Here is a 42,662-nt window from a genome sequence, read left to right on the forward strand (position 1 = left end):
TAATCTGGACTGGTTTACCGATGGGCTGGTCGGTAAAAATGCGTTGGAAAGCGCGCCCTACGACGCAGTGATCCTTGATCTCAGTCTGCCGGGCCTCGACGGGTTGGATCTGCTGCGCCAATGGCGGCAGGCTGGCCATGACGTGCCGGTGCTGATCCTGACCGCGCGTGACGCGTTGGAACAGCGCGTCAGCGGCCTGCAGAGCGGTGCCGACGATTACCTGTGCAAGCCCTTTGTCCTGGCGGAAGTTGCGGCTCGCCTGCAGGCGTTGATCCGCCGCCGCCACGGCCAACTGATGCCACAGCTGGTGCATGGCAATGTGGTGTTTGATGCCGCCACCCGCAGCGTGAGCTGCAATGGTGAGCCGGTCACCCTGACGCCGCGTGAGTTGGCGGTGCTGGAACTGTTCCTGCACAACAAAGGGCGGGTGCTGGCGCGGCCACTGATCCAGGAAAAGCTGTACAACTGGGACGATGAGGTCAGCAGCAACGCGGTAGAAGTGCATATTCACCACCTGCGCCGCAAGCTGGGCAACGGGTTTATCCGCACCATTCACGGCGTGGGCTATACGTTGGGGGATGTCCCGTGAAACATCTCAGTCTGCGGCTGCGCCTGATCCTGATCTTCAGCCTGCTGGCGCTGCTGACCTGGTGCTCCGCCAGTTTGGTGGCGTGGATGATGACGCGCAACAACATCAACGAAGTGTTTGATACTCAGCAGATGCTGTTCGCCAAACGGCTGGCAACCGCCAATCTGGGCGATCTGCTGGCCGACGAAAACGTACGCAGCCTGCCGAAAACCAAAAAGCTGGTGCATCACGGCAAGCGCGGTGAACAGGACGACGACGCACTGGCGTTCGCCATCTTCGACCGCCGCGGCAAGATGTTGCTCAACGATGGCGAGAACGGCGCGGATTTCCGTTTTGACGGTGAGCGTGAAGGTTTTACCGATGGCGAACGCAAAGGCGATGACGACAGTTGGCGGCTGCTGTGGCTGACCAGCCCGGACGGCCGTTATCGCATCGTCGTGGGGCAGGAGTGGGATTATCGCCGGGATATGGCGCTGGGCATGGTGACCGGGCAACTGGTGCCGTGGCTGGTGACGTTGCCGATCCTGATGCTGCTGATTGCCTTGATGGTCGGGCGTGAGCTGCGGCCACTGCGCACGGTTGCCACCGGGCTGCGCAAACGCGCTCCGGACGACGCCACGCCACTGGACGCACGGCAGGTACCGACTGAAGTGCGACCGCTGGTGGATGCGCTTAACGCACTGTTTGCCCGTATTAATGCGCTATTGGTGCGTGAGCGGCGCTTCACCTCTGACGCCGCCCATGAACTGCGCAGTCCGCTGGCGGCGCTGCGGGTGCAGACGGAAGTGGTGCAACTGGCCGGTGACGACGAACAGATGCGCGAACATGCGCTGGAAAACCTGACGGTGAGTATCGATCGGGCGACCCGATTGGTGGATCAACTGCTGACGTTGTCGCGGTTGGATTCGTTGTCGGACCTGGCCGAGCTGGAAGCGATCGACTGGGGGCAACTGGTGCCGATGACCCTGGCGGAACAGGATCGCCATGCCCATGCCGCCGGCATCACGCTGCGCTATGAACAGCAGGGCATGCCACCGCCGTTGCAGGGGCAAGCGCTGTTGCTGTCGCTGCTGGTTCGCAATCTGGTGGATAACGCCGTGCGTTACACGCCTGCGGGAGGCACCGTGACAGTGAGGCTGACAGAGCGGTTGCTGAGGGTCGAGGATGATGGCCCGGGCGTTACCGAAGAGCATCTGGCACGGCTGGGGGAGCGTTTTTATCGTCCACCGGGACAGGAACAGACCGGCAGCGGGTTGGGATTATCCATTGTACAGCGTATCGCTGGCCTGCACGGTTTACGCGTCAGCTTCGCCAATCGGCCGGAAGGGGGATTTGTCGCTCAGGTGTTGTTGTAAGGGCGCCTGCACACCAAGTTCGACTCAGGTGGTTATTTGGGTTTATGCCAGAGTTCCATGCCGTTTATCGGCACGCGCTTCAGGCAACTGGCCAGCGATTCGCCGTCCGGGAGGAGCAGGTCGGGGGCGATTTCCGCCAGCGGGTAGAGCATGAATTCACGTTCTTTCAGGCCGTAATGCGGCACGGTAAGGCGGTCGGTATGAATAACCTGCTCGCCATACAGCATGATGTCCAAATCGAGGGTGCGCGGGCCCCAGCGCTCATCTTTGCGCACGCGGCCCTGATTGCGTTCTATCGCCTGAGTGTGATCGAGTAACTGTTCGGCGGGCAACAAGGTATCCAGCGCCACCACCGCATTGAGAAAGTCCGGCTGGTTCTGCGGCCCCATCGGCTTGGTACGGTAAAAAGAAGAACAAAGGACCAACCGGGTGCGCGGGAGATGCTCCAGCGCTTCCAGTGCGGCTTTCACCTGTTGCAGCGGGTGCGCCAGGTTACTGCCCAGCGCGATATAAACGCGGATCATTATTCCCCTTCTTTACGCGGCGTCCGGCGACGAGGGCGGCGTTGACGCGTGCGGCGCGGTGCCGGATCGTCACCCAAGGTATTCAACATGGTTTTTTGACGTGCCGGGGTCGCGTCCTGGAACTCGCCCCACCATTCGGTCAGACGCAGCATGTCCTGGTTTTCTTCCACTTCGGCACGCAGCGCCAGCAGATCGTAAGCGGCGCGGAATTTCGGGTGTTCCATCAGCTTGTGCGCGCGCTTGCCCTGACGGCGTGACAGCCGAAGCTGCAACTGCCAGATATCACGTACCAGCGTGGTGATGCGTTTCGGAATTGCCAATGAACGGCATTGTTCGTCCAGCACATCATTCATTGCCAGTGCGAAGGCGTCGTAGTACGCCAGACCGCTTTCCTGCGCCAGTTTCTGCGCATGCTCCAGCAACGGATACCAAAGCATAGCAGCAAACAGGAACGCCGGATTGACGCGCATGTCGTTCTGCAGACGGTAGTCCGTGTTCTTCAGCACCTGCGCCAGAATACGCTCCATTGGCGTGTCATGGTTCGGGGTGAAGTGACGGGCGATCTGTGGGAACAATGGCTGGAACAGCTGGTATTCACACAGTTTCAGGTAGGTCGGATAACCGTAACCGGCCTGCAGCAATTTAAGCGATTCTTCGAACAGACGTGCCGGCGGGATCTCATGCAGCAGCGAGGCCAGGCGTGGGATCGGCTCGGCGGTTTCGTCACTGATGGTCATGTCCAGCTTGGCGGCAAAACGCACCGCACGCAGCATGCGTACCGGGTCTTCGCGGTAGCGGGTTTCCGGATCGCCGATCAGGCGGATCACGCCTTGCTTCAGATCGCGCAGGCCATCAACGTAATCACGCAGGGTGAAGTCCGCCACGCCGTAATACAGGCTGTTGATGGTGAAGTCACGGCGCTGGGCATCTTCTTCGATTGAACCGAAGATGTTATCGCGCAGCAGCATGCCGTTTTGGGCCTGCTGGGAAGAATTTTTGTCAGATTCCGACGTTTGCTGTTCGTGGTGACCACGGAAGGTGGCAACCTCGATGATTTCCGGCCCGAACATCACGTGTGCCAGGCGGAAGCGGCGACCCACCAGGCGGCAGTTGCGGAACAGCTTGCGCACTTGTTCCGGCGTTGCGTTGGTGGTGATGTCGAAATCCTTCGGCTTTTTGCCCAGCAGCAGGTCACGTACGCCGCCACCGACCAGATAGGCTTCGAAACCGGATTTATTCAGGCGGTACAGCACCTTCAGCGCGTTCTCACTGATGTCTTTGCGTGAGATGGAATGCTGGTCGCGTGGGATCACGGTCATTGAGCCGGTTCCCTCTGCGGCAGGAAAAGGTGGGCGTTTACGCGGTGCCTGCCGGCGGGCAGGAGTATCTCTGCCGCGATCGGCGGAACGTTGCTGCGGCGCTGACGGTGGTGCAGCCACCGCGCTTTCTTCGCGGACTACGTTTTTATCGCTGACCGGCGCATCATCACGCGGCAGCTTGTCATCGCGGGTTAGCACCTTACGGCAGAAATTGGCTACTCGGGTAAAAATGGTACACCTCGATAGTGTCTGAAAAAAATGGCGCTAACAAAAAATAGCGGCTAATCATAGCTCACCATGGCTCTTTTGAGAATGCCGATGTGTTTTCGTCCAGGGGAATAGCCTCCTGGCGCGGCACATAATCCAGCTTCCAGTGTGCGATAGCCCAGCTCAATAATAACGGCAGGTCAAGATCTTGCCAGCTTTCCGGCAGCGGTTGACGCAGAAAGTTCAGCGCGGCAACCAGCACCGGACGCGGATCGCCGTCGGGCAACGCGGGCGCATGGTTTTGCTTCGACAATTTGATGCCATTGGCGCCCAGCGCCAGCGGCAGATGCACATAGGCGGGCACCGGCGCCTGTAACTGATGGTACAACGCAATCTGGCGCACCGTTGGCTCGATCAGGTCGGCACCGCGCACGATTTCGGTAACGCCCTGAAAATGGTCGTCAACCACCACCGCCAGGTTATAGGCGAACAACCCATCACGCCGACGGATAATAAAGTCTTCCTGCGCCAACGCCGGATCGGCCTGCAACTCGCCTTGCAGACGATCGTGAAAGGCGTAAACCGGGCTGGATTGGCGTAAACGGATGGCGGCGCCCTGCGGGCCAAGATTCAATGAACGGCAGTGGCCATCGTACAACCCGCCAATCTGCTGGATGCGGCTGCGGGTGCAGTTGCAGAAATAGCTAAGCCCCTGCCGGTGCAGGTGATCCAGGGTGGCGCGGTAGGCTTCGTGGCGTTGGGATTGATAGATGACCTGGCCGTCCCACAGGAGACCATAGTGTTCCAGAGCGGATAAGATACGATCGGCCGCACCGGCGACTTCGCGCGGGGGATCGATATCTTCAATGCGAACCAGCCACTGCCCGTGTTGGGCGCGAGCCTGGAGGTAGCTTCCCAGAGCGGCAATCAGCGAACCGAAATGCAGATCCCCGGAAGGCGATGGGGCAAAGCGCCCCACATAATGTCTTTCTTGCATATCAGAGGGGAAACTTTCCCTTTTCTCTGTGCGGCGCACGCAGAGACGTACGCCGCAGCGATAACAACTGTATTAGCCGGCCATCTGCTTTTCGCGGATTTCGGCCAGAGTCTTGCAGTCGATGCACAAATCGGCAGTCGGACGCGCTTCAAGGCGACGAATGCCAATCTCCACGCCGCAGGATTCGCAGTAGCCGAAATCTTCGTCTTCTACTTTCCTCAGCGTTTTCTCGATCTTTTTGATCAGTTTGCGTTCGCGATCGCGGTTACGCAGTTCAAGGCTGAACTCTTCTTCCTGAGTGGCACGGTCGGCCGGGTCAGGGAAGTTTGCTGCCTCATCCTGCATATGCGATACAGTACGGTCCACTTCATCCCTGAGCTGGTTGCGCCATGCTTCAAGAATGCGCTTGAAATGCGACAACTGGGCGTCGTTCATGTACTCTTCGCCCGGCTTCTCTTGGTACGGCTCCACCCCAGCGATGGCGAGAATGCTCAAGGACGAGGTTTTACGGGTTTGCCCTTCTTGCATGTTGCTTCTCCTACATACACACGCACTATCGAATCCCCAATGCGGGGGAAAAACAGGCCGCTATAAATACCAGATGGGGAGTAGGTTGGCAATTATTCCTGTCGCCTGCTTGACAATGGTGTGAAGGAAGGCGTATTTGGCGACGCGATAACCGGTTGTCGGATTAATTGTGTCCGGTCAGCGCTAATCGATAAAAAACGGTAACTTATCGCAGAGATGCATACCGTCAGGTGATAATTTAGCCCCATAACAAACCACTTCTACGCCCAACTGCCGGACCTGTGCCAACAGTGCCGCATAACGCTCATCTATATGATGTGCCGGTGCGACCTGTTCAATACCGCTATGTAACACAGCAAAGAACAACACCGCCCGTTGCCCGCTTTCAACCACGCTTAGCAACTCACGTAAGTGTTTCTGTCCTCTGAGCGTTACCGCATCAGGAAAGTAACCACGTTGTTGTTGCAGTAATGTGACTGACTTAACTTCAATATAGCAGTTGGCTCGGTTTTCTGCCTGTAATAACAAATCGATACGACTATTTTCACTGCCATATTTTACTTCGCTGCTGATTTTACTGTAACCGGATAATTCATTGATTAGATTCTGTTCAATGGCCTCGCGTACCAGTCCATTGGCGCGCAGGGTGTTTACGCAAATCCAGTCACCCTGTTGGGTATGCGTCAGTTCCCAACTGTGGGCGTATTTGCGCTTGGCGTTATCCGAGGTGGAATACCAAACGGTATCGCCGGGGGTGGCGCAGCCGGTCATCGCCCCGGTATTGGCGCAGTGCAGCGTGAAGGTTTCCCCTTCTGGTGTGACGACGTCCGCCAGAAAGCGTTTGTAACGTTTAATCAGCGTGGCGTGACGCAAGGGGGGGGTAAAAATCATGGGGTGTCCTGGTGGGCCAAGGGCCATTGTTCAAGCATCTGATAACGCGTGCGGCCGTTTTCAAAGACTGATTGGTATAAGGCGAATTCGTTGGCGCTGAAGCTCCAGCCTGGAGTGGCGGGCGGTATGGCGACCAGCTGGGTCGCGGCGCGCAGCAGGGTGATATGCGGATGAAACGGCATCGGACTTTGGTAGCAGCCGCTGCGGGCCGCCTGCGAACGCAGCAGCTCCGCCAACTGCAGCAGCCCACGTGGGGCGCGCCGGGTGCCGAGCCAAACGACGCCAGGACGCGGCCAGTGGCCGAGATCATCCAGCATCATGCTGAAACCGGGCTGGCTAATGCGGCCGGCCAGCTTTTTCAACGCCGCTTCTTTCTGTGCGGTGACGTCGCCGAGAAAGGCCAACGTCAGGTGCAAATTGGCGGCCGCGACCGGCCGACCGGCTTGCGGCTCAAAGGCATCGGCGCGCCAGCGGATCACCTGTTGCTGCAGCGCATCGGGCAAGGTCAGGGCGAAAAACAGGCGGCGCGAACTGGACATAGATACCCGGCAAGTGAATGAAACGCAGAGTCTAATGCTACAATGTGCGCCGTCCAATGTTAACCACTACGGAGAGTTCTGTGTCTTCACTGCCCGTCAGCGCGGTTCTTGATGAATTGCTCACTGCGCTGCAATCCGCCCCGCAGGTCCTGCTGCATGCGCCGACCGGCGCCGGTAAATCGACCTGGCTGCCGCTGCAGATCCTGGCCAAGGCCGGATTGCCTGGCCGCATTATCCTGCTCGAACCCCGGCGGTTGGCGGCGAAGAACGTGGCGTACCGACTGGCGCAGCAGTTAGGGGAAGAACCCGGTCAGACCGTGGGCTACCGCATGCGTGCCGAAAGCAAAAGTGGGCCGGAGACCAAGCTGCTGGTGGTGACCGAAGGCATTCTCACCCGCATGCTGCAGCAGGATGCCGAATTGCAGGGCGTTTCGCTGGTGATCCTCGACGAATTCCATGAACGCAGCCTGCAGGCCGATCTGGCGTTGGCGCTGCTGCTGGACGTGCAGCAAGGGCTGCGTGACGATCTGAAACTGCTGATCATGTCGGCAACGCTGGATAACGCCCGTCTGGCACAGCTGCTGCCGCAGGCACCGGCAGTGGTGTCCGCCGGGCGCAGTTTCCCGGTCGAACGCCAGTATCAGCCGCTGGCCAGCCATCAACGGCTGGAAGATGGCGTGGCGGCGGCGGTGAAGCGCCTGCTGTCTGAACAAACGGGATCGCTGCTGCTGTTCCTGCCCGGCGTGGCGGAAATCCACCGGGTGCTGGAGCGCCTGAACGGCGAGGTGGCGGCCGATACCGAACTCTGTCCGCTGTACGGCGCTTTGCCGTTGGCGCAGCAGCAGAAAGCGATACAGCCGGCACCGACCGGACGTCGTAAAGTGGTGCTGGCGACCAACATCGCCGAAACCAGCCTGACTATCGAAGGCATTCGGTTGGTGGTGGACAGCGGGCTGGAGCGCGTGGCGCGTTATGACGTGCGTAACGGTCTGACACGGCTGGTGACACAACGCATCAGCCAGGCGTCGATGATCCAGCGCGCCGGTCGTGCCGGACGTCTGGAGCCGGGCATTTGCTGGCATCTGTTTGCCAAAGAGCAAGCTGAACGGGCCGCGGAGCACGCCGAGCCGGAAATTCTGCAAAGCGATCTCGCCGGTTTTTGGCTGGAACTGTTGCAATGGGGCTGTCATGACGTGGGGCAACTGACCTGGCTCGATCGGCCGCCGGAAACGGCGCTGGCCGCCGCCAGAAGGCTATTGCAGCAGCTTGGCGCCACCGATGACGGCGATAAACTCACCGCACGCGGCCGACAGATGGCCACGTTGGGCTGTGAGCCGCGTTTGGCGGCGATGCTGACTCATGGCGCCGGGCAGGGGCCGGATGGACTGGCGACGGCCGCCGCGCTGGCGGCATTGCTGGAAGAACCGCCGCGCAACGGACAAATGGATATCGGTTACTGGCTGAGCCGCCCGCAGCCGAATTGGCAGCGCCGTGCCACTCAGCTTGCCCGTCGTCTGCAGGTGAAAGCGGGCCGGGTCGACGTAGATATGGCACCGCGATTGCTGGCGCTGGCGTTTACCGATCGCATCGCACAACGACGCGGTCAGGATGGCCGTTACCTGCTGGCGAATGGCATGGGGGCGGCGATGAATCAGGATGAGGCGTTGTCACGCGCCCCCTGGCTGATCGTGCCAAGCCTGTTGCAGGGGCATAACAGCCCCGATGCGCGCATTCTGCTGGCGTTGCCGGTGGAGATTGACGAGCTGGCGGCACAGTTGCCGGCGATCGTTTCCCAGCAAACGGCGGTGGAGTGGGATGAAGAAAAGGGCACTTTACGCGCCTGGAAGCGCCAGCAAATTGGGCGTTTGACGCTGCGCGCACAACCGTTGGCCAAGCCGGCCGACGAAGAACTGCAACAGGCGTTGCTCAACTGGGTGCGGGCTCAGGGCATCGCGGTACTCAACTGGGATACCGCCGCCGACCAACTGCGGCTGCGCTTGCAGTGCGCGCAAAATTGGCTGCCGGAGGCCGACTGGCCACGGGTCGACGATGAGTCGCTGCTGGCATCGTTGGAGCAGTGGTTACTGCCGTCGCTGAGTGGCGTACGCGACATGCGCGGATTAAAACAGGTCAATATCGCTGAAGCGTTGGCGCGGTTGTTGAACTGGCAGCAAAAGCAGCGGCTGGATAATGCATTACCCACTCATTACACTGTGCCGACCGGCAGCCGCTTGCCGATCCGTTACGATGCCGGCAAACCCCCGGCGCTGGCGGTGCGTTTACAGGAAGTGTTCGGTGAACAGCGCAGCCCGATGCTGGCAGAAGGTCGCATCCCGGTGGTGCTTGAGTTACTCTCACCGGCGCACCGGCCGTTGCAAATCACCGGTGATTTGGCGGCGTTCTGGCAGGGCGCCTACCGGGAAGTGCAAAAAGAGATGAAAGGGCGCTACCCGAAGCACGTGTGGCCGGACGACCCGGCGAATACCGCCCCGACGCGGCGCACGAAAAAATATCAATAAATCAATTCAGATGTTTCTTCTGTTCAGCAGCCCAACGGCGCGACAGATTAAGCGACTAATAATGGCCGGCAGTGCCGCCAAGTCTGGAGAACAACAGCAATGGCTGGGGATGACCGCGAGCCCATCGGGCGCAAAGGGAAACAACCAACACGCACCGCGTCGCGCAAGCCGCCGCGCCGTCGTCGAGATGACGATTACGATGATTATGAGGAAGACGAGTATCAGGATGACGATGATGATTATGAAGACGAGGAAGAACGCATGCCGCGTAAGGTAAAAGCGACTCCGCCGCGTAAAAAACGCCGCTGGCTCGGCCTGCTGATCAAACTGATCCTGGTGGTTGCCGTGCTGTTGGCGATCTACGGCGTGTACCTGGACTCGCAGATCCGCAGCCGCATTGACGGCAAGGTCTGGCAGTTGCCGGCGGCGGTTTATGGCCGCATGGTCAACCTGGAACCGGGCATGCCGTACAGCAAAAAGGAAATGGTCGACTTGCTGGAGGGCATGCAATACCGTCAGGTCAGCCGCATGACGCGCCCGGGCGAGTTTACCGTGCAGGCCAACAGCATTGAGATGCTGCGTCGTCCGTTTGACTTCCCGGACGGTAAAGAGGGGCAGATCCACGCCCGTCTGAATTTCCAGAACAACCGTCTGGCGAATATCCAGAACATGGAAAACCAGCGCAGCTTCGGTTTCTTCCGCCTCGATCCGCGCCTGATCACCATGTTGCAGTCACCGAACGGCGAACAACGCCTGTTCGTGCCGCGTGCCGGTTTCCCGGACCTGCTGGTGGATACGCTGATTGCCACCGAAGACCGTCATTTCTATGAGCATGACGGCATCAGCCCATACTCCATCGGCCGTGCGGTGCTGGCTAACCTGACCGCCGGGCGTGCGGTGCAGGGCGGCAGTACCCTGACGCAACAGTTGGTAAAAAACCTGTTCCTGACCAACGAGCGCTCGCTGTGGCGTAAGGCCAACGAAGCTTACATGGCGTTGTTGGTGGATTACCGTTACAGCAAGGACCGCATCCTTGAGCTGTATCTGAACGAGGTTTATCTCGGCCAGAGTGGCAACGATCAAATCCGCGGTTTCCCGCTGGCCAGCCTGTATTACTTCGGCCGTCCGGTGGACGAACTGAGCCTGGATCAGCAGGCGTTGCTGGTGGGCATGGTCAAGGGCGCGTCGCTGTACAACCCTTGGCGTAACCCGAAACTGGCGCTGGAACGTCGTAATCTGGTGCTCAAACTGCTGCAGAACCAGGGAGTTATCGACGCCGAACTGTACGACATGCTCAGCGCTCGCCCCTTGGGTGTGCAGCCGAAAGGCGGGGTGATCACACCGCAGCCTGCGTTTATGCAGATGGTGCGTCAGGAGTTGCAAACCAAGCTGGGCGACAAGGTTAACGATTTGTCCGGCGTGAAAATCTTCACCACGCTGGATCCGGTGTCGCAAGATGCCGCGGAGAAAGCGGTTGAAGACGGCGTTCCGGCCCTGAAAGCGGCTCGTCACATTCAGGATCTGGAAGCGGCGATGGTGATTGTCGATCGCTTCAGTGGTGAAGTTCGTGCCATGGTCGGCGGTGCCAACCCGCAGTTTGCCGGATTCAACCGTGCGATGCAGGCGCGCCGTCTGGTCGGTTCACTGGCCAAGCCGCCGACGTACCTGACTGCGCTGTCCGAGCCGGACAAATATCGCCTGAACACCTGGCTGGCGGATCAGCCGCTGACGCTGAAATTGTCGAACGGCACCGTCTGGCAGCCAAACAACTATGACCGCAAGTTCCGCGGCCAGGTGATGCTGGTGGATGGACTGGCCCACTCACTCAACGTACCGACGGTGAACCTGGGTATGGCGGTGGGGCTGGATCAGGTCAGCGCCACGCTGCAGCGTCTGGGCATCCCGAAAGCGGAAATCAATCCGGTGCCTTCGATGCTGCTCGGTGCGATTGGCCTGACGCCGATGGAAGTGGCGCAGGAATACCAGACCATTGCCGGTGGCGGTAACCGTGCTCCGCTGTCTGCGGTGCGTTCGGTGATTGCGGAAGACGGTTCGGTGCTGTATCAGAGCTTCCCGCAAGCGGAACGCGTGGTACCGGCTCAGGCGGCTTACCTGACGCTGTACGCCATGCAGCAGGGCGTAGCGCGCGGGACGTCCCGCTCATTGTCGGTGAAATTCCCTAACTACAATCTGGCGGCGAAAACCGGGACCACCAACGACCTGCGCGACAGCTGGTTTGCCGGTATCGACGGTAAGGAAGTGGCTATCGCCTGGGTAGGCCGTGATAACAACGGCCCGGCCAAGTTGACCGGTGCCAACGGTGCGCTGACGCTGTATCGCCGCTATCTGGAAAACCAGACGCCGCTGCCGCTGATGTTGCAGCCGCCGGAAGGCATCAACCAGATGGGCATCGACTCCAGCGGTAATTTCGTCTGCGGTGGCGGTGGCCGCACCATTCCGGTGTGGACCGATAATCCACAGGGATTGTGCCAGGCGAGCCAGGCCGCTCAGCAACAGCAACAAGAGCAGCAGCAACAGCAGCAAGCGGGCGAACAAAAAGATGCTGACGGCGTTGCCGGCTGGATCAAGGACATGTTCGGCAAGTAAGCGCCCCTCATGTAAACGCTCAGGCGAAAAGTTTTTCTTTGTTATTCAGCCCGTAACTTTCAGTTACGGGCTTTTTTATTTCTCCGCACAGTTTATTTCCACCTGCTTGATGTGGCTAAGCGGTTAATCGCGCACCAATTTACCGGCTGAATTCGACTTGCAGTTTAATTTAGCTTCTGCATAAAATGCGGCGATTATAATAATTATTATCGTTTACATTCGTTATCAAATAATTCATCAGAGAAACCACCTATGTCGACCAAGCGTCTTCCTTCCGCGGCCAAGCAGAGCCGTTTTCACGCCAGTGGGTTAGCGATGACTATCGCGGCCGCCCTTGGCACGCTGGCGATGCCGGCATTTTCCGCCGACTCCCAACCTGCTGACAAGGAAGACACCATTACCGTGGTGGGCAGCGGTCAATCGCAACAGGAAAGCGCCTGGGGCCCGGTGGGGACCTATGTGGCCAAGCACAGCGCCACCGGCACCAAGACCGATACGCCGTTGATAAAAACGCCCCAGTCGGTCTCCGTGGTAACGCGCGAAGAGATGGATATGCGCCAGCCGGAGACGGTAAAAAGCGCTCTGGCTTATACGCCGGGCGTGATGGTGGGCAACCGGGGTGCTTCTACCGCTTATGATGCCGTAAACATCCGTGGTTTCAGTTCGGTGGGTACCAACATGTACCTGGATGGCCTGAAACTGCAGGACGACAACTATTCCATTTACCAAATCGACCCTTACTTCCTGGAACGGGCCGAAGTACTGCGTGGCCCTTCTTCGGTACTTTATGGCAAGAGCAATCCGGGTGGGGTGGTCGCTTTAGTCAGTAAACGGCCAACCACCGAAAGTCTTCACGAAGTTCAGTTCAAAATGGGGACTGACAATCTGTTCCAGACCGGTTTCGACTTCGGTGGTGCGTTGGATGACGACGGTGTTTATTCCTATCGTTTGACCGGCCTGGCGCGGGATGAAGATCAGCAGCAGGTCGGCGAGAAGAGCAAACGTTATGCTATTGCGCCTTCTTTCAGTTGGCGACCGGATGATCGTACTTCACTGACCTTCCTCAGCAGTTTCCAGGATGACCCAAGCGTGGGCTTCTATGGCTGGCTGCCGAAAGAGGGAACGGTACAAAATGGGGTTAACGGCAAGCTGCCGACCAGCTTCAACGACGGTGAGCCGGGTTATAACAACATCTCGCGCAAGCAACAGATGGTGGGATACGCCTTTGAGCATGGGTTTGATGATGTGTGGACCCTGCGTCAAAATCTGCGTTACTCCAAGATGGACGTGGACTACCGTTCTATCTATGGTCAGGGCATCAGTGCCACCAACCCTGCAGAGTTGACGCGTGGGGTGATGAATTCGAAAGAGCATTTGTCGAGTTTCTCGGTGGACACTCAAGCGCAGGCGAAATTTGCGACAGGATTGGTTGATCACACCTTGTTGATGGGTGTGGACTACATGCGCATGCGCAACGACGTCGTTTATCAGTATGGTACGGCCTCTAGCCTTAATGTGGTGGCACCGCAGTACGGCAACCAAAGCTACACCATCGTCAACGGTGCCAGCCAGGTTAACCGCCAGGAGCAGACCGGGCTTTACGTGCAGGATCAGGCCGAGTGGAACAACTGGGTGCTGACCATGGGTGGGCGTTATGACTGGAGCGATACCAACAGCACCAACCGTTTGAACCAGAACTCGGTATCCAAGCAAAAGGACAACGAGTTCACCGGCCGCGCTGGCTTGAACTATATATTTGAAAACGGCATTGCGCCTTATGTCAGCTACAGTGAATCCTTTGAACCGACTTCAGGGACAGACTTCAGCGGCAACACTTTCGCCGCCTCCAAGGGCAAGCAGTATGAAGCCGGGGTGAAGTATGCGCCGAAAGATCGCCCAATCACCGCCAGCATAGCGATCTATCAGCTGACCAAAACCAACAACAAGGTGGCGGATCCTGATCCGGATCATCCATTCGCCAGTATACAGGGTGGTGAGATCCGTTCTCGTGGGATCGAACTGGAAGGCAAAGCCGCACTGTCGGCCAACGTCAACCTGCTGGGGTCTTACACCTACACGGATGCCGAGTACACCAAAGACACTACGCTTCAGGGCAATACCCCGGCCGCAATTCCAAAACACATGGCTTCGGTGTGGGCGGATTATACCTTCCATGAAACCGCACTCAGCGGTTTGACCCTGGGCTCCGGCGTCCGCTATGTCGGTTCCAGCTATGGCGATGAAGCCAACACGTTTAAAGTGAAGGACTATACGGTGGTAGATGCGGCGATAAAATACGATCTGGCGCGGTTCAATCTGCCAGGCTCTTCGATTGGCATCAACGTGAACAACCTGTTTGATAAAGAATACGTCTCCAGTTGCTTCGCCACCTATGGCTGCTATTGGGGCGCAGAACGCCAGGTGGTCGCCACCGCAACCTTCCGCTTCTAATCGGATTACCGGGGCGGCGTCAGGTCGCCCCGGACAGAGTAGGACCTATGCAGGATAAACACCTCAATCACGACGCCACCTTTACCCTGGACAGCGCCAGCTTTGCCGTTCCTGGCCGCGTGCTGCTACACCCCTTATCGTTGACCTTTCCCGTGGGGAAAGTCTGTGGGCTGATTGGCCACAATGGCTCCGGCAAATCCACCTTGCTGAAAATTCTCGGCCGTCACCAAAACCCCAGCGCGGGTACGGCGCGGCTCAATCAACAGTTACTGAGCCAATGGGACAGCAAAGCCTTTGCGCGTCAGGTCGCTTATCTCCCCCAACAACTGCCCGCCGCGGAAGGGATGACGGTGCGCGAACTGGTGGCGATTGGCCGTTATCCGTGGCACGGCGCATTGGGGCGTTTTGGCGTTAACGATCGCCAACAGGTGGAAGAGGCGATTGCGCTGGTGGGGTTGAAACCCTTCGCCAGCCGCCTGGTGGACAGCCTGTCCGGCGGCGAGCGTCAACGTGCCTGGCTGGCGATGATGGTGGCGCAAGACAGCCGCTGTCTGCTGTTGGATGAACCGACCTCGGCGCTGGATATCGCCCACCAGGTTGAGGTGTTGGCGCTGATCCAACGTCTGAGCCATGAGCGTGGTCTGACGGTGATTGCGGTGCTGCATGACATCAACATGGCGGCTCGCTACTGCGACCATCTGGTGGCGTTGCGCGGTGGCGAGATGATTGCCCAGGGCACCCCGCTGGATCTGATGCAGGGTGACGTGCTGGAACAAATTTACGGTATTCCTATGGGTACGCTGCCGCATCCAAGCGGTGGCGCGCCGGTGAGTTTTGTCTACTGATGTCTGATTCTTCTGATTTTCATCATGATGCCGTACGCCGTCGCCTGTTGACGGCCATGGCACTGTCACCCTTGCTGTTTTCCCTGCCGGGCCAGGCGGCTGCAACGCCCCCAGACCTTTCGCGCATCGTGGCGCTGGAATGGCTGCCTATTGAGCTGTTGCTGGCGTTGGGGATCACGCCGCTGGCGGTCGCGGATATCCACAATTACAACCTGTGGGTGGAAGAGCCGAAACTACCGGCGTCGGTGATCGACGTCGGTCAGCGTACCGAACCGAATCTGGAATTACTGCAACAATTGCAACCTTCGTTGATGTTGCTGTCGCAGGGGTATGGGCCAACGCCGCAAAAGTTGGCGCCGATAGCCCCGACCATGAGCTTCGGCTTCAATGACGGCAGTGGCAAACCCTTGACGGTGGGCAGGAATTCGTTACTGCAGTTGGCGCAGCGGCTGGGTATAACGGCACGAGCCGAGCAGCATTTGGCCCAGTTCGACCAATTTATTCAGGGCGCGCGCCGGCGGCTGCATTCTTACACTCAACAGCCGCTGCTGCTGTTCTCTCTGCTGGATACGCGCCATGTACTGGTGATCGGCCAGAAAAGCCTGTTCCAGGAAGTGATGGATCAACTTGGGATCCAAAATGCCTGGGAGGGGGAAACCAACTTCTGGGGGACGGCGGTGGTGGGCATTGAGCGCCTGACGGCGGTAAAAAATGCGCGGGCGATTTATCTTGACCACGGCAATCTGGCAATGATGGAAAAAGTCAGCTCAACCCCACTGTGGCAGGCATTACCGTTCGTCAGACAGAACCAACTGCGCCAGGTACCGGCCGTGTGGTTCTACGGCGCGACGTTGTCGGCGATGCGCTTTTGCCATCTGCTGGAGCAGGCGCAGGAGAGTTATTCATGAGTGCGCACATCCGGGCATTACCGCTGACATTGGTGCTGCTGCTATTGGCTGCGTCCGGTGGGCTGACGGTCTACAACCTGCTGCAACAGCTGCCGTGGGCGCTGTGGGGGCAGGCGCTGAGCGCGCCGAATATCGACGATGTGCGGCAGATGCTGTTCCACTACAGCCTGTTGCCACGGCTTTCGGTGTCGCTGTTGGCCGGTGCCGGGTTGGGGTTGGTCGGCGTGTTGTTCCAGCAGGTGCTGCGCAACCCGCTGGCGGAACCGGCGACGCTTGGTGTTTCCGCCGGGGCGCAACTCGGGCTGACTGTCGCCACCCTGTGGATGTTGCCGGGCGGTGAGATGACTCGCCAATTGGCGGCCATGGCCGGTGCAGTCCTGGTCGGTGGGCTGGTGTTCGGCGTGGCCTGGGGCAAACGCATGTCGCCGGTGACGCTGATCCTGGCCGGGCTGGTGTTGGGGCTGTACTGCGGGGCGGTCAACAGCCTGCTGGCGCTGTTCAATTACGATCAACTGCAGGGCCTGTTCCTGTGGAGCACCGGTGCGCTAAATCAGCAGGACTGGAGTACCGCGCAGTTTATCCTGCCGCGCCTGCTGATCGCCGGGGTATTGGCGGTGCTGCTGTTGCGCCCGCTGACCTTGCTGGGGCTGGACGATGGCGTCGCGCGCAATCTGGGGTTAGGGCTGTCGATGGCGCGTTTTTGCGCGCTGGCGGTGGCGATTGTTTTCAGTGCGATGCTGGTGAATGCGGTGGGGGTGATTGGCTTTATCGGCCTGTTTGCGCCGCTGATGGCAAAAATGCTGGGCGCACGTCGCCTGGTGCATCGCATGATGCTGGCGCCGTTGCTGGGGGCGTTGCTGCTGTGGTTGACCGATCAGGTGATGATCTGGCTGACGCAGGTATGGCGTGAGATCCCGACCGGGGCGGCAACGGCGTTGTTTGGTGCTCCGCTGCTGCTGTGGCTGCTGCCCCGTTTGCGCAGTGCGGCTACGCCACCGCCGATGAACCTGGGTGACAAGGTGCCTGCTGAGCGTGGCCATCTGTGGGGTTGGGCAGCGTTGGCGGGGGCGCTTTTGCTGGCCGGAATCGCCGTGGCGCTGATGTTTGGGCAGAACGCTACCGGCTGGCACTGGAGCCAGGGCACTGAACTAGAGTCATTGATGCCGTGGCGCTGGCCGCGGGTGCTGTCTGCCTTGGCGGCGGGCATGATGCTGGCGGTGGCGGGAACCTTGATCCAAAAGCTGACCGGCAACCCGATGGCCAGCCCGGAAGTCTTGGGTATCAGCTCCGGTGCGGCCTTTGGCGTGGTGGTCATGCTGTTTATCGTGCCGGGGGATGCCTTCGTCTGGCTGCTGCCGGCCGGGAGCCTGGGGGCGGCAGCGACGCTATTGGTGATTATGATCGCTGCCGGGCGTGGCGGTTTCTCCACCGAACGCATGCTGTTGGCCGGCATTGCGCTCAGCACGGCCTTTACCACCACCATTTTCCTGCTGCTGGCGAGCGGCGATCCGCGTATGGGTGGGTTGCTGACCTGGATTTCCGGCTCCACCTATTCGGTGACGCCGGAGCAGGCGATACGCACGGCGGCCATCGCGGCGGCGCTGATCGTGCTGGCACCCTTGTGTCGCCGCTGGCTCAGTATTCTGCCATTGGGCAGTGCCACAGCCCGTTCGGTGGGCATTGCGCTGACGCCGGTGCGGGTGGTCATTCTGCTGCTGGCCGCTACGCTGACGGCGATGGCGACCTTGACCGTGGGGCCACTGAGCTTTATCGGCCTGATGGCACCGCATATGGCGCGCATGCTGGGCTTCCGTCGTGCATTGCCGCAGATGGTGATAGCCGCGCTGTTGGGGGGCTTGCTGATGGTGTTCGCCGATTGGTGTGGGCGAATGGTGATGTTCCCGTACCAAATTCCCGCCGGGTTGCTGGCGACCTTTATCGGGGCACCGTATTTCGTTTACCTGCTGCGCAAACAAACCTCGTAACCGACGTCGTTCCTGGCATCAAAGGCCCAGCATTGCTGGGCCTTTATTTTTTGTATTTTCATAATGTTGCAAAGCTTTGCGTACGGCTGCGCAGAACGGATATTCAGTGCGGAAAGGGGGCCGAGATTTGAGGGGAGATGCCTATACTGCGCGCGGGTGCTCTGGATCTTTCGTCCCGAGCATTTGTAAGGGATAGAAAGAGAAAAGCCCCGTGTCGATATACATCAACCCGAGGCCAACTCTAACGCCAGAGAACGTTAGGTTAGCTTCTTACCCGCCGAGAGGCAAGGAGAAGGAGGCATGATGCCGAACAAAGGAAGTGTCGTAAAACTGGTCGTTATTTGTGCCACTGTAATATCACTGGCATGGATAACACGCAGCAAACTTTGTGAGCTGCGGATCCGATCGGGCAACACGGAAGTTGCGGCCATTCTGGCTTACGAATCCAAAAGGTAAGGCAACCCAAGGGCGGGGGCGTTGCTCCCGCCTGTTGGTTGTTTGCGCGTTGATCCACGAGCACCCATCCGCTAAAAACAAAAACGGCGAGCACAGGCTCGCCGTTTTCACATCAGATACGCAGGCTTATTTCAGGCCGGCAGCATCGCGCAGCAGTTCTGCTTTGTCGGTCGCTTCCCAAGGGAAGTGCTCACGGCCGAAGTGGCCGTAGGCTGCAGTTTCGCGGTAGATCGGCTGCAGCAGATCCATCATCTGGATCAGGCCGTATGGGCGCAGATCGAAGAACTCGCGCACCAGCAGAGTCAGCTGTTCGGTAGGGACTTTCTCGGTACCGAAAGTTTCCACCATGATTGAGGTAGGTTCTGCCACGCCAATCGCGTAGGAAACCTGGATCTCGCAGCGGTCAGCCAGACCGGCAGCAACGATGTTTTTCGCCACGTAGCGTGCCGCGTAAGCCGCTGAACGGTCAACCTTGGACGGATCCTTACCGGAGAACGCACCGCCGCCGTGACGAGCCATGCCGCCGTAGGTATCAACGATGATTTTACGCCCGGTCAGACCGCAGTCGCCCATTGGGCCACCGATAACAAAACGGCCGGTCGGGTTGATGTGGTATTTGGTACCGGCGCTCAGCCATTCTGCCGGCAGAACCGGCTTGATGATCTCTTCCATCACCGCTTCTTGCAGATCTTTCAGAGAAATATCTTCGGAATGCTGGGTGGACAGGACTACCGCATCGATGCCGACGATTTTGCCGTCGTCATACTGGAAGGTGACCTGGCTTTTCGCATCCGGGCGCAACCACGGCAGAGTACCGTTTTTACGGACTTCGGACTGGCGCTGCACCAGACGGTGCGCGTAGGTCACCGGTGCAGGCATCAGCACTTCGGTTTCGTTGGTAGCATAGCCAAACATCAGGCCCTGGTCGCCGGCACCCTGTTCCAGCGGATCGGTACGATCAACACCCTGATTGATATCCGGGGATTGCTTACCGATGGCGCTCAGTACGGCACAAGAGTTGGCGTCGAAGCCCATATCCGAATGAACATAGCCGATTTCGCGCACGGTTTTACGGGTGATCTCTTCGATATCAACCCAGGCGCTGGTGGTGATTTCACCGCCAACCAGAACCATGCCGGTTTTCACGTAGGTTTCGCAAGCTACGCGTGCTTTAGGATCCTGTTCCAGGATGGCGTCGAGAACGGCATCGGAGATCTGGTCAGCGATTTTATCAGGATGTCCTTCGGAGACGGATTCGGACGTGAATAGGTGTTTAGCCATTGTGTTCTTTACCTTGCATAAGACGGGTTAGAAATTACTGCACAGCGCTGGAGATCCGGCATCAAAGCGAAGGGTCTTCCGCTGATGGCGCGAGATGCTTCCTGCAACGCCCCTCAGGCAAAGCCGTTAAGCAGTTTATCAGTTAACCAGTATAGATGGATTAACATCTGGACGTCTATTTTAGGTCAGCCCTTAGCCGGATTGCCAGTATTTTTTTGCCCTTTCGCTCTTTTGCGCAAAGCGGTCGGCGCCATTTTCATCGCTTGAAACAGTTCCCGACAAATTTTCATTTTGCATTTTCCCCAGCTTATCGGTATAAACTGCGCGCGCGGCTCATTTGGTGCACAGTGCGGGGAACGAAGTTGTAAACTTCTGTGACGCCACCACTCGTGGTCCGATTGTCAGCCGCAGACGCCAACCTTTGGCGTCGCCGCTTCATAGAACGGTCACGTTCTTACACTATTAATAGAGGCTCGGTCGTTCATTGAGGGCGACGTGCGTGGAGGTGGTTGGATTAATGATCCGTTGTCTACCGGTTGTTGGTTCTCAACAGCAGTGCCGTTCTGGCGCACATTCTTCTGCTATTTCCCGTCTTGTCTCTACACCACCTTCCAGGTGTGATAAACACTTGGGCGCTACTCAGGATCCTCGGGCCGGTTAACGGTCGTCTGAAGAACTGAACAAGGGTAGCCTGCAGCCTTCCTGTGGGATGTTTCTTGACCCGATTCACGAGGTTTGAACAGGGTGTCTTACAATTATATGAGTAATAAACCGATCGCTGACCGCGAACGGCAGTTTTATTCGCTGCCGCAAGGGCGGTTTGTTGGGTTGTTCTCGCGGGTTGTAGCTGCGATAGTGGCTGACTGTATCGTCAGTACGGGATGTGAGGCGAGTAATGTCTGATGATCTGTTGATTCACCGTCCGTCAGCAACGGGCGAATCTATATCTTTGCGCTCCATGCAGGAGGTTGCCATGAATGATCGTGATGCCAGCAAGATGCTGCGCACTTATAACGTCGCCTACTGGGGCAACAATTACTATGACGTCAATGAACTGGGCCACATCAGCGTGTGCCCTGATCCGGACGTCCCGCAGGCGCGTGTCGATCTGGCCGAGCTGGTAAAGCAGCGTCAAAAAGACGGTTTGCGCCTACCAGCCCTGTTTTGCTTCCCGCAAATCCTGCAACACCGCCTGCGTTCGATCAATGCCGCGTTCAAGCGTGCGCGCGAGTCGTTCGGCTATGAAGGTGGCTATTTCCTGGTTTACCCGATCAAGGTGAACCAACACCGTCGCGTGATTGAGTCGCTGGTCAACTCCGGCGAACCCCTGGGGCTGGAAGCCGGCTCCAAAGCCGAACTGATGGCGGTGCTGGCGCATGCCGGCATGACCCGTTCGGTGATCGTCTGTAACGGCTATAAAGACCGTGAATATATCCGTCTGGCACTGATCGGTGAAAAACTGGGGCACAAGGTATACCTGGTGATCGAGAAGATGTCCGAGATCAACATGGTGCTGGAAGAAGCCGAGCGTCTGAACGTGGTGCCGCGCCTGGGCGTGCGTGCGCGTCTGGCGTCGCAAGGTTCCGGCAAATGGCAGTCGAGCGGTGGCGAAAAGTCCAAGTTCGGTCTGGCCGCCATTCAGGTGCTGAAGCTGGTGGAAACCCTGCGTGAAGCGGGCCGTCTCGACAGCCTGCAACTGCTGCACTTCCACCTGGGTTCGCAACTGGCCAATATTCGCGATATTGCCACCGGCGTGCGTGAGTCTGCGCGTTTCTATGTTGAACTGCACAAACTGGGCGTTAACATCCAGTGCTTCGACGTAGGTGGTGGTCTGGGCGTGGATTATGAAGGCACCCGTTCGCAGTCCGACTGTTCGGTGAACTACGGCCTGAACGAATACGCCAACAACGTGATTTGGGGTATCGGCGACGCCTGTAATGAACACGGTTTGCCGCACCCGACGGTGATCACCGAATCCGGCCGTGCGGTTACTGCACACCACACGGTGCTGGTATCCAACGTGATCGGCGTTGAGCGCAACGAATTCAGCGAGCCATTGCCGCCAGCAGAAGACGCGCCGCGCGCGTTGGAAAGCATGTGGGAAACCTGGCAGGAATTGAACGAGCCGGAGAACCGCCGCTCGCTGCGCGAATGGCTGCACGACAGCCAGATGGACCTGCACGACGTTCACACCCAGTACGCACACGGCATGCTGGATCTGACCAAGCGCGCCTGGGCCGAGCAGCTGTACCTGAACATCTGCAACAAGATCCAACAGCAGTTGGATCCGAGCAACCGTGCACACCGTCCGATCATTGACGAACTGCAAGAGCGTATGGCGGACAAGTTCTACGTCAACTTCTCGCTGTTCCAGTCGATGCCGGACGCCTGGGGTATCGATCAGCTGTTCCCTGTGCTGCCGCTGGAAGGCCTGGATAAGCCGCCGGAAGGCCGCGCGGTGCTGCTGGATATCACCTGTGACTCCGATGGCACCATCGATCACTACATCGACGGTGACGGCGTGGCGACCACCATGCCAATGCCGCCGTACGATCCGGAAAACCCGCCGGCGCTGGGCTTCTTTATGGTAGGCGCCTACCAGGAAATCCTCGGCAACATGCACAACCTGTTTGGCGATACCGCCTCGGTTGACGTGTTTGTCTTCCCTGACGGCACGGTAGAAACCGAGCTGTCCGATGAAGGTGATACCGTTGCCGACATGCTGGAATATGTGCAACTTGATCCTACTGCGTTGCTGGCCAAGTTCCGCGATCAGGTGAAGGAAACCGATCTGGACAGCGAGCTGCAGGCGCAGTTCCTGGAAGAGTTCGAAGCCGGTTTGTACGGTTATACTTATTTAGAAGATGAATAAGTAGGGCCGATCTGAAAGGCCGGGCATCTTACGGATGTCCGGCCTTTTTTATGCCTTGATGTTTTACCTTCAATTTTCATTACTTATCTTTTAATTTTAGGACATGTTTTTTCCACCATCGGCTGGTAACGAACAAATAGCCTAAAGCGATAAGGAAAGAATAACATAGCGTTTTTATCATGCCGGCAGTGCTAACGGTTCCTTCTCTTATTAGTGCAACCAACGAATAGCAGAGAACAAAAAGTAAAAATATTTTTAAAAATTTTATAAACACTATCAACTCCACCGATGCAGACAAGTTTTTTCATAACTAACACAAGGCTTACTCGTCCACAAGACGTTGATAAAAATAGTCCACGGCGATCATGGATACTGGAACATAGATAAGTACTATTTCTATGGATATTGCATTCAGTGAATCAAATTTAGAGCAAAGATAACCCAATGGAATGCTTGATAAGAAAGTGATAATTTCTAGTGTGATATAAAGTTTTTTGTTTTTAATTGTTCGTCGTTGTCGCATCGGCATAATATTAAACATGGCTTTACTAATTCCGTGTTATATAAAAGTTTAAACCTTAATTGTTAGTAGAGCTATTAATCTATTTTTAATAAAGTGGGTGGGTATAATTAACTTATATATTTTTTTTGCCCGCTAAAGGGATCAAAATCACAAAGTTCAAACGTCGGCGGACGGCAACGGTCACACGACGGTAGGATCCAGGGTATATACTTACCCGCGACGAGTCGCCAGGATGATGATGCGCGCTCTTGAAGCGCGAGCGAAATGCGGCGATAATCTGCTGCATAGGCAGTACTGAAACAGATTTCGAATGGATCCCTTTCTCGTCGGGCTAACGACGCGGGAGGGATTTTTTTTTGCCAGCGCTTGTGTGATTTTTCAACAGGCGAAACGTTGAAATATGAGGGTTTACTATGAGTACCTTAGGCCATCAGCCCGATAATTCCTTAGTGTCCAATGCCTTTGGTTTCCTGCGCTTTCCGCTGAACTTTATGCCTTACGACAGCGATGCAGAGTGGGTCATCACCGGCATTCCATTTGACATGGCAACTTCCGGCCGCGCCGGTGGCCGTCATGGCCCGGCAGCCATCCGTCAGGTTTCCACTAACCTGGCCTGGGAAGGCAACCGCTGGCCGTGGAACTTTGACTTGCGCGATCGTCTGAACGTCGTCGATTGCGGCGACGTGGTGTTCAACTTTGGCGACGCCCAGGACATGAGCGACAAGCTGCAGGCGCATGCGGAAAAACTGCTGGCGGCCGGCAAACGCATGCTCTCATTCGGCGGTGACCACTTCGTTACGCTGCCGCTGTTGCGCGCGCACGCCAAACATTTCGGCAAGCTGGCACTGGTGCACTTCGACGCCCATACCGATACCTATGCTAACGGCAGCCAATACGATCACGGCACCATGTTCTTCCATGCGCCGAACGAAGGCCTGATCGATCCAACCCACTCCGTGCAGATCGGTATCCGTACCGAGTTCGATCACGACAACGGTTTCACCGTACTGGACGCGGCACAGGTTAACGATCGCAGCGCCGACGATCTGCTGACCCAGATCAAACAGATCGTCGGTGATATGCCGGTGTATCTGACCTTCGACATCGACTGCCTGGATCCGGCATTCGCACCGGGCACCGGCACACCGGTGATCGGCGGCCTGACCTCCGATCGTGCGCTGAAACTGGTGCGCGGCATGCAGTCACTGAACATCGTCGGCATGGATGTGGTGGAAGTGGCCCCGGCCTACGATCAGTCCGAGATCACCGCGCTGGCCGCGGCGACCCTGGGCCTGGAGATGCTGTATCTGCAGGCGGCAAAAAAGCAGGCCTAAACAGTATTGGCTTAAACTCTGGCCTTTCAGAGGCCAGAGTTCATGGAGAAAACATGCTGACCAAGCCTTCCACACGTCTTAACAAATATATTAGCGAGAGCGGCATCTGCTCTCGCCGCGACGCCGATCGTTACATCGAACAAGGCAACGTTTTTATCAATGGCAAGCGCGTTACGCTTGGCGATCAGGTATTCCCAGGGGACGTCGTCAAGGTCAACGGTCAGCTGATTGAACCTCGTAACGAAGACAACCTGATCTTTATCGCGCTGAACAAACCGGTCGGGATCGTCAGTACCACCGAAGAGGGCGAGAAAGACAATATTGTCGATTTCGTCAACCACAGCACCCGTATCTTCCCGATCGGACGCTTGGACAAAGACTCGCAGGGGCTGATCTTCCTCACCAATCACGGCGATCTGGTGAACAAGATCCTGCGTGCGGGCAACGACCACGAAAAAGAATATCGGGTGACGGTCAACAAACCGGTGACCGACGACTTTATCCGTGGTTTGGGTGCCGGCGTGCCGATGCTGGGTACGGTGACGAAAAAGTGCAAGGTGAAGAAAGAAGCGCCCTTTGTGTTTCGCATCGTGCTGGTACAGGGGCTGAACCGTCAAATTCGCCGCATGTGCGAGCATTTCGGCTATGAGGTCACCAAGCTGGAACGTACTCGCATCATGAATGTGAGCATGGCAGGTTTGCCACCGGGTGAATGGCGCGATTTAACCGACGACGAACTGGTCGAACTGTTTAAGTCGATCGAGGGTTCCACTTCGGAGGCCAAACCGGTGAAGAAAGCCAAACCGGCAGTGAAAAAACCGGCTGGCGGCGGGGCGAAAAGCGCCGAAAAGCCCAGCAGCAACGCGCCGGCGCGTAAGCGCTTTGCTCAGCCGGGCCGCAAAAAGAAAGGGCGCTGAGCCGCCAGTAACATCAATTGGAACCGGGGCGCATTATGCGCCCCGGCTGTTTTACACCCGCCTGGCCTCTCGCGTCATCCGCATCCGGCCAAACAGCACACAGCCCGCCAACAGAGTCACTAGCTGCGACACAATCAGCACGGCAAACCCTGAAGACACCTTGCCCTGGCTGGCCATCACCATGCCCATAATCATCGGCACAAATGCCGAGAACATATTGCCGATACCGTTAATCAGCCCATAGGCGCTGCCGACCGCCTGCGGCTGAGCATAATGCTGCAACAGGGTAGGGATCGCCGCCCCCTGAGCCCCCCAGCAGGCATTGGCCGCCAGCAGGAAGAAAGCGATCCAGCCGAGCTGGTGGCTGTGCATCACGCCATAGATACACAACGCGGTCGCCGCGCCACCGACGGCGAAAATCAAGGGTGCCTGATAGGGGCGGATACGGTCGAGCAGCACGCCGCCGAGATATTTTGAGGCGATACTGACGATAAACGGCAGCGAGGCCATCCAGCCCATCTGTTTGATGGAAAATCCTTTCTCGTCGGTCAGATAGGCCGGTAACCAGGAACTGGATCCCCACAGATAGCTGAGGGTGGCGATCTCGATCAGCATGATCCAGCCGAGCATCGGGGTGCGCCAGGCTAGGGCAAAGGTGTGCCAGACGCGGCGCAGTACCGGTTGAGGATCGACGGAGCGCGGCGGCAACGCGGCCGGGTGGATAAATAATCGCACCAGCGCCAGCCCCAGCAGCAGGTTGATCAGCGCCAACAGATAGAAAGAGACGGCCCAGCCAAAGTGCGCCATCAGGAAACTCACCAGCGGGAAACCGATCACCAACCCCAGTGAAACGCCCAAAGTGCTGACGGCATTGGGCTTGCCGCGTTCATCGGCGGCGAAGTGATCGCCGATGTACATGGTTTTTAACGAGAACAGCGGCCCCTCGCTGACGCCAAGCAATGCGCGTACCGCAAACAGCAGCAGTACCGACCCCGCCAGCGGCGAGGCGGCCGTGAGCAGTGCCCACAGCACAATACTTAGCGTCAGCGCACGCCGATAGCCCATCAGGGTTTCCAGAAACGGCGTCAGCAGCATGGCGGAAAGCCCATAACCGAGCAAAAACACGGTCATCAACATGCCCTGATGCGCACGGTCACCGCCGAGCTGAAAGTGCTGCAAGAAGTCGGGATTGACCAGCATCACGGCAATATTGACCCGATCGGCATAGGCGATGACGATCAGAAACAGCAGGGCCACGACCCCGAACCAGCGTTGACGTTGTTGCACAATGCGCTCCATGTACGCTCCTTTGGCGGGCGATTAACGAATTTAGGCAGCAGTAAACTAACCCGCTGATTTCACAGTGCTGAAAAGCAGGGTTTAGCTGTTTTAATGTAAATTTATTGTTATCAAAAAGGTGTGTTAGTCAGTGAGAGAGAACTTTTACTCGCATTGCGTCAGCCAGATCAACGCCTTTTTACCTATGAATTAGTGATGGAGTGCACAATCTTCATCAGTTTTTCATATCGGTGCATTTTTTCGTGATCCTTCCCGCATTTGTCATGTTTAAACAACTTTCCATTAACAATTGCAGCTTTGCTCTCTTGACGAAAGTTTCACCAGACTTATAGTGAGCGTATTAAATAAGAAACTGAGTTTCATATATGAAACAATCAGATAGAGGACAGAAGCAATGAGCTGGAAGAAAGTGTGTGAAGTGTCTCAGGTGAAAGAAGATTTTCCTTTCTCCGCCAACGTGGAAGGGAAAGAGGTCGGGGTGTATCTGATCGACGGCAACTATTACGCGCTGGAAGACGTTTGCCCACATGCCTATGCCTTGCTCAGCCAGGGGTTTGTTGATGACGGTAAGGTCGAGTGCCCGTTGCACGAAGCATTGTTCGACGTGCGTACCGGCCAGTGCCTGCGTGAGCCAGGCGGCCGCGATCTGCAAACCTATGCCACCCGGGTGATCGACAATCAAATCCAAATCACCTTTATTGCGGAGGAGTAATCATGCAGCACATCACCGATTTCAATCCCTGGCTGCCGGACACCCAACAGGTGATCCCGGCGCGCGAAGGCGGCAATGGTCAAATCCATCAGCCGGGCCAATTCCAAAACGTCATCTGGCAAACCCGGGCTCGGGTGCCGGACGGTTTCGAGACCGCGCTGGTGACGGCGTTGGAAGAGATCTTCGATCAGGGGGCGGAAGAGCTGGAGCAGATCGTCAGCGCGTTAAATCAGCGCCGCCTGTTCGATCGCAATGGCCAGCCGTGGAATGAGACGGCGTTCCGCGAATTCCTTCACGTTAACGGTTTCTGAGCAGCACCCGGGAGAAGACAATGACAGCAAACACAACATCCTCCGCACAGACCTTACAGGACTATCTTGATCAGGGGCTGCGCGGCATGTGGTATCCGGTGCTGGCCAGTTGGGAAATCGGCAACAACCCGGTGGGCATTACGCGTCTGGAGCAACAGATTGTGGTGTGGCGCGATGGCGAAGGCGCGATCCACGCGCTGGAAGATCGCTGCCCGCATCGCGGTGCGCGGCTTTCCATGGGCTGGAACCTGGGCGATCGCATCGCCTGCTGGTATCACGGCGTGGAAGTGGGCGGCGACGGTACGGTAAAAGACGTACCGGCGGTCGATCGTTGCCCGCTGGTAGGGCAGAAATGCCTGCGTTCTTATCCGGCCAAAGAGGCCTACGGCGCGGTATTCCTCTATTTCGGCGTGACGGCGGATGAAGAACCGGCCGAACTGACCTTCCCACCGGAACTGGCAGACGAAGCGGCCTACAGCAACTTCCTGTGTACCGCCAGTTGGGATTGCAATTATCAGTACGCGCTGGAAAACGTGATGGACCCAATGCACGGCACCTACCTGCATTCATCCTCGCATTCGATGGCGGAAGGGGATCGCAAGGCGGATATGGCGCTGGAGCCGACCGACAGCGGTTTCATCTTTAAGAAGAATGGCCAGATCGGCGTTAACTTCGACTGGGTAGAGTTCGGCAACAGCGGTGCCTATTGGATGCGCCTGTCGATCCCGTACAAGAAGCGTTTCGGGCCGGGCGGTCACTTCTGGATCATCGGCATGGTGGTACCGGAAGATAAGGATCACTGCCGGGTGTTCTTCTGGCGTATCCGCAAGGTGAAAGACTGGCAGCGCGATATGTGGCGCTTTATGTACCGCAATCGCCTGGAGTCGCTGCACTGGGACGTACTGGAACAAGACCGCATCGTGTTGGAAAACATGGCGCCGAATGCGCGTGGCCGTGAGTATCTGTATCAGCATGACGTTGGGCTGTCCCGTCTGCGCCGGATGATGCAAAAAGAAGCGCAGAAACAATTGGCGAAGCTCAGTGAGCTGGAGGCGGCGCAGTGAATGGCCTGCTGACGGGAAAACGCATTGTGGTGACTGGCGCGGCGCGCGGACTGGGGCGGAGTTTCGCCACGGCCATCAGCGAGGCCGGTGCCAGGGTGGTGATGTGCGATATTTTGGCGGATGAACTGGCGGACAGCGCCGCCAGCCTGCGTGAGCAGGGCGCACAGGTCGAAACCCAGGTGATAGATCTGGCTGAGCCGGCGTCGATCAGCGCCGTGTTCAACGCCATCGCCGAAGGCGGCGCAATCGACGGATTGGTGAACAACGCGGCGCTGGCTACCGGCGTGGGCGGCAAAACCATGATGGAATACGATATCGATCTGTGGGATCGGGTGATGCAGGTTAACGTGCGCGGTACCTGGCTGGTGAGCCAGGCAGCGGTGCCGCTGCTGGCGCAAACCCCGCATGCCAAGATCGTTAACGTGGCTTCGGATACCGCGCTGTGGGGGGCACCGCGCTTAATGGCCTATGTGGCCAGCAAAGGGGCGATCATCTCCATGACCCGCTCAATGGCGCGTGAACTGGGTCCGCAGGGGATCTGCGTTAACGCCATCGCGCCAGGTCTGACGCGGGTAGAGGCCACGGAATACGTGCCGGCCGAGCGTCATCAGCTGTATGAGCAAGGGCGAGCGTTGGCCGGGGCGCAGCATCCTGACGACGTCAACGGCTCCGTGCTTTACCTGCTGTCACCGTTAGCGAACTTCGTGACCGGTCAACTGTTGCCGGTCAACGGCGGCTTTGTCTTTAACTAATCTACATTTAGCCAGGAGCAGCACATGGCGGACGATCAAGGGTGTAAATATCTGATCCCGGGACTGGATCGCGGGTTACAACTGTTGCTGGCGTTTGGCGAGCAGCACAAGGAAATGACTTTTGCCCAATTGCATCGCCTGGTCGACATGCCAAAGGCTACCGCCTATCGCGTGGTGCAAACGTTGGAGCATCTGGGTTTTCTGGAGCGCAACCCGCGGACCAACACCTTTGCGCTGGGCATCAAAGTGCTGCGCCTCGGCTTTGAATATATCGCCTCATTGGACGTTGCCCAGGCCGGCCAGCCGGTGATCGAGCAACTGCGCGATCGCAGCCAGTGCAGCAGTCATCTGGCGATCCGCGATGAACGCGACGTGATCTACATCGCCCGCGTCAGCGCCGCCGGTTCGCAAATCAACCAGGTCAGCGTCGGCACCCGTCTGCCGGTACACCAAACCTCGCTGGGCCGCATGTTGCTGACCAGCGCCACCCGCGCCGAATTCGAACAGCTGTATCCGCAGGAACAACTGCCGGGCAGCGGCCCGGGTACCCCGGCGGATCGCGAAACGCTGTGGCAGATGGTGCAGCAGGACAAGGCGCGCGGCTATGTGATTGGCGAATCGTTTTTCCGTCACGGCATCTCTTCGATCGTCTATCCGATCTTCAACCGCGAGCAGCGGGTTGAGGCCGTGGTCAGCATTATGGTGCCGTTCGATGAGATCCCGAAAGCGGATCGCGAACGGCTGCGCATGGAAGTGCGGGACGCCGCGGAGAAAATCTCCGGCTTCCTGGGCGCACCGCCGCAGGCTAACGTCGGTTAACTGACGGCACCGACTCTTTTACTCAGGCAGGGATAAGGCTCATGGCAAACAGGGGCCGGGGGTTTGTCATGCCTGAAAACCGCATTCAGCGAGCACGTGAGGCACAAGAATGAGCGTAATCGGAATCGAAAAACTGGAATTTGGCGTCGAAGATCTGCCGGCCTGCGAAAAATTCATGCAGGACTTCGGCCTGCAGGCGGCACAACAGCATTGGGGTGAAAGCCAGCGTGAATTCACCACCCTGAGCGGGGCACGTGTGGTACTGCATCCGTTGCAGAGCGAAGCGTTGCCGACGGCATTTGAGGGGGGTTCTACCCTGCGCCGTATGACCTGGGGTGTGGGCAGCCCGGCCGAGCTGGCGGCATTGCAGCCGCTGTTGGCGCAGATGCCGGGCTTCCGTCAGGTGGGGGAAGAGCTGGAGTGTATCGATCCGAACGGCATGACGCTGCGTTTTCGCGTCAGTCAACAGCGCGACGTCGATTTACCGGTGTCGCCGATCAACCAATGGGGCGACGTGCGCCGTATCGATCAGCCCAGCCCGGTGTATGCGCAGGCACAGCCGATCAATATCGGTCACGTGGTGTTCTTCGTCGAAGATCTGGCCGCGACCGAACGCTTCTACCGTGAGGTGCTGGGGTTCCAGGTGTCGGATCGTTATATCGATCGTGCGGTCTTCCTGCGCACTCAGGCACGCGGCGGCCATCACAACCTGTTCCTGCTGAAATTGCCTAATCGCCCACGCGGTCTGAATCACGTGGCCTTTACCGTACGCGACATCCACGAGGTGATCGGCGGCGGTATCGCCATGAACAAAGAGAAGTGGAGCACCTTTATCGGCCCCGGTCGGCACCCGATCTCCTCGGCCTATTTCTGGTACGTCAACAGCCCGACCGGCGGCGCGTTCGAGTATTACACCAACGACGATTACCTGACTGAAAACTGGCAGCCGCGCGAGCTGGAGCACTCACTGGTGTCGTTCACCGAGTGGGCGGTGGAAGGCGGTATTGACCACGACACACGCCGCCAGCAGAAAAAGCCGGAGGCGTTATGAGCCAGCCAGAACCGGCGGGGATCGTGATTATCGGCGGTGGCCAGGCCGGCGGTTGGGCGGCGAAAACGCTGCGCGACCGTGGCTATGCGGGCCGGCTGACGGTGATCAGCGACGAGCCCTATGACTTTTATGAGCGGCCGCCGCTCTCCAAAGCGGCGTTGCTGGACGGCAATGCGCCGCTCAGCCGACTGTTCAGTGAACAGGTGGTCGCCGGATTGAACATCGACTGGTGCCGTCCATTGCGCGCCGAAGCCATTGATGCAAAACAGCAAATCGTCAGCCTTAGTGACGGTCGGCAACTGCAGTTTGATCAACTGCTGATCGCCACCGGTGGCCGACCTCGCCTGCCGGATGCCCGTTGGGCCAGCCACCCGCGGGTGATGACGCTGCGCTCCTGGGATGATGCGGCGAAGCTGCGCCAGGCGTTGCAAGGGTGCCGTCGGCTGGCGATCGTCGGCGGCGGTTGGATCGGGCTGGAGATTGCCGCTTCGGCGCGGCGTCTCGGTGCTGACGTGACGGTTTTTGAGCGCCAGCCTGCCCTGTGCATGCGCAGTGTCGGCGCGGATGTCTCCCAGGCGTTGCTGGAACTGCATCAACAGCAGGGCGTGACGGTGCATTGCGGCTGCGGCGACATTCAGTTGGAAGATCGTGACGGCAGTGCCTGGATCGGCAGCGATATCAGCCGCCTTGAGCCGTTTGATCTGGTGGTGGTCGGTATCGGCGTGGAGCTGAATCTGGAGCTGGCGCACAGTGCCGGGCTGAAGATTGACGCGGGTATCGTGGTTGACGGCCAGGGGCGCACCAGCCACCCGGCGATCTTCGCCGCCGGTGACGTGGCGCGTCACCCGACGTTGGGCCTGTGCTTGCAGTCCTGGGCCTATGCGCAAAATCAGGCGATCAGTACCGCCTGCGCGATGCTGGACGCCTTTGCCGCCCCTTACGATGACGTAGCCTGGCTGTGGTCGGATCAATACGACGCCAATATCCAGATCCTCGGCGTGCCGACCGGCGGCGTGCATCACGTGGTACGGCGTACGCCGCAATCACAGGTGTTCTTTACGCTAAATGCCGACCGTCAGTTGGTGCAAATGGTGGCGTTTAACGACGCGCGCACCATCAAGCTGGGTAAGCGCTGGCTGGCCGGCGGACGGGTGCTGGAGCCGCAGCAGTTGGCGGATGCGGAGTTTTCTTTGATGGCGTTGAAATAACGCCCGTAACCTCGGGAGCGTTTCATGACTACGCAAGAGATTGACGCCCGCGCTGAACGGGTGGGGGAAACCCTTGCCGAAAATCCGCAGCAACGGGTGCGCTGGTCAGTGCCCATCGCGCTGTTTGCCTGCGTGTTGCTGGCATTTTTCGACAAGATCAGCATCGCGGCGCTGTTTTCCGATAGCGAATTCCAGCAGGCGTTGGGCATCAGTTTTGATCCGGCACGCCTGGGCTTGCTGATGAGCGCGTTTTTGTTCTCCTACGGCATTTCTTCGATGCTGTTGAGCGGCATTGGCGACCGGCTGAACCCGGTTAAAGTGCTGATCGGCATGATGGTGGTGTGGGGCGTGTTGATGGTGCTGATGGGCCTGGCACGTTCTTATCACACCATGATGACGCTGCGCATTTTGCTCGGCATCGCCGAAGGCCCCCTGCTGCCGATGGCCTACGCCATTATTCGCCAGGCCTTCCCGCAGCGGCTGCAGGCGCGCGCCACCATGTTATGGCTGCTCGGTACGCCGCTGGGTGCCGCGCTCGGCTTCCCGGTCACGCTGTACATTCTAAACACCTTTGACTGGCAGACCACCTTCTTCTTTATGGCGTTCCTGACGCTGCCGGTGATGCTGCTGGTGCTGTTCGGCATGCGTCATCTCAATGTCTCGCGTCCGGCAGCGGACGCCGTTGCCAAACCCGCTATCGCCGAACGCAAACAGCACCGCCGTGAGCTGCTGCACAACCCGCATTTCTGGATGATCTGCCTGTTTAACATCGCCTTCCTGACCTACCTGTGGGGCATGAACGGCTGGCTGCCCAGCTACCTGATCAAGGGCAAAGGCATTCATCTGGAGCACGCCGGTTACCTGTCATCACTGCCGTTTATCGCCATGTTGCTGGGTGAAGTGGTCGGGGCCTGGCTGTCGGACAAGCTGGATCGCCGCGCATTGGCCTGTTTTGTCTCGCTGTGCGGCGCCGGATTGGGGCTGGCCGTGGTACTGCAGTTGCAGGGCACCTACAGCGTAATCGCCGCCATGGCTTTCAGCACCTTTATGTGGGGCGCCGGCGCGCCGAACATCTTTGCCCTGCTGGCGAAAGCCACCAGCAGCAAGGTCAGCGCCACCGCCGGCGGCATTTTTAACGGATTGGGCAATTTTGCCGGTGCGTTGGCACCGGTGCTGATGGGGGCGTTGATCGCCGCCACCGGCAACATGGATAACGGCCTGCTGTTCCTGGTGGTGATGGCCTTTATCGGCTGCATCATTCTGCTGCCGTTGCTGAAGAAATATTGATTTAACCGTTTGATTCAACAGAGGAGTAACACCATGTCCCAGGTTGAGAACCCAGCCGGCGTCAAGCCGCAGGATCAGTCGATAGAGCATTGGGTGGAGTCACGCATCGCCCGTTTTGAAGGCCGCAAATATGACTGGAACGCCTTGAAATTCCAGGCCGATTACGACCCGAAATACCGTCGCGCACAGATGCGCTACATCGGCACCGGAGCCACCGGGGTGGTCAATGACACCAATACCATTCCGGCGGGCAACTTTACCTTCTCCACCATGGTGCTGCCGTCGAAATGCGAAGGCCCGCTGCATCTGCACGACGACGTGGAAGAGGTGTTCTTTATGCTGAAGGGCAGCATCACGCTGATGATCCAGGACGGCACGGAGTATTACGAAACCAAGCTGAAAGAGCGTGATCTGATCTCGGTACCGGCCGGCGTCTACCGTGGCTTGTTCAACCACGGCGAGGAAGAGGCGCTGATGTGCGTCATGCTCGGCACCGCCAAACCGGAAACGCCGACCTACCCGGCGGATCACCCGTTATCCAAAGTGAAACGCAACTGATGAACGGCCAGGTGCAACGTCAGCAGGCACGCTGCGGAGAGTTCACCCTGAGCTGGCGCGAAGCGGGGCACGGCCGCCCGGTGGTGTTGCTGCACGGCATCAGTTCCGGTTCGGCTTCGTGGATCAAGCAGTTCAACGATCGCGGGTTGGCCGACGGGCACCGCCTGCTGGCCTGGGATGCTCCAGGCTACGGCGGCAGCCTGCCGCTGACGGTGACCGAGCCGAACGCCGCCACCTACGCCGCCGCACTGGCGGCGCTGGTGGCCGAATTGCAGTTGGAGCAACCGCTGATCGTCGGTCATTCGCTCGGCGCGTTGATCGGCAGTGCTTATGCCGCCGCCCACCCCGATGGGTTGTGCGGACTGGTGTTGGCCGATCCGGCGCAGGGTTATGCCACCGCGCCGGAGGAGAAACGCCAACAGGTTTACGGCCAGAGAAAACAGATGATCGAACAGCTGGGGCCGCTGGGTTACGGCGAGCAGCGGGCGGCCGCGTTACTGCGTGAAGGTGCAGATCCGCAAGATATCGCCTGGGTACGCAACGGCATGCAGCAGTTGGATCCCGAGGGTTTTCTCAACGCCGCCTGGATGCTGGCCAATGACGATATCGGCGGTTATCTGGCGCATTACCGCGGCCCGCTGCAGGTGTGGTGCGGCGACTGCGACCGGATCACGCTACCGGCAGCGGCAGCGGTGCTGGCACAACAGCAGGATGCGCCACTGCGTCTGATCGAAGGCGCCGGGCATGCCAGCTATCTCGATGCGCCGGTGCAATTTAACCGCTATCTGCAGGACTTTACGGGAGCAATTCAACCATGAATTTTCAGCTTGAGAAACGGATCGCGGTGGTTACCGGCGGTTCGTCGGGCATCGGTTTCGAAACCCTGCGTCTGCTGCTGGCGGAAGGGGCGAAGGTGGCGTTTTGCGGCCGCAACCCGGACAAACTGGCCGGAGCCGAAGCCAGCCTGCGCAATGAGTTCCCGCAGGCGGAGATCCTGGCGCTGTGCTGCGATGTGCTGGATGAGGCACAGGTGACGCAGTTTGCCGCTCAGGTGACGGCGCACTTCGGCGGTATAGATCTGTTGATCAACAACGCCGGCCAGGGGTTCGTCGCGCATTTCGACCAAACGCCGCGTACCGCCTGGCTGCATGAGGCGGAGCTAAAGCTGTTCGGCGTGATTAACCCGGTGCAGGCATTTTTGCCGGCGTTGGAGCGTTCGGATATCGCTTCCATCACCTGTGTGAATTCGCTGCTGGCCTTGCAGCCGGAAGAACACATGATTGCCACCTCGGCGGCACGTGCCGCATTGCTCAACATGACGCTGACGCTGTCGAAAGAGCTGGTGGACAAGGGCATTCGCGTCAACTCGATCTTGCTGGGCATGGTGGAGTCCGGCCAGTGGCGCCGCCGTTTCGACGAGCGCAGCGATAAGGATCAAAGCTGGGAGCAGTGGACGGCAGCGATTGCCGAACGGCGCGGCATCCCGATGAAACGCCTGGGCAAACCGCAGGAGCCGGCGCGGGCGCTGTTGTTCCTGGCTTCGCCCCTGGCGTCGTTTACCACCGGTGCGGCGCTGGACGTCTCCGGCGGCTTTAACCGCCATCTTTAACCGCAGAGGCTGAAAAGATGAAGAAGATCATGATGATTGGGTACGGCGCGATGGCCAGAGAGGTGCTTTCCCGCCTGCCGGACGGGGTGAGTGTTGGCTGGATCGTGGCGCGTGCGGCTCATCATGCGGCGATTGTCAGCGCCTTTGGCGGCCAGGTGCAGGCGTTAACCCACCCGGACCAGTGTGTCGAGCAGCCGGATCTGGTTCTGGAATGTGCCAGCCAGCAGGCGGTGGCGGAGTTTGGTGAAGCGGTGGTCACGCGCGGTTGGCCGTTAGCGGTGATCTCCACCGGTGCGCTGGCGGATGCGGCGTTGCAGCAGCGTTTGCAGCAAGCCTGTCGGCAGCATCGCGGCCAGGTGATCGTGCTGTCCGGGGCGGTAGCGGGCATGGACGGGTTGGCGTCGGCGCGCGAAGGCGGGTTGGACAGCGTCACCTATCAGGCCTGTAAAAGTCCGGCGAGCTGGCGCGGCAGCATGGCGGAGCAATTGATTGATCTCGACGCGGTGAGCGAGGCGCAGGTGTTTTTCGAAGGGTCGGCGCGGGAGGCGGCGCGGTTGTTCCCGGCCAATGCCAACGTGGCGGCGACCATTGCGCTCAACGGCTTGGGAATGGACGCCACCCGGGTGCGGCTGCTGGTCGATCCCGCCACCCGACGCAATACCCACCGGCTGCAGGTGTGCGGCAATTTCGGTGAATTTCAGATTGAGCTGAGCGGCAACCCGCTGGCGAGCAATCCCAAGACATCAACCCTGGCGGCGCTGAGCGCGGTACAAGCCTGCCGCCGTCTGATCGACGGTGGTTTTATTGCCTGAACGGCAGGAGCGAGTATGGAAAGGTTAAAGATTTTTGTGGCTGGGCATTGGTGTGAAGGACGTGGCGATGAGATGGCTTCGCTGTTTCCGGCCGACGGCAGCGTCAATGCCCGGCTGCGTGCCGCCAGCATCGAAGACGTGAATGACGCGGTAGCCGCTGCGGAGCGCGCCTGGCGTGCGCCCGAGTGGCGCGGATTGGTGCCGCATCAGCGAGCCAGCATTCTGTACCGCGTCAGTAACCTGATTATGGCGCAGCAGGAAGAGCTGGCGCAGCTGCAGACCCGCGATAACGGCAAACCGCTGGCGGAAACCCGTGGGCTGGTGGCCAGCGCGGCGGCGACGGCTCGCTACTTTGCCGCTGCCTGCGAGGTGCTGGAGGGCGAACTGCCGACCCAACGCAGCGCCGAGGTGATGACGCTGAGCCAGTATCAGCCGCTGGGCGTGATCGCGGCCATTACCCCCTGGAACTCGCCGATCGCCAGTGAAATGCAAAAGGTGGCCCCTGCGCTGGCGGCGGGCAACGCAGTGATCCTCAAACCGGCCGAAGCGACGCCGTTGATGGCGCTAAAACTGGCGGAACTGTTTGAACAAGCGGGGCTGCCTGCCGGGTTGCTTAGCGTACTGCCGGGCAAAGGTTCGGTGATTGGCGAAGCGTTGGCGCGTCACCCGTTGGTGAAAAAGATCTCCTTTACCGGCGGGACCAATACCGGTCGCCATCTGGCGCATATTGCCGCCGAGAAGCTGATCCCCACCTCGCTGGAGTTGGGCGGCAAGTCGCCGACCATCGTACTGGAAGACGCTGATTTGGAGCAGGCGGCGCGCGGGATCTGCTACGGCATTTTCAGCTCCGCCGGCCAGGCCTGCATCGCCGGTTCACGACTGTTTGTGCATCGTTCCTTATACCAGCCGCTGCTGGCGCGCCTGGGCGAACTGGCGGCCGGGCTGCGGGTGGGCAATCCGCTGACGCCGGGGGTGCACCTTGGCCCGCTGATCAACGACAAGCATCGTCAAAGCGTGGCGGACTATGTGGCGCTGGCGCAGCAGGAGGGCGGGCGGGTAGTGATAGGCGGTGAAGCCCCGGCCGATCCGTTGCTGGCGGGCGGCAGCTATTACCTGCCGACGATTATCGAAGGGTTGAGTAACCAGGCTCGTGCTTGCCAGGAAGAGATTTTTGGCCCGGTGCTGGTGGTGCTGCCGTTCGATGATGAACAGCAATTGATCGAACAGGCCAATGACTCGGTGTACGGATTGGCCGCCGGGATCTGGAGCCGGGATTTCCCACGGGCGATGGCGCTGGCGGAACAATTGGAAACCGGCACCGTGTGGATCAATACCTACAAAACATTCTCTATTTCTACGCCTTTCGGCGGTTTCAAAGAGAGCGGTCTGGGCCGCGAAAAGGGTCTGCACGGCATCAAGGCCTATATGCAGCAAAAAAGCCTGTACCTGGCGCTGAGCCATCAGGCCAACCGTTGGAGCGATTAGCTTTGGTCGACGGTGCGTACCCCTACAAACGAACACAATAAGAAGGCAGATGATGAGCGATAAAATAACGGTTGGCGAGGCGATAGCCCGGACTCTGGAACAGTACGAGGTGTCGGCGATGTACGGCATCATTTCGATTCATAATCTGCCGATTGCCGATGCGGTGGGGCAGCGTGGCAATATCCGCTTTGTGCCGGCGCGCGGTGAAGCGGGCGCGGTCACCATGGCCGATGCCCACGGCCGTTTCTCCGGGCTGGGCGTGGCTCTGACCAGTACCGGTGCGGGTGCCGGCAATGCGGTCGGTGCAATGATCGAGGCGCTGAACGCCAACACGCCGTTGCTGCACATTACCGGCCAGGTAGAAAAAGCCTATCTGGACGCCGATGCCGGGTTCATTCATGAAACCCGCGATCAGCTGGGGTTCCTGCGTGCCTGCTCCAAACGCGCGTATCGGGTTAACTCCGCAGAACAGGCGGTGGCGGTGATCCAACGGGCGATCCTCGATGCGCAGACGGTGCCGTGCGGGCCGGTGGCGGTTGAGATCCCGATCGATATTCAAAGTAGCCTGGTTTCCAGTGCGGTGTTGAGCGGGCCAGTGGCGCCTGCGCCGCTGCCGAAGGCCAGCGATGAGGCGGTTGAGCGCCTGTATCAGCGGGTGAAACAGGCCAAACGCCCACTGCTGTGGCTGGGGGGCGGTGCGCTGGCCTGCGCTGATGCGGTACGCAAACTGGCGGATGCCGGCGTGGCGGTGATTTCCAGCACCCACGGGCGCGGCATCTTGCCTGATAGCCATCCACGTAGCCTGCGTGCGTTCCATAATTCGCCGAGCATTGAGGCGATCCTGACGCAGTGCGATTTGACGCTGGTGGCCGGTTCGCGCCTGCGCAGCAATGAAACCCGCACCTGGACGCTGCCGTTGCCGCGCCCACTGGTGCAGATAGATATCGATCCGGCGGCGGCCAACCGCAATTATCTGGCCGACGAGCAAATCAACGGTGACTGCGGCACCTTGCTTAACGCGCTGGCTGCTCGTTTGAGCCCGGGTGAAAAAGTGAATGCCGAGTGGGATGCCGAGATCGCCACGGCGCTACAGCAGGCGGAAAGTGCGCTGCGCCAGCAGTCGGGGGAGTATGCCAAATTGAACGACGCCATCGCTGCAGCGCTGCCGCAGGATGGGTTGCTGGTGCGTGATATCACCGTTTCCGGCAGCGTCTGGGGCAGCCGTTTGTTCCGTGCCATCTCGCCGCTGTGCAACATTCACTCGCTGGCCGGGGCGATTGGCATGGGCTTGCCGATGGCGATTGGCACCGCGATCGCCAACCCGCAGCGCAAGGTGGTGGGATTGGTGGGTGACGGTGGGCTGGCGTTAGGCCTGGGCGAGCTGGCGACCATGGCGCAGGAGCAGGCCAATATCACCCTGTTGATCATGAACGACGGTGGTTATGGCGTGATGCGCGGTATTCAGGACAAATATTTTGCCGGCCGTCAGTATTATAACGAACTGCATACTCCTGCATTTACCTTGGTTGCCGAGGCGATGGGGCTGAAGGCGTGGAAAGTGGACAGCGCAGCGCAGTTCAACGGCGTGTTGGCGGAAGCGATTAATTATCCGGGGCCATCGGTGGTGGAAGTGGATATGAACAGCATCGGGCCGCTAACCTTCGCCGGGCCACCGCAAAAGACCTTGTATTGATGAAATGAAAAACGCCCGGCAGATGCCGGGCGTTGTGTTTTACTTGCCTGCTGCGATGCGCTCGCGAATATGTTGTGCGCGCGCTTCTGAGGCGGGGTGATCGTCGAACATGCTGCTCTGACGACCGGCCTCCATTTTAGCCAGTTTCTCAAAGCTGGTGACCAGACCGTTCGGGTCGATACCGCGTTGTTTCAACAGATCGAACGAGTAGTCATCGGCTTCGCTTTCCTGTTTCTGGGAGAACTGTGCGTTAACCAGTTTCTCGCCCATGTCCGCCAACTGCGACTGCGACAGCGAACCTATGATGCCGCCGGTTGACGCCGCTGCGGTACGCAATGCCACGGTGCCGTAAGCGACCTGCATCGCTTTGCGAGTATGGCCCAGCGCCACGTGGCCCATTTCGTGACCCAGCACGCCTTCCACTTCATTGTCGGTCATCATGTCCATCAGCCCGCTGTAAACGCGGATACAGCCGTTGGCCATCGCCCAGGCATTCACGTCTTTAGTGACGTAAACCTTGTAGTTGGCCGGCGTGCCGTTGATATTATCCCCCAGCGCCGCCGCGATTTTGTTCAGGCGTTTGGCATAGGTACTGTCGGCCGACGCGATTTGTGCCTTGCTGTCCATCTCTGCGCAGGATTTATCACTCAGGGTTTTTACGTCGTTATTGCTCAGCGTCGCGGCCTGAAACGCCTGTGCGCCAGACTGCATCAGCGTATCGGTGTTCAGGTTTTGACAGCCGCTTACCAAAGTGGCAATGCTTAATGCAATCAAAGAGGTACGGATCTTCATAAAGCTATCTTCCTGTGATAGTAACAAGGGGGTAGTGTCATTTTAGTTTAGGGAAATCTTGCCGCTTGAGACTAGTGTACGCCGGCCATCGGGAAAATAGTGTTATTCCGAAAAACCGACCAATTGTGCTAATAAGTTGTGAACTCGCTCTCATTTGGCATTAGGGATTGCCGTTTTAATGCGGAGTCTGAGAAAATAGAAAACTTGACTGATTTTTTAATCCGACCTGGAGTAAAACATGTCCTCTCGTAAAGAGCTTGCCAACGCCATCCGCGCACTCAGCATGGACGCCGTACAAAAAGCAAATTCCGGCCATCCGGGTGCACCTATGGGCATGGCGGACATCGCCGAAGTCCTGTGGCGTGACTACCTGAACCACAACCCGACCAACCCGCACTGGGCTGACCGTGACCGCTTCGTCCTCTCCAACGGCCATGGCTCCATGCTGATTTACAGCCTGTTGCACCTCACCGGCTACGACCTGCCGATGAGCGAGCTGGAAAACTTCCGTCAGCTGCACTCCAAAACCCCGGGTCACCCGGAATACGGCTACACCCCAGGCGTGGAAACCACCACCGGCCCGCTGGGTCAGGGCATTGCCAACGCCGTCGGCTTCGCCATTGCCGAACGCACCCTGGCCGCGCAGTTCAACCGCCCGGGCCATGACGTCGTCGACCACCATACCTACGCCTTTATGGGCGACGGCTGCATGATGGAAGGCATCTCGCACGAAGTCTGTTCGCTGGCCGGTACCCTCAAACTCGGCAAACTGACCGCGTTTTACGATGACAACGGCATCTCCATCGACGGTCACGTCGAAGGCTGGTTCACCGACAATACCGCCGAACGCTTTGAAGCCTACGGCTGGCACGTGGTGCGTCACGTGGACGGTCACAACCCGGATGCCATCAAGGCCGCGATTGAAGAAGCCCGCAAGGTCACCGACAAGCCGTCCCTGCTGATGTGCAAAACCGTGATTGGTTTCGGCTCCCCGAACAAGGCCGGTACCCACGACGTGCACGGCGCTGCGCTGGGCGCCGCCGAAGTGGCCGCCACCCGCGAAGCCCTGGGCTGGAAATACGCCGCCTTCGAAATCCCGCAGGACATTTATGCCCAGTGGGACGCCAAAGAAGCCGGCAAGGCGAAAGAAGCGGCCTGGAACGACAAGTTCGCCGCCTACGCCAAGGCTTTCCCGGAACTGGCTGCCGAGTTCACACGCCGCATGAACGGCGAACTGCCGGCCAACTGGAAAGCCGAGGCCAAAGCCTTCGTTGAAAAACTGCAGGCCAACCCGGCCAACATCGCCAGCCGCAAGGCCTCGCAGAACGCGCTGGAAACCTTCGGCAAGGTGTTGCCTGAATTCCTCGGCGGCTCCGCTGACCTGGCACCGAGCAACCTGACTATGTGGTCTGGCTCCAAGGCGCTGAACGTAGACCCGGCGGGTAACTACATCCACTACGGCGTGCGCGAGTTCGGCATGACCGCTATCACCAACGGCATCGCGCTGCACGGCGGTTTCCTGCCGTACTCCGCGACCTTCCTGATGTTCGTGGAATACGCTCG

General features: G+C 58.7%; 37 protein-coding genes (1 of these 37 only partly in view). 28 read left to right on the plus strand and 9 right to left on the minus strand.

Annotated features, from left to right (window positions below):
* On the plus strand, positions 1-589 hold the 3' portion of the coding sequence (gene qseB / locus ACGS9J_RS21940) for a quorum sensing response regulator transcription factor QseB (protein WP_442232860.1). The gene continues 74 nt to the left of window position 1, outside the view; 589 of the gene's 663 nt are visible here — the last part of the coding sequence; its start codon lies beyond the left edge, outside the window; it ends in the stop codon at positions 587-589.
* Positions 586-1,944, plus strand: a complete 1,359-nt coding sequence (qseC, locus tag ACGS9J_RS21945; protein WP_442232861.1) for a quorum sensing histidine kinase QseC — start codon at positions 586-588, stop codon at positions 1,942-1,944. Before qseB ends, qseC begins: the two co-directional genes overlap by 4 nt.
* Positions 1,945-1,976: 32 nt before the next feature.
* Here the strand turns inward: qseC and folK are convergent, their stop codons facing one another.
* The 6 genes from folK to thpR form a co-directional block, all read right to left on the minus strand.
* Positions 1,977-2,468, minus strand: coding sequence for a 2-amino-4-hydroxy-6-hydroxymethyldihydropteridine diphosphokinase (folK, locus tag ACGS9J_RS21950; RefSeq protein ID WP_442232862.1), 492 nt, complete (start codon positions 2,466-2,468; stop codon positions 1,977-1,979).
* Positions 2,468-3,985 (minus strand): polynucleotide adenylyltransferase PcnB, encoded by a 1,518-nt coding sequence (gene pcnB / locus ACGS9J_RS21955; protein WP_442232863.1) that lies wholly within the window; start codon positions 3,983-3,985, stop codon positions 2,468-2,470. Before pcnB ends, folK begins: the two co-directional genes overlap by 1 nt.
* A gap of 94 nt (positions 3,986-4,079) precedes the next feature.
* On the minus strand, positions 4,080-4,991 hold the full coding sequence (gene gluQRS / locus ACGS9J_RS21960) for a tRNA glutamyl-Q(34) synthetase GluQRS (protein ID WP_442232864.1): 912 nt from the start codon (positions 4,989-4,991) through the stop codon (positions 4,080-4,082).
* A 72-nt stretch (positions 4,992-5,063) separates the two neighbouring features.
* The gene (gene dksA, locus ACGS9J_RS21965; RefSeq protein WP_020828563.1) at positions 5,064-5,519 is read right to left on the minus strand and encodes an RNA polymerase-binding protein DksA; all 456 of its coding nucleotides are present in this window, start codon (positions 5,517-5,519) and stop codon (positions 5,064-5,066) included.
* 183 nt (positions 5,520-5,702) lie between these two features.
* Positions 5,703-6,410 (minus strand): DNA/RNA nuclease SfsA, encoded by a 708-nt coding sequence (sfsA, locus tag ACGS9J_RS21970; RefSeq protein ID WP_442232865.1) that lies wholly within the window; start codon positions 6,408-6,410, stop codon positions 5,703-5,705.
* A complete protein-coding gene (gene thpR / locus ACGS9J_RS21975) occupies positions 6,407-6,949 on the minus strand; it encodes an RNA 2',3'-cyclic phosphodiesterase (RefSeq protein ID WP_442232866.1) in 543 nt (180 codons plus the stop codon). Before thpR ends, sfsA begins: the two co-directional genes overlap by 4 nt.
* A gap of 56 nt (positions 6,950-7,005) precedes the next feature.
* Between thpR and hrpB the strand changes: the two genes are divergently transcribed.
* The 7 genes from hrpB to ACGS9J_RS22010 all read left to right on the plus strand — a co-directional run bounded on the left by hrpB (position 7,006) and on the right by ACGS9J_RS22010 (position 18,720).
* The gene (gene hrpB / locus ACGS9J_RS21980) at positions 7,006-9,468 is read left to right on the plus strand and encodes an ATP-dependent helicase HrpB (protein WP_442232867.1); all 2,463 of its coding nucleotides are present in this window, start codon (positions 7,006-7,008) and stop codon (positions 9,466-9,468) included.
* A gap of 99 nt (positions 9,469-9,567) precedes the next feature.
* Entirely contained in the window at positions 9,568-12,075 is a 2,508-nt protein-coding gene (gene mrcB / locus ACGS9J_RS21985) for a bifunctional glycosyl transferase/transpeptidase (protein WP_442232868.1), read from the plus strand.
* Positions 12,076-12,327: 252 nt separating this feature from the next.
* Entirely contained in the window at positions 12,328-14,526 is a 2,199-nt protein-coding gene (gene fhuA / locus ACGS9J_RS21990) for a ferrichrome porin FhuA (protein ID WP_442232869.1), read from the plus strand.
* The gene (gene fhuC, locus ACGS9J_RS21995; protein WP_442232893.1) at positions 14,472-15,371 is read left to right on the plus strand and encodes a Fe3+-hydroxamate ABC transporter ATP-binding protein FhuC; all 900 of its coding nucleotides are present in this window, start codon (positions 14,472-14,474) and stop codon (positions 15,369-15,371) included. The genes fhuA and fhuC overlap by 55 nt, the downstream gene beginning before the upstream one ends.
* On the plus strand, positions 15,371-16,279 hold the full coding sequence (gene fhuD / locus ACGS9J_RS22000) for a Fe(3+)-hydroxamate ABC transporter substrate-binding protein FhuD (protein ID WP_442232870.1): 909 nt from the start codon (positions 15,371-15,373) through the stop codon (positions 16,277-16,279). The genes fhuC and fhuD overlap by 1 nt, the downstream gene beginning before the upstream one ends.
* Positions 16,276-18,264: a Fe(3+)-hydroxamate ABC transporter permease FhuB gene (gene fhuB / locus ACGS9J_RS22005; protein ID WP_442232871.1), complete on the plus strand. Its 1,989-nt coding sequence runs from the start codon at positions 16,276-16,278 to the stop codon at positions 18,262-18,264. Before fhuD ends, fhuB begins: the two co-directional genes overlap by 4 nt.
* A 303-nt stretch (positions 18,265-18,567) precedes the next feature.
* Positions 18,568-18,720, plus strand: a complete 153-nt coding sequence (locus ACGS9J_RS22010; RefSeq protein ID WP_071827059.1) for a Hok/Gef family protein — start codon at positions 18,568-18,570, stop codon at positions 18,718-18,720.
* Between the two features lie 126 nt (positions 18,721-18,846).
* Here ACGS9J_RS22010 and metK read toward each other — a convergent pair whose 3' ends face one another.
* Entirely contained in the window at positions 18,847-20,001 is a 1,155-nt protein-coding gene (gene metK, locus ACGS9J_RS22015) for a methionine adenosyltransferase (protein ID WP_442232872.1), read from the minus strand.
* A 759-nt stretch (positions 20,002-20,760) separates the two neighbouring features.
* Between metK and ACGS9J_RS22020 the strand changes: the two genes are divergently transcribed.
* The 4 genes from ACGS9J_RS22020 to rluF all read left to right on the plus strand — a co-directional run bounded on the left by ACGS9J_RS22020 (position 20,761) and on the right by rluF (position 25,647).
* Positions 20,761-20,904: a virulence promoting factor gene (locus tag ACGS9J_RS22020; RefSeq protein WP_112347340.1), complete on the plus strand. Its 144-nt coding sequence runs from the start codon at positions 20,761-20,763 to the stop codon at positions 20,902-20,904.
* Positions 20,897-22,873: a biosynthetic arginine decarboxylase gene (gene speA, locus ACGS9J_RS22025; RefSeq protein ID WP_442232873.1), complete on the plus strand. Its 1,977-nt coding sequence runs from the start codon at positions 20,897-20,899 to the stop codon at positions 22,871-22,873. Before ACGS9J_RS22020 ends, speA begins: the two co-directional genes overlap by 8 nt.
* 936 nt (positions 22,874-23,809) lie before the next feature.
* Positions 23,810-24,730, plus strand: coding sequence for an agmatinase (gene speB / locus ACGS9J_RS22030; protein WP_442232874.1), 921 nt, complete (start codon positions 23,810-23,812; stop codon positions 24,728-24,730).
* A 53-nt stretch (positions 24,731-24,783) separates the two neighbouring features.
* The gene (gene rluF / locus ACGS9J_RS22035; protein WP_442232875.1) at positions 24,784-25,647 is read left to right on the plus strand and encodes a 23S rRNA pseudouridine(2604) synthase RluF; all 864 of its coding nucleotides are present in this window, start codon (positions 24,784-24,786) and stop codon (positions 25,645-25,647) included.
* A 51-nt stretch (positions 25,648-25,698) separates the two neighbouring features.
* On the opposite strand, the gene ACGS9J_RS22040 is transcribed toward rluF, so the two are convergent.
* Complete coding sequence (locus ACGS9J_RS22040; protein ID WP_442232876.1) at positions 25,699-26,946, minus strand: MFS transporter; 1,248 nt, start codon at positions 26,944-26,946, stop codon at positions 25,699-25,701.
* 394 nt (positions 26,947-27,340) lie between these two features.
* Between ACGS9J_RS22040 and ACGS9J_RS22045 the strand changes: the two genes are divergently transcribed.
* From ACGS9J_RS22045 to ACGS9J_RS22110, 14 genes are all read left to right on the plus strand, one after another.
* A complete protein-coding gene (locus ACGS9J_RS22045; protein ID WP_012146671.1) occupies positions 27,341-27,658 on the plus strand; it encodes a non-heme iron oxygenase ferredoxin subunit in 318 nt (105 codons plus the stop codon).
* Between the two features lie 2 nt (positions 27,659-27,660).
* Positions 27,661-27,969, plus strand: a complete 309-nt coding sequence (locus ACGS9J_RS22050) for a recombinase-like helix-turn-helix domain-containing protein (protein WP_044553351.1) — start codon at positions 27,661-27,663, stop codon at positions 27,967-27,969.
* Between the two features lie 20 nt (positions 27,970-27,989).
* On the plus strand, positions 27,990-29,033 hold the full coding sequence (locus tag ACGS9J_RS22055; protein WP_442232877.1) for a Rieske 2Fe-2S domain-containing protein: 1,044 nt from the start codon (positions 27,990-27,992) through the stop codon (positions 29,031-29,033).
* Complete coding sequence (locus ACGS9J_RS22060) at positions 29,030-29,785, plus strand: SDR family oxidoreductase (RefSeq protein WP_442232878.1); 756 nt, start codon at positions 29,030-29,032, stop codon at positions 29,783-29,785. The genes ACGS9J_RS22055 and ACGS9J_RS22060 overlap by 4 nt, the downstream gene beginning before the upstream one ends.
* 24 nt (positions 29,786-29,809) lie before the next feature.
* On the plus strand, positions 29,810-30,604 hold the full coding sequence (locus ACGS9J_RS22065; protein ID WP_442232879.1) for an IclR family transcriptional regulator: 795 nt from the start codon (positions 29,810-29,812) through the stop codon (positions 30,602-30,604).
* Between the two features lie 109 nt (positions 30,605-30,713).
* Positions 30,714-31,655, plus strand: coding sequence for a VOC family protein (locus ACGS9J_RS22070; protein WP_442232880.1), 942 nt, complete (start codon positions 30,714-30,716; stop codon positions 31,653-31,655).
* The gene (locus ACGS9J_RS22075) at positions 31,652-32,863 is read left to right on the plus strand and encodes an NAD(P)/FAD-dependent oxidoreductase (RefSeq protein ID WP_442232881.1); all 1,212 of its coding nucleotides are present in this window, start codon (positions 31,652-31,654) and stop codon (positions 32,861-32,863) included. The genes ACGS9J_RS22070 and ACGS9J_RS22075 overlap by 4 nt, the downstream gene beginning before the upstream one ends.
* Before the next feature lie 24 nt (positions 32,864-32,887).
* On the plus strand, positions 32,888-34,150 hold the full coding sequence (locus ACGS9J_RS22080) for an MFS transporter (protein ID WP_442232882.1): 1,263 nt from the start codon (positions 32,888-32,890) through the stop codon (positions 34,148-34,150).
* Between the two features lie 33 nt (positions 34,151-34,183).
* Complete coding sequence (locus ACGS9J_RS22085; RefSeq protein ID WP_442232883.1) at positions 34,184-34,708, plus strand: cupin domain-containing protein; 525 nt, start codon at positions 34,184-34,186, stop codon at positions 34,706-34,708.
* Complete coding sequence (locus tag ACGS9J_RS22090; RefSeq protein ID WP_442232884.1) at positions 34,708-35,526, plus strand: alpha/beta fold hydrolase; 819 nt, start codon at positions 34,708-34,710, stop codon at positions 35,524-35,526. Before ACGS9J_RS22085 ends, ACGS9J_RS22090 begins: the two co-directional genes overlap by 1 nt.
* Positions 35,523-36,317 (plus strand): SDR family oxidoreductase, encoded by a 795-nt coding sequence (locus ACGS9J_RS22095; protein ID WP_442232885.1) that lies wholly within the window; start codon positions 35,523-35,525, stop codon positions 36,315-36,317. Before ACGS9J_RS22090 ends, ACGS9J_RS22095 begins: the two co-directional genes overlap by 4 nt.
* A gap of 17 nt (positions 36,318-36,334) precedes the next feature.
* The gene (locus ACGS9J_RS22100) at positions 36,335-37,129 is read left to right on the plus strand and encodes an aspartate dehydrogenase (protein WP_442232886.1); all 795 of its coding nucleotides are present in this window, start codon (positions 36,335-36,337) and stop codon (positions 37,127-37,129) included.
* A gap of 15 nt (positions 37,130-37,144) precedes the next feature.
* A complete protein-coding gene (locus ACGS9J_RS22105) occupies positions 37,145-38,614 on the plus strand; it encodes an aldehyde dehydrogenase (RefSeq protein ID WP_442232887.1) in 1,470 nt (489 codons plus the stop codon).
* A 52-nt stretch (positions 38,615-38,666) separates the two neighbouring features.
* Complete coding sequence (locus tag ACGS9J_RS22110) at positions 38,667-40,307, plus strand: thiamine pyrophosphate-binding protein (RefSeq protein ID WP_442232888.1); 1,641 nt, start codon at positions 38,667-38,669, stop codon at positions 40,305-40,307.
* A 39-nt stretch (positions 40,308-40,346) separates the two neighbouring features.
* On the opposite strand, the gene ACGS9J_RS22115 is transcribed toward ACGS9J_RS22110, so the two are convergent.
* The gene (locus ACGS9J_RS22115) at positions 40,347-41,099 is read right to left on the minus strand and encodes a M48 family metallopeptidase (protein WP_442232889.1); all 753 of its coding nucleotides are present in this window, start codon (positions 41,097-41,099) and stop codon (positions 40,347-40,349) included.
* Between the two features lie 238 nt (positions 41,100-41,337).
* Between ACGS9J_RS22115 and tkt the strand changes: the two genes are divergently transcribed.
* The coding region (tkt, locus tag ACGS9J_RS22120) for a transketolase (RefSeq protein WP_442232890.1) at positions 41,338-42,662 on the plus strand (1,325 nt) is incomplete at its 3' end.

The organism is Serratia quinivorans (assembly GCF_052113645.1).
Taxonomy (GTDB): domain Bacteria; phylum Pseudomonadota; class Gammaproteobacteria; order Enterobacterales; family Enterobacteriaceae; genus Serratia; species Serratia quinivorans_B.

Bases quoted from the DNA above. Each gene is read 5' to 3' on its own strand.
- folK (WP_442232862.1), bottom strand. From the start codon at position 2,468: ATGATCCGCGTTTATATCGCGCTGGGCAGTAACCTGGCGCACCCGCTG.
- gluQRS (WP_442232864.1), bottom strand. From the start codon at position 4,991: ATGCAAGAAAGACATTATGTGGGGCGCTTTGCCCCATCGCCTTCCGGG.
- dksA (WP_020828563.1), bottom strand. From the start codon at position 5,519: ATGCAAGAAGGGCAAACCCGTAAAACCTCGTCCTTGAGCATTCTCGCC.
- sfsA (WP_442232865.1), bottom strand. From the start codon at position 6,410: ATGATTTTTACCCCCCCCTTGCGTCACGCCACGCTGATTAAACGTTAC.
- thpR (WP_442232866.1), bottom strand. From the start codon at position 6,949: ATGTCCAGTTCGCGCCGCCTGTTTTTCGCCCTGACCTTGCCCGATGCG.
- hrpB (WP_442232867.1), top strand. From the start codon at position 7,006: ATGTTAACCACTACGGAGAGTTCTGTGTCTTCACTGCCCGTCAGCGCG.
- mrcB (WP_442232868.1), top strand. From the start codon at position 9,568: ATGGCTGGGGATGACCGCGAGCCCATCGGGCGCAAAGGGAAACAACCA.
- fhuA (WP_442232869.1), top strand. From the start codon at position 12,328: ATGTCGACCAAGCGTCTTCCTTCCGCGGCCAAGCAGAGCCGTTTTCAC.
- fhuD (WP_442232870.1), top strand. From the start codon at position 15,371: ATGTCTGATTCTTCTGATTTTCATCATGATGCCGTACGCCGTCGCCTG.
- fhuB (WP_442232871.1), top strand. From the start codon at position 16,276: ATGAGTGCGCACATCCGGGCATTACCGCTGACATTGGTGCTGCTGCTA.
- ACGS9J_RS22010 (WP_071827059.1), top strand. From the start codon at position 18,568: ATGCCGAACAAAGGAAGTGTCGTAAAACTGGTCGTTATTTGTGCCACT.
- metK (WP_442232872.1), bottom strand. From the start codon at position 20,001: ATGGCTAAACACCTATTCACGTCCGAATCCGTCTCCGAAGGACATCCT.
- ACGS9J_RS22020 (WP_112347340.1), top strand. From the start codon at position 20,761: ATGAGTAATAAACCGATCGCTGACCGCGAACGGCAGTTTTATTCGCTG.
- speA (WP_442232873.1), top strand. From the start codon at position 20,897: ATGTCTGATGATCTGTTGATTCACCGTCCGTCAGCAACGGGCGAATCT.
- speB (WP_442232874.1), top strand. From the start codon at position 23,810: ATGAGTACCTTAGGCCATCAGCCCGATAATTCCTTAGTGTCCAATGCC.
- rluF (WP_442232875.1), top strand. From the start codon at position 24,784: ATGCTGACCAAGCCTTCCACACGTCTTAACAAATATATTAGCGAGAGC.
- ACGS9J_RS22040 (WP_442232876.1), bottom strand. From the start codon at position 26,946: ATGGAGCGCATTGTGCAACAACGTCAACGCTGGTTCGGGGTCGTGGCC.
- ACGS9J_RS22045 (WP_012146671.1), top strand. From the start codon at position 27,341: ATGAGCTGGAAGAAAGTGTGTGAAGTGTCTCAGGTGAAAGAAGATTTT.
- ACGS9J_RS22050 (WP_044553351.1), top strand. From the start codon at position 27,661: ATGCAGCACATCACCGATTTCAATCCCTGGCTGCCGGACACCCAACAG.
- ACGS9J_RS22055 (WP_442232877.1), top strand. From the start codon at position 27,990: ATGACAGCAAACACAACATCCTCCGCACAGACCTTACAGGACTATCTT.
- ACGS9J_RS22065 (WP_442232879.1), top strand. From the start codon at position 29,810: ATGGCGGACGATCAAGGGTGTAAATATCTGATCCCGGGACTGGATCGC.
- ACGS9J_RS22070 (WP_442232880.1), top strand. From the start codon at position 30,714: ATGAGCGTAATCGGAATCGAAAAACTGGAATTTGGCGTCGAAGATCTG.
- ACGS9J_RS22075 (WP_442232881.1), top strand. From the start codon at position 31,652: ATGAGCCAGCCAGAACCGGCGGGGATCGTGATTATCGGCGGTGGCCAG.
- ACGS9J_RS22080 (WP_442232882.1), top strand. From the start codon at position 32,888: ATGACTACGCAAGAGATTGACGCCCGCGCTGAACGGGTGGGGGAAACC.
- ACGS9J_RS22085 (WP_442232883.1), top strand. From the start codon at position 34,184: ATGTCCCAGGTTGAGAACCCAGCCGGCGTCAAGCCGCAGGATCAGTCG.
- ACGS9J_RS22090 (WP_442232884.1), top strand. From the start codon at position 34,708: ATGAACGGCCAGGTGCAACGTCAGCAGGCACGCTGCGGAGAGTTCACC.
- ACGS9J_RS22095 (WP_442232885.1), top strand. From the start codon at position 35,523: ATGAATTTTCAGCTTGAGAAACGGATCGCGGTGGTTACCGGCGGTTCG.
- ACGS9J_RS22100 (WP_442232886.1), top strand. From the start codon at position 36,335: ATGAAGAAGATCATGATGATTGGGTACGGCGCGATGGCCAGAGAGGTG.
- ACGS9J_RS22105 (WP_442232887.1), top strand. From the start codon at position 37,145: ATGGAAAGGTTAAAGATTTTTGTGGCTGGGCATTGGTGTGAAGGACGT.
- ACGS9J_RS22110 (WP_442232888.1), top strand. From the start codon at position 38,667: ATGAGCGATAAAATAACGGTTGGCGAGGCGATAGCCCGGACTCTGGAA.
- ACGS9J_RS22115 (WP_442232889.1), bottom strand. From the start codon at position 41,099: ATGAAGATCCGTACCTCTTTGATTGCATTAAGCATTGCCACTTTGGTA.